This is a genomic window from Paramicrobacterium fandaimingii, from assembly GCF_011751745.2.
GTDB lineage: Bacteria > Actinomycetota > Actinomycetes > Actinomycetales > Microbacteriaceae > Paramicrobacterium > Paramicrobacterium fandaimingii.
In genome coordinates this window covers 2,510,970-2,566,368 of record NZ_CP061170.1, presented here as the reverse complement: position 1 = coordinate 2,566,368, position 55,399 = coordinate 2,510,970, and the positions used below count along the sequence as shown (strand labels likewise).

61 protein-coding genes and 1 pseudogene (2 of these 62 only partly in view) are annotated in these 55,399 nt (G+C 63.4%); 22 read left to right on the top strand and 40 right to left on the bottom strand.

Annotated features, from left to right (window positions below):
* The 30 genes from HCR84_RS12390 to HCR84_RS12245 form a co-directional block, all read right to left on the bottom strand.
* Positions 1-623, bottom strand: the 5' portion of a protein-coding gene (locus tag HCR84_RS12390; RefSeq protein ID WP_166980580.1) for a hypothetical protein. 340 nt of this gene lie to the left of the window's left edge; only the first 623 of its 963 coding nucleotides appear in the window; it begins with the start codon at positions 621-623; its stop codon lies beyond the left edge, outside the window.
* Positions 598-2,637 carry a flagellar biosynthesis protein FlhA gene (locus tag HCR84_RS12385; protein ID WP_166980582.1) on the bottom strand — a complete coding sequence of 680 codons (2,040 nt, stop codon included), beginning with the start codon at positions 2,635-2,637 and terminating at the stop codon, positions 598-600. The genes HCR84_RS12390 and HCR84_RS12385 overlap by 26 nt, the downstream gene beginning before the upstream one ends.
* Positions 2,634-3,725 carry an EscU/YscU/HrcU family type III secretion system export apparatus switch protein gene (locus HCR84_RS12380; RefSeq protein ID WP_166980584.1) on the bottom strand — a complete coding sequence of 364 codons (1,092 nt, stop codon included), beginning with the start codon at positions 3,723-3,725 and terminating at the stop codon, positions 2,634-2,636. The genes HCR84_RS12385 and HCR84_RS12380 overlap by 4 nt, the downstream gene beginning before the upstream one ends.
* Positions 3,725-4,483 carry a flagellar biosynthetic protein FliR gene (locus HCR84_RS12375; protein WP_166980586.1) on the bottom strand — a complete coding sequence of 253 codons (759 nt, stop codon included), beginning with the start codon at positions 4,481-4,483 and terminating at the stop codon, positions 3,725-3,727. Before HCR84_RS12375 ends, HCR84_RS12380 begins: the two co-directional genes overlap by 1 nt.
* Position 4,484: 1 nt before the next feature.
* A complete protein-coding gene (gene fliQ, locus HCR84_RS12370) occupies positions 4,485-4,760 on the bottom strand; it encodes a flagellar biosynthesis protein FliQ (protein ID WP_166980588.1) in 276 nt (91 codons plus the stop codon).
* On the bottom strand, positions 4,757-5,602 hold the full coding sequence (gene fliP / locus HCR84_RS12365) for a flagellar type III secretion system pore protein FliP (protein WP_166980589.1): 846 nt from the start codon (positions 5,600-5,602) through the stop codon (positions 4,757-4,759). Before fliP ends, fliQ begins: the two co-directional genes overlap by 4 nt.
* Positions 5,599-6,069 carry a flagellar biosynthetic protein FliO gene (fliO, locus tag HCR84_RS12360; protein WP_244972475.1) on the bottom strand — a complete coding sequence of 157 codons (471 nt, stop codon included), beginning with the start codon at positions 6,067-6,069 and terminating at the stop codon, positions 5,599-5,601. The genes fliP and fliO overlap by 4 nt, the downstream gene beginning before the upstream one ends.
* A 1-nt stretch (position 6,070) precedes the next feature.
* Positions 6,071-6,724 carry a flagellar motor switch protein FliN gene (gene fliN / locus HCR84_RS12355; protein WP_166980590.1) on the bottom strand — a complete coding sequence of 218 codons (654 nt, stop codon included), beginning with the start codon at positions 6,722-6,724 and terminating at the stop codon, positions 6,071-6,073.
* Positions 6,721-7,629, bottom strand: a complete 909-nt coding sequence (locus HCR84_RS12350) for a flagellar motor switch protein FliM (protein WP_166980592.1) — start codon at positions 7,627-7,629, stop codon at positions 6,721-6,723. The genes fliN and HCR84_RS12350 overlap by 4 nt, the downstream gene beginning before the upstream one ends.
* Positions 7,630-7,678: 49 nt before the next feature.
* A complete protein-coding gene (locus HCR84_RS12345) occupies positions 7,679-8,491 on the bottom strand; it encodes an OmpA/MotB family protein (protein WP_166980593.1) in 813 nt (270 codons plus the stop codon).
* Position 8,492: 1 nt separating this feature from the next.
* Positions 8,493-9,293: a motility protein A gene (locus HCR84_RS12340; protein ID WP_166980595.1), complete on the bottom strand. Its 801-nt coding sequence runs from the start codon at positions 9,291-9,293 to the stop codon at positions 8,493-8,495.
* Positions 9,293-9,565 (bottom strand): flagellar FlbD family protein, encoded by a 273-nt coding sequence (locus tag HCR84_RS12335; protein ID WP_166980596.1) that lies wholly within the window; start codon positions 9,563-9,565, stop codon positions 9,293-9,295. The genes HCR84_RS12340 and HCR84_RS12335 overlap by 1 nt, the downstream gene beginning before the upstream one ends.
* Before the next feature lie 112 nt (positions 9,566-9,677).
* Positions 9,678-10,838, bottom strand: a complete 1,161-nt coding sequence (locus tag HCR84_RS12330; protein ID WP_166980598.1) for a flagellar hook protein FlgE — start codon at positions 10,836-10,838, stop codon at positions 9,678-9,680.
* A 21-nt stretch (positions 10,839-10,859) separates the two neighbouring features.
* The gene (locus tag HCR84_RS12325; RefSeq protein ID WP_166980599.1) at positions 10,860-11,279 is read right to left on the bottom strand and encodes a flagellar hook assembly protein FlgD; all 420 of its coding nucleotides are present in this window, start codon (positions 11,277-11,279) and stop codon (positions 10,860-10,862) included.
* 14 nt (positions 11,280-11,293) lie between these two features.
* On the bottom strand, positions 11,294-12,811 hold the full coding sequence (locus HCR84_RS12320) for a flagellar hook-length control protein FliK (RefSeq protein ID WP_166980601.1): 1,518 nt from the start codon (positions 12,809-12,811) through the stop codon (positions 11,294-11,296).
* A complete protein-coding gene (locus HCR84_RS12315) occupies positions 12,808-13,494 on the bottom strand; it encodes a C40 family peptidase (RefSeq protein ID WP_166980602.1) in 687 nt (228 codons plus the stop codon). Before HCR84_RS12315 ends, HCR84_RS12320 begins: the two co-directional genes overlap by 4 nt.
* On the bottom strand, positions 13,491-13,913 hold the full coding sequence (locus tag HCR84_RS12310; protein WP_166980604.1) for a flagellar export protein FliJ: 423 nt from the start codon (positions 13,911-13,913) through the stop codon (positions 13,491-13,493). The genes HCR84_RS12315 and HCR84_RS12310 overlap by 4 nt, the downstream gene beginning before the upstream one ends.
* Positions 13,913-15,211 carry a FliI/YscN family ATPase gene (locus HCR84_RS12305; RefSeq protein WP_166980605.1) on the bottom strand — a complete coding sequence of 433 codons (1,299 nt, stop codon included), beginning with the start codon at positions 15,209-15,211 and terminating at the stop codon, positions 13,913-13,915. The genes HCR84_RS12310 and HCR84_RS12305 overlap by 1 nt, the downstream gene beginning before the upstream one ends.
* Positions 15,208-15,813 (bottom strand): FliH/SctL family protein, encoded by a 606-nt coding sequence (locus HCR84_RS12300; RefSeq protein WP_166980607.1) that lies wholly within the window; start codon positions 15,811-15,813, stop codon positions 15,208-15,210. The genes HCR84_RS12305 and HCR84_RS12300 overlap by 4 nt, the downstream gene beginning before the upstream one ends.
* Positions 15,803-16,810: a flagellar motor switch protein FliG gene (gene fliG / locus HCR84_RS12295; protein ID WP_166980608.1), complete on the bottom strand. Its 1,008-nt coding sequence runs from the start codon at positions 16,808-16,810 to the stop codon at positions 15,803-15,805. Before fliG ends, HCR84_RS12300 begins: the two co-directional genes overlap by 11 nt.
* Entirely contained in the window at positions 16,807-18,396 is a 1,590-nt protein-coding gene (fliF, locus tag HCR84_RS12290; RefSeq protein ID WP_166980610.1) for a flagellar basal-body MS-ring/collar protein FliF, read from the bottom strand. Before fliF ends, fliG begins: the two co-directional genes overlap by 4 nt.
* The gene (fliE, locus tag HCR84_RS12285; protein WP_166980612.1) at positions 18,396-18,698 is read right to left on the bottom strand and encodes a flagellar hook-basal body complex protein FliE; all 303 of its coding nucleotides are present in this window, start codon (positions 18,696-18,698) and stop codon (positions 18,396-18,398) included. Before fliE ends, fliF begins: the two co-directional genes overlap by 1 nt.
* Positions 18,698-19,090 carry a flagellar basal body rod protein FlgC gene (locus tag HCR84_RS12280; protein ID WP_166980613.1) on the bottom strand — a complete coding sequence of 131 codons (393 nt, stop codon included), beginning with the start codon at positions 19,088-19,090 and terminating at the stop codon, positions 18,698-18,700. The genes fliE and HCR84_RS12280 overlap by 1 nt, the downstream gene beginning before the upstream one ends.
* Entirely contained in the window at positions 19,090-19,431 is a 342-nt protein-coding gene (locus tag HCR84_RS12275; RefSeq protein ID WP_166980615.1) for a flagellar basal body rod protein FlgB, read from the bottom strand. Before HCR84_RS12275 ends, HCR84_RS12280 begins: the two co-directional genes overlap by 1 nt.
* Positions 19,432-19,596: 165 nt before the next feature.
* Entirely contained in the window at positions 19,597-19,869 is a 273-nt protein-coding gene (locus HCR84_RS12270) for a hypothetical protein (RefSeq protein ID WP_166980617.1), read from the bottom strand.
* Positions 19,862-20,260 (bottom strand): flagellar export chaperone FliS, encoded by a 399-nt coding sequence (gene fliS / locus HCR84_RS12265; protein ID WP_166980618.1) that lies wholly within the window; start codon positions 20,258-20,260, stop codon positions 19,862-19,864. The genes HCR84_RS12270 and fliS overlap by 8 nt, the downstream gene beginning before the upstream one ends.
* On the bottom strand, positions 20,257-21,639 hold the full coding sequence (gene fliD / locus HCR84_RS12260; protein WP_166980620.1) for a flagellar filament capping protein FliD: 1,383 nt from the start codon (positions 21,637-21,639) through the stop codon (positions 20,257-20,259). Before fliD ends, fliS begins: the two co-directional genes overlap by 4 nt.
* A gap of 97 nt (positions 21,640-21,736) precedes the next feature.
* Positions 21,737-22,597, bottom strand: coding sequence for a flagellin N-terminal helical domain-containing protein (locus HCR84_RS12255; RefSeq protein ID WP_166980622.1), 861 nt, complete (start codon positions 22,595-22,597; stop codon positions 21,737-21,739).
* Positions 22,598-22,757: 160 nt separating this feature from the next.
* A complete protein-coding gene (locus tag HCR84_RS12250; protein ID WP_166980624.1) occupies positions 22,758-23,627 on the bottom strand; it encodes a flagellin N-terminal helical domain-containing protein in 870 nt (289 codons plus the stop codon).
* Between the two features lie 215 nt (positions 23,628-23,842).
* Entirely contained in the window at positions 23,843-24,649 is an 807-nt protein-coding gene (locus tag HCR84_RS12245) for a sigma-70 family RNA polymerase sigma factor (RefSeq protein ID WP_166980626.1), read from the bottom strand.
* 413 nt (positions 24,650-25,062) lie between these two features.
* Between HCR84_RS12245 and HCR84_RS12240 the strand changes: the two genes are divergently transcribed.
* The 6 genes from HCR84_RS12240 (at position 25,063) to recR (ending at position 31,390) form a co-directional block, all read left to right on the top strand.
* On the top strand, positions 25,063-25,545 hold the full coding sequence (locus tag HCR84_RS12240; protein WP_166981959.1) for a flagellar protein FlgN: 483 nt from the start codon (positions 25,063-25,065) through the stop codon (positions 25,543-25,545).
* Between the two features lie 8 nt (positions 25,546-25,553).
* Positions 25,554-26,963, top strand: coding sequence for a flagellar hook-associated protein FlgK (flgK, locus tag HCR84_RS12235; RefSeq protein ID WP_166980628.1), 1,410 nt, complete (start codon positions 25,554-25,556; stop codon positions 26,961-26,963).
* A 13-nt stretch (positions 26,964-26,976) separates the two neighbouring features.
* On the top strand, positions 26,977-27,879 hold the full coding sequence (gene flgL, locus HCR84_RS12230; protein WP_166980630.1) for a flagellar hook-associated protein FlgL: 903 nt from the start codon (positions 26,977-26,979) through the stop codon (positions 27,877-27,879).
* Entirely contained in the window at positions 27,876-28,247 is a 372-nt protein-coding gene (locus HCR84_RS12225; protein WP_166980632.1) for a flagellar assembly protein FliW, read from the top strand. Before flgL ends, HCR84_RS12225 begins: the two co-directional genes overlap by 4 nt.
* Positions 28,248-28,516: 269 nt before the next feature.
* Positions 28,517-30,790 carry a DNA polymerase III subunit gamma and tau gene (locus HCR84_RS12220; RefSeq protein ID WP_166980634.1) on the top strand — a complete coding sequence of 758 codons (2,274 nt, stop codon included), beginning with the start codon at positions 28,517-28,519 and terminating at the stop codon, positions 30,788-30,790.
* Positions 30,791-30,793: 3 nt separating this feature from the next.
* Positions 30,794-31,390, top strand: coding sequence for a recombination mediator RecR (gene recR, locus HCR84_RS12215; RefSeq protein WP_166980636.1), 597 nt, complete (start codon positions 30,794-30,796; stop codon positions 31,388-31,390).
* Positions 31,391-31,423: 33 nt separating this feature from the next.
* Here recR and HCR84_RS12210 read toward each other — a convergent pair whose 3' ends face one another.
* The 6 genes and pseudogenes from HCR84_RS12210 to HCR84_RS17825 form a co-directional block, all read right to left on the bottom strand.
* The gene (locus HCR84_RS12210) at positions 31,424-32,116 is read right to left on the bottom strand and encodes a potassium channel family protein (protein WP_235940672.1); all 693 of its coding nucleotides are present in this window, start codon (positions 32,114-32,116) and stop codon (positions 31,424-31,426) included.
* A complete protein-coding gene (locus HCR84_RS17755) occupies positions 32,109-32,774 on the bottom strand; it encodes a potassium transporter TrkG (RefSeq protein WP_276511778.1) in 666 nt (221 codons plus the stop codon). The genes HCR84_RS12210 and HCR84_RS17755 overlap by 8 nt, the downstream gene beginning before the upstream one ends.
* Complete coding sequence (locus tag HCR84_RS17750) at positions 32,701-33,465, bottom strand: potassium transporter TrkG (protein WP_276511777.1); 765 nt, start codon at positions 33,463-33,465, stop codon at positions 32,701-32,703. Before HCR84_RS17750 ends, HCR84_RS17755 begins: the two co-directional genes overlap by 74 nt.
* Positions 33,466-33,574: 109 nt before the next feature.
* Positions 33,575-34,501 carry a TIGR01777 family oxidoreductase gene (locus tag HCR84_RS12200; protein WP_166980638.1) on the bottom strand — a complete coding sequence of 309 codons (927 nt, stop codon included), beginning with the start codon at positions 34,499-34,501 and terminating at the stop codon, positions 33,575-33,577.
* 90 nt (positions 34,502-34,591) lie between these two features.
* Positions 34,592-35,056: an FCD domain-containing protein gene (locus tag HCR84_RS12195; protein ID WP_244972474.1), complete on the bottom strand. Its 465-nt coding sequence runs from the start codon at positions 35,054-35,056 to the stop codon at positions 34,592-34,594.
* Between the two features lie 9 nt (positions 35,057-35,065).
* Positions 35,066-35,299, bottom strand: a pseudogene (locus tag HCR84_RS17825) (GntR family transcriptional regulator); the annotation flags it as partial.
* Positions 35,300-35,463: 164 nt separating this feature from the next.
* Between HCR84_RS17825 and HCR84_RS12190 the strand changes: the two are divergent.
* From HCR84_RS12190 to HCR84_RS12145, 10 genes are all read left to right on the top strand, one after another.
* Positions 35,464-36,339 (top strand): NAD(P)-dependent oxidoreductase, encoded by an 876-nt coding sequence (locus HCR84_RS12190; RefSeq protein ID WP_166980640.1) that lies wholly within the window; start codon positions 35,464-35,466, stop codon positions 36,337-36,339.
* Positions 36,336-37,292, top strand: a complete 957-nt coding sequence (locus HCR84_RS12185; RefSeq protein ID WP_166980642.1) for a carbohydrate ABC transporter permease — start codon at positions 36,336-36,338, stop codon at positions 37,290-37,292. Before HCR84_RS12190 ends, HCR84_RS12185 begins: the two co-directional genes overlap by 4 nt.
* Position 37,293: 1 nt before the next feature.
* The gene (locus HCR84_RS12180; protein ID WP_166980644.1) at positions 37,294-38,178 is read left to right on the top strand and encodes a carbohydrate ABC transporter permease; all 885 of its coding nucleotides are present in this window, start codon (positions 37,294-37,296) and stop codon (positions 38,176-38,178) included.
* A 16-nt stretch (positions 38,179-38,194) separates the two neighbouring features.
* Positions 38,195-39,532 (top strand): ABC transporter substrate-binding protein, encoded by a 1,338-nt coding sequence (locus HCR84_RS12175; protein ID WP_166980646.1) that lies wholly within the window; start codon positions 38,195-38,197, stop codon positions 39,530-39,532.
* A gap of 45 nt (positions 39,533-39,577) precedes the next feature.
* On the top strand, positions 39,578-40,786 hold the full coding sequence (locus tag HCR84_RS12170) for a CaiB/BaiF CoA transferase family protein (RefSeq protein WP_244972473.1): 1,209 nt from the start codon (positions 39,578-39,580) through the stop codon (positions 40,784-40,786).
* The gene (locus tag HCR84_RS12165) at positions 40,783-41,559 is read left to right on the top strand and encodes an enoyl-CoA hydratase (RefSeq protein ID WP_166980648.1); all 777 of its coding nucleotides are present in this window, start codon (positions 40,783-40,785) and stop codon (positions 41,557-41,559) included. The genes HCR84_RS12170 and HCR84_RS12165 overlap by 4 nt, the downstream gene beginning before the upstream one ends.
* Before the next feature lies 1 nt (position 41,560).
* Positions 41,561-42,451 carry an amidohydrolase family protein gene (locus HCR84_RS12160; RefSeq protein ID WP_166980650.1) on the top strand — a complete coding sequence of 297 codons (891 nt, stop codon included), beginning with the start codon at positions 41,561-41,563 and terminating at the stop codon, positions 42,449-42,451.
* Between the two features lie 59 nt (positions 42,452-42,510).
* Positions 42,511-43,281, top strand: coding sequence for an RraA family protein (locus HCR84_RS12155; RefSeq protein ID WP_166980652.1), 771 nt, complete (start codon positions 42,511-42,513; stop codon positions 43,279-43,281).
* A gap of 63 nt (positions 43,282-43,344) precedes the next feature.
* Positions 43,345-44,553, top strand: a complete 1,209-nt coding sequence (locus tag HCR84_RS12150) for a fumarylacetoacetate hydrolase family protein (protein ID WP_166980654.1) — start codon at positions 43,345-43,347, stop codon at positions 44,551-44,553.
* Positions 44,546-45,502: a C-terminal binding protein gene (locus HCR84_RS12145; protein ID WP_166980656.1), complete on the top strand. Its 957-nt coding sequence runs from the start codon at positions 44,546-44,548 to the stop codon at positions 45,500-45,502. Before HCR84_RS12150 ends, HCR84_RS12145 begins: the two co-directional genes overlap by 8 nt.
* Before the next feature lie 192 nt (positions 45,503-45,694).
* Here HCR84_RS12145 and HCR84_RS12140 read toward each other — a convergent pair whose 3' ends face one another.
* Both HCR84_RS12140 and HCR84_RS12135 read right to left on the bottom strand, forming a co-directional pair.
* Positions 45,695-46,237, bottom strand: coding sequence for a hypothetical protein (locus HCR84_RS12140; RefSeq protein WP_166980658.1), 543 nt, complete (start codon positions 46,235-46,237; stop codon positions 45,695-45,697).
* 68 nt (positions 46,238-46,305) lie between these two features.
* Positions 46,306-46,716 (bottom strand): DUF4383 domain-containing protein, encoded by a 411-nt coding sequence (locus HCR84_RS12135; protein WP_166980661.1) that lies wholly within the window; start codon positions 46,714-46,716, stop codon positions 46,306-46,308.
* Between the two features lie 232 nt (positions 46,717-46,948).
* Here HCR84_RS12135 and HCR84_RS12130 point away from each other — a divergent pair, with 232 nt between their 5' ends.
* From HCR84_RS12130 to HCR84_RS12120, 3 genes are all read left to right on the top strand, one after another.
* Positions 46,949-48,214, top strand: coding sequence for an aspartate kinase (locus HCR84_RS12130; RefSeq protein WP_166980663.1), 1,266 nt, complete (start codon positions 46,949-46,951; stop codon positions 48,212-48,214).
* A 44-nt stretch (positions 48,215-48,258) separates the two neighbouring features.
* Positions 48,259-49,317 (top strand): aspartate-semialdehyde dehydrogenase, encoded by a 1,059-nt coding sequence (locus HCR84_RS12125; protein ID WP_166980665.1) that lies wholly within the window; start codon positions 48,259-48,261, stop codon positions 49,315-49,317.
* A 129-nt stretch (positions 49,318-49,446) separates the two neighbouring features.
* Complete coding sequence (locus tag HCR84_RS12120; RefSeq protein ID WP_166980667.1) at positions 49,447-49,827, top strand: Hpt domain-containing protein; 381 nt, start codon at positions 49,447-49,449, stop codon at positions 49,825-49,827.
* 8 nt (positions 49,828-49,835) lie between these two features.
* Here HCR84_RS12120 and HCR84_RS12115 read toward each other — a convergent pair whose 3' ends face one another.
* On the bottom strand, positions 49,836-50,594 hold the full coding sequence (locus HCR84_RS12115; RefSeq protein ID WP_268921441.1) for a response regulator transcription factor: 759 nt from the start codon (positions 50,592-50,594) through the stop codon (positions 49,836-49,838).
* Between the two features lie 98 nt (positions 50,595-50,692).
* Between HCR84_RS12115 and HCR84_RS12110 the strand changes: the two genes are divergently transcribed.
* Both HCR84_RS12110 and HCR84_RS12105 read left to right on the top strand, forming a co-directional pair.
* A complete protein-coding gene (locus HCR84_RS12110) occupies positions 50,693-52,318 on the top strand; it encodes a sensor histidine kinase (RefSeq protein ID WP_166980671.1) in 1,626 nt (541 codons plus the stop codon).
* Complete coding sequence (locus HCR84_RS12105; protein WP_166980673.1) at positions 52,315-53,472, top strand: diguanylate cyclase domain-containing protein; 1,158 nt, start codon at positions 52,315-52,317, stop codon at positions 53,470-53,472. Before HCR84_RS12110 ends, HCR84_RS12105 begins: the two co-directional genes overlap by 4 nt.
* A 260-nt stretch (positions 53,473-53,732) precedes the next feature.
* Here the strand turns inward: HCR84_RS12105 and HCR84_RS12100 are convergent, their stop codons facing one another.
* A complete protein-coding gene (locus HCR84_RS12100; RefSeq protein WP_166980675.1) occupies positions 53,733-54,533 on the bottom strand; it encodes a response regulator transcription factor in 801 nt (266 codons plus the stop codon).
* 168 nt (positions 54,534-54,701) lie between these two features.
* On the opposite strand from HCR84_RS12100, the gene HCR84_RS12095 reads away from it, so the two are divergent.
* On the top strand, positions 54,702-55,399 hold the beginning of the coding sequence (locus HCR84_RS12095) for a malate:quinone oxidoreductase (RefSeq protein ID WP_166980677.1). The gene runs 784 nt beyond the window's last position; 698 of the gene's 1,482 nt are visible here — the first part of the coding sequence; its start codon is at positions 54,702-54,704; its stop codon lies off the right edge, out of view.

The window sequence follows — 55,399 nt, the reverse complement described above, 5'->3', positions numbered from 1 at the left end:
CGAGCGAGGTAGGCGGCACGGCGATCGGTCACCGGACGGATGCCGCGGGGCATGCTGTCCCCGGCCGCAGCGAGTAGCCCGCGCGCCTCGCGCGCGGCGTCGAGCGCGAGCGTCCCGAGGCCGATGAACACGACGAGATCGCCCGCTGACGACAGCGGCTCGATCTCGGGTTCTGGGGCCGCGGCCTCGTGGTGTGCGGCGGGAAGAGCGCGTGGCGTCGGCACCGCCGACAGCTGAAGGGGGCGCACGGCCGGAGAAGGTTCCGGTACCTCCTCGCGCGGCGTCGTGCGGATCTGCGCCTGCAGACTCTGCATGATCGAATCGAAGCTCGTGCCGCTTGTCGCGACACTGTAGCCGAGCGTCTGCTCGGCCTCTTCCGCGTCGGCGATCAGCATCTCGATGCCTTGTTTGCCCGGGCGAATCGGCGCGTCAACGTCACCGTCACCGTCGAAAGGGACGTCGACTGTGGCTTCGTATTTGTGCCGCGTGAGAAAGCCGGCGATGCCGCCGACGGTGACCTTCTCGAGTGAGATGATTCGCGCCCTGTCGCCGTGTTCACGGCGGATTCTCGCGCGCAGCTCGTCGATCGAGGTGCCGTCAAGCTGAAAGCGTTTGGTTGTCACGCACCACTCCAACGGTATCGATTGCGAGGCCGGAGACGGTTGCCTCCGAGTAGGAGAGCACAGGGAGCCCATCGGTCTGCGAGGATACGAGCTTGCGCAGCGCGGGTCGTAGCGACGGTGCGCACACGAGGACGAGCTCTCCCAGAGACGTGTCCGCGGCGGCGACGAGATGCTTCACCGACCCGATCACCGACTCGAGACGATCGGGGTCGAGAACGATTTGCGGGCCGTCATCTGTCGACCGCAGACCCTCGAGCATGGCCTGCTCGAGGAGCGGATCGACCATGAGCACGCGAAGGCGGCCATTTTCGGCGAAGCGGGCGGAGATCGCCGGGCCCAAGGCGACGCGTGCGGCCTCGACGAGACCCTCGGGGTCCGTCGACACCTTCGCACGAAGGGACAGAGCCTCGTAGATGCGCGCGAGGTCGTTGATCGGAATGCGCTCGGCCAGCAGTTTCTGCAGAACGCGCTGCACCTCGGCGAGGGACAGCAGCGCAGGCGTGAGCTCGTCGACGGCTGACGGCGTGAGGTGTTTGAGCCCGTCTGTGAGCTGGCGGACGTCTTCGCGGGTGAGAAGGCGCGCGGCGTTCGCCTGCACGATGCTCGACAGGTGCGTCACGAGCACGCTTGCGCGGTCGATCACCGTCGCCCCGGTCAGCTCGGCGCTGTGCCGCATTTCGAGGGGAATCCATTTTCCGTCGAGCCCGAAAACCGGGTCGACAACGGTGCGGCCAGGCAGGGCGTCGAGTTCGTCACCGAGGGCGAGCACGGAGCCAGGCGGGGCGATGCCGCGCCCGGCTTCGACTCCCGCAATGCGGATTGAGTACGTCGAGGGCGGCAGCTCGATGCTGTCGCGGGTGCGCACGGGAGGCACGACGAAGCCGTTCTCGAGAGCGATCTTGCGGCGGAGTGCCTTGACGCGGGCGAGAAGATCGTCTGGGCCACCCGAGACAAGATCGACGAGGTTCGGAGCGAGCATGATCTCGAGAGCGTGCACGCGCATCCTCTCCATCAGCTCTTCCGTCGGATCGGTCGCCTGCGGCGTCTCGGTTTCTGCCACCTCAGTCTGCGCGCGCTTCTCGCGCGCCTTGATGCGCTGCCCGGCGAGAAGCAGCAGAGCGCCGATCGCGACGAACGGAATCTTGGGCATTCCCGGAATGAGGGCCATGACGATGGCAGCGGAGCCGGCGATCGTGAGGGCGCCGCGCGACTGCATCAGCTGAGCAGACGCCTCGCTTCCCATCTCGGACTCGGCGTTTGATCGCGTCACGATCATGCCGGTGGAGACCGCCATGAGCAGAGCCGGAATCTGCGTGACGAGCCCGTCGCCGATGGTCAGAAGGCTGTACGTGCTGACGGCATCCTCAATGGTCATTCCGTGCTGCACCATGCCGATGGCGATGCCGCCGATGATGTTGATGATGATGATCACGATGCCGGCGATGGCATCGCCCTTGACGAACTTCGACGCGCCGTCCATCGCGCCGTAGAAGTCGGCCTCGGCAGCGACATCTGCGCGACGTTTGCGGGCCTCGGCATCGGTGATGAGCCCGGCGTTCAGGTCGGCGTCGATGGCCATCTGCTTGCCGGGCATGGCATCGAGGGTGAACCGCGCGCCGACCTCCGCGACGCGCTCGGCGCCCTTCGTGACGACGACGAACTGAATGACGACGAGAATGAGAAAGACGACGGCGCCGATGATGAGCGAGCCCCCAACGGCGATCGTTCCGAACGCCTCGATCACCTGGCCGGCGTAGGCCTCGCCGAGCACGAGCCGGGTGGAGGCGACGTTGAGGCCGAGTCGAAAGAGCGTCGCCACGAGAAGCAGAGACGGAAATACCGAGAAGTCGAGCGGCTTCTTGACGAACATCGTCGTGAGCAGAATCACGAGAGCGAAGAGGATGTTCGTGATGATCAGCATGTCGAGCAGAAACGTGGGAATGGGAACGACGAGCAGCATGATGATGCCGACGACGCCAACGGGTACGGCGAGTTTGCTCAGAGTGCCGCTCATGCTGTCCTCCTTTGGGGAAGCGAATGGATGCCGCGGGTTGAGCCGCGTTTCTTGAGGGCCATGACGAAGACCAGAATCTGGGCGACGGCGTTGTACAGGTCGGCGGGAATCTCTTGGCCGAGCTGGCACGCTGCATGGATGGCGCGTGCGAGCGGAATGTCTTGCACCATGGGAACGCCGACTTTGTCTGCTTTTTCTCGAATGCGCGTGGCGATGATCCCCGCGCCCTTTGCGACGACGCGCGGGGCAGACTTGCCCGGCTCGTACTTGAGGGCGACGGCAACGTGGGTGGGGTTCACAACAACGACGTCGGCGTCTGTGACGGCGGCGATCATGCGGTTACGGCTCATCGCGAGTTGACGCGACCGCCGCTGCTGCCGAATGAGCGGGTCGCCGTCTGAGTTCTTGTTGTCGTCTTTCAGCTCGCGCTTGGTCATGCGTGTGTGCTTGCGGTTGCGTCGCATGACGACAAAGAGGTCGATGATCGCGAGGCCGACACCGACGGCGACGGCTGCCTGCAGCATCCCCGCCGTGCCGCCTGCGGCCGCTTCAAGCAGCTGGCTCACCGAGTGGGATCCGCTCGACATGAGAACGGGCATCAGTCCGGAGACGACGATCCACAGCGCGCCGCCGATGGCCGCTGTCTTGAGGATCGCCTTTGCGCCTTCCCACAGTGCGCGAACGCCGAAAACGCGCTTCACGCCGCTGACGATGTTGAACTGCTCGAAGCGTCCCGTCATCTTCTTCAGGTGAACGCCGCCCTGCGTGACGGCGGCGATGAGCACGGCGACGGCGACGACGACGAACATCGGGCCGAGAACATCCGGAATCATGGCGAAGCCGTTGCCGAGGGCGGCGAGGGCCTCGCCCGGGTCGGGGTTGCTCGCAATGGTGGCGACGGTGACCATCTGCTCTGTGCCTGCCGAGGCGCCGGCGGCAATGGCGACGGGCATCATGACGGCGGCGGCAGCGATGCCGACCCAGGCAGTGAGGTCTTGGCTTCGCGAGAGCTGCCCCTTCTGCCGTGCATCGCGGAGGTGCTTGTCTGTTGCTTTCTCGGAGCGTTCACCGCTGTCGTCCTTCGCCACTATCTCACCCCCGCCATCATGTTCAGAGCGTCCTCTGTCAGGGCGTTCACGACGCCGGGGAGAACGAGGTACACCGTTCCCACGAGCATGAGCGTGATGATGATCTTGAGCGGAAAGCCCATTGCGAACGCGTTGAGCGCGGGAGCGACGCGGGTGATGAGGCCGAGGCCCGCGTCGGCGAGAAAGAGCACGATCACGAGCGGGCCGGCGATCTGCACGGCCGAGAGGAACATCTGGCCGACGGCGGCGACGATCATGTCGGCCGGCTGGCTGATGGCGAAGATTCCATCGAGGGGGATCGCACGAAAGCTGCCGATCAGGCCGGCGAAGATGAGCTGGTAGCCGCCAGATGCGAAGAGCAGGGCGAGCGCGGTCATCTGAAAGAGCCTGGTGAACTGGGCGCCGTTGATCATCGCCTGCGGGTCGAAGGCCTGTGCAAGCTGGAACCCGCCGAACACGTCGAGGAGGTTTCCCGCCGCCTGCACGGCTGAAAAGCACACGAGAACGAGAAAGCCGAGGAGGGCGCCCGTCACGAGCTGCAGAACGAGCGTTCCGAAGAACTGTCCCGTGCCCAGCGGCTCATAGCCGACCGAGACGGAGGCGCCGACGGCGAGGGAGAGCCCGACGCCGAGCATCGCCTTGACGCGCGCGGGGATGGCGCCATACGAGAACGGGGGAGCGATCATGAGAAATGCGGTGATGCGCACGGCGGCAAGCATCGTCGCTTCGAGCCAGCCCAGGTTGAGCGCCAGAGTCACGTCAGCCTCCAGCCAAGAGCTGGGGGATGCGGTCGAAAAGCGCGTTCGTGAACGCGATCATCTCGGTGATCATCCAGTTGCCGGCGATCACGAGCGCGAGAGCGACGGCCACCGCCTTCGGCACGAATGACAGCGTCACCTCCTGCACCTGCGTGATCGACTGCAGCAGCGAGATGGCAAAGCCGACGACGAGCGCCGTGACCAGCAGCGGCGCGGCAAGCTTTGCCGCGATGATCAGCCCCTGCATGCCGATGTCGAGAACCGCTTCGGGGGTCATCCGACACCTCCATAGCTCTCGAGTAGCGCCCTGATGATCAGACCCCAGCCATCGACGAGGATGAACAGCAGAATCTTGAAGGGGAGGGAGATCATGACGGGCGGCAGCATCATCATGCCCATGGACATGAGCGCCGCGGCGACGACGAGGTCGATGATGAGAAACGGCACGAAGATGACGAAGCCGATGATGAAGGCGGCGCGCAGCTCCGAGATCATGAACGCGGGGATGAGCGTGTACATCGGAACGCTTGCGGGATCGAGCGGGTTCGGCTGATCAGCGGCACGCGTCATGAGCGCGAGATCCTGATCCCGTGTGTAGGCGAGCATCCACTCGCGCAGAGGCTGCTGCCCGATGTCGACGGCTTGCGAAAAGGTGATCGTGCCATCCAGATACGGCTGGACGGCGACGGCCTGAATGTCGGTGAGCACGGGCCACATGATGAAGAGCGACAGAAACAGCGCGAGCCCCGCAAGAACCTGGTTCGGCGGGATCGACGGCAGTGAGAGCGCATTGCGCGTCATGGCGAGCACAACGAAGATCTTCGTGAACGACGACATCATGAGCAGAATCGCCGGGGCGACAGAGAGAAGCGTGATGCCGATCAGCGTGACGACGGATGCCGAGGGCGACCCGTTGATGCCGTTGATGTCGACGGTGATGCCTCCCGTCGGAGCATCTTCCGGGTCTGTCGGAGGCGTCGGGTCTGTGGGGTCCGCCGGGTCGGCGTTGGCGCCCGTTGCGGAAAGCAGCATGAACGTCGCACCGAGAATCGCGATGCCCAGCACAATGACGGCGACGCGAAGAAGGCGTCGCCGCTGAGTGATCGTCCCCGTTGTCATCGCACGTGGCGTAAGGCGTCGGCGGTCTGCCGCCACGTTGTCGGGGAGAGGATGGAGCCGGCAAGGGCACTCTGCTTCGCATTGTTGCGCGGTCGGCGCAGCGGGGCAGGCTCGGTGGACGAGGATGCCGAGAGAACGCGATCGAACTCCGTCTGCTCGCCGGCCGGATCGGTTGCGGGTGTCGACTCCGTCGGGCGGTCGACCGCGGTAAGGCGGGGGCGGCCGGGGGTCGAGTCAATGACGGTGACGCCGTGCTCCGTCACGCCGAGAACGTAGCGCGTGTTGTCGACCTGTGCGATCACAAGGTGCGCCTTCTGGCCGAGGCTCTGCCTACCGAGCACCGTGATCGGTTCGCTTGCCTTGCGGCGACCGGACCCGCGGCTCAGTCTGCGCTGCACGTACCAGAGCACGCCAAGCACAGCGGCGAGCGATACGACGACGCGAAGAGTGAGCAGCAGGCCATCCATGCTAGGCCTCGGTGTTCTCGAGAATGCGGGTGATGCGAACCGCATAGTCTTGGTCGACGACGACGACTTCGCCGTGGGCGATGAGGCGGCCGTTGAGCTTGATGTCGGCAGGTGCGCCTGCGGAGCGGTCGAGTTCGACGATGCGGCCCGGCTCGAGGTCGAGCACGTCGCGCACGGCCATTCGCGCCCGGCCGATTTCAACGGTGAGGTCCATCTCCACTCCGGCGATCCGACGCAGGCGTCCCGAAGGCGACGCGCTTCCGGTGCGCGTAATGCGCACGGCAACGCGGCCGACCGTCGAGCCGACAGCGTCGACAAGGTCGAAGACCTGAGCCTCCGAGGCAGCGAAGATGGAGCTGGCGTCGCCGACGACGGGATCACCAAGCACTCCTGCGCCGAGCACGCTGGCCGCGGCCTTGAGCGCCTCGTGGATGCGGTCGGCGATCGGCTCCGTCGAGAGGCCGTCAGAGAGCACGCCCGGGTCGATGATCTGCGCCGCGAGATCGGCGCCGGCCTCGCCGACGAACGACGCGATGACGGCATCCCCTGTGTCGCCCGATGACTGCGACGCGGTTGCCGTTATCGGTTCGGCCGTCGGCAGCTTTGCTGCGAAGGCAGCGGCGATGGCTGACTCGTGAGTGGTTGTGCTGGTCACGGTGACTCCTCGGGGCTTGTGGGTCCGGTCAGTACGCACGCGAGTCGCGTGCCGTTCGAGCCCACGGCTGCTGTGGCGATGACGTTGCCGTCGATGACGAGCTCAAGTGGCTTGTCTTGGGAATGGGGAACGGTGATGAGGTCACCGACCGAAAGCTGAAGCACCTCGCGGGGAGTCATGGCAACGGGGCTGAGACGCAGCGCCAGTTCGACCGGTGTCTCGTGCACCTGTCGGCGCAGAAGCTCGGGTGCATTGTCGATCGGCGTGGTCGGGTTCACGCTGGACAGGCGCGGAATGACCAGCTCAGAGGGAAGCATGACGCTCGCGGGCGACACGTGGTCGCCGACGCGAATGGAGAAGTGCGACACGATGACGAGATCACTGGATGCCGCGGCCTGCGCGAACTGCGAGTTGTAGTGCATTGCCGAGAGGGCGATGCCGTCGGGCAGCAGATTGTTGAAAGAGTAGTCGAGGTCCTCGAGCGCATCGGACATCAGCCGCTTGACGAGGGCCTGCTCGATGGGGGTGAACGTGCGTTCGTCGTCCATGACGGTCGGGCGTCCGCCGAGCATCTGAACGACCCACGACAGCGCAGCCGAGAGCGGAAACTGCACGACTGCCTTGTGGTCGGTGTCGGGGAACCCGCAGATCACCATTGCCGTCGTCGAGGGCAGTGACGCCGCATATTCGTCGTAGGTCAGCATGACGAGCTGTTCGCTCGTCACGTGAGAGCGCACGCGGATCTTCGCGGTGAGCTGTGTCGCCCATTGACGGGCGAACGTCTCAAACGCCAGCTCGAGCACGCGCGAGTGCTCGCGCGCGAGCGTCGCGGGCCTGCCGAAGTCATAAACGTCGACAGAGCTGCGCGAAGGCGCGACTGTGGTGCTGCGTTCCTGGACCGTCACGCCCGTGACTATCGGATGCCGGACCGAACACGTTAGATGGAGGCAGAGGCTATGACGTCGGTGTGGCCTCCGGCAACTCCGCGAGCAGGTTGCGCACCTCTTCGCTTGCGTCAGAGAGCACGACGATGTCGACCCGCCGGTTGAGCGCAAGGGCGTCGTCGCTTGTTCCCTCGGCAATGGGTCGGGTGTCGCCGTAGCCGACGGATTTCACGCGCTTTCCGGGAACATCGCAGCTCTCGACGAGATGCCGCAGCACTTCGGTTGCGCGGCCGGAGGAGAGCTCCCAGTTTGTCGGAAACGGCGCAACGGACTTGCGGTAATCGGCGTGCCCCTCGACAGACACCTGGTTAGGAACGTCGACGATGATTCCGCCGAGGGCGTCAAGCACGTCGTTCGCTGTGCTGCTGAGCTGGGTGCTGTTTGTGGCGAAGAAGGTCTCGCCTCCGATGAGCCCCACCGTGAGTCCGCGCTCGTCGATGGTGAATTTCACGGTGTTCTGCAGATTGTGGTCTGCCAGTGCCTTCTGCATGCGCGCTCGCAGAGCTTCGAGGTTCTGCAACTCCTCGTTGGCGAGAACCGTGTTCGCGTCTGCGATGAATCCCTCGCCTTTCTGGTCGACGAGCTCCTTCGGAACGATCAGCCCCTCAGAGACATCCGTGCTGTCTGACGCCGTCTGGCCGAAGCCCGTGGCGAGAGAGTCGCGGAGCGCGGCGAACTTCTCTTGATCAACAGTCGACATGGCGAAGAGAACGATGAACATGCACATCAGCACCGTCACCATGTCGAGATACGACGCCATCCAGCGTTCGTCGACGTGGCTTTCATCCGTGCGCGGACTGCGCCGGCGCTGACGCACACTCACGTCAGGCCGCCTGGCTCGACGTGATGTCTGACGAGCTGTCGCGTTCCTTGCGCGACGGACCGTCGGCGACAAGCGCACGCAGGCGTTCGTCGACGAGTCGCGGCTGGCTTCCAGCCTGCACGGCGAGAAGTCCTTCCATGAGCAGTGTCTTGCGCTCCACCTCGAGCTCGCCGAGGCGAGCGAGGCGCATGCCGATGGGCAGCCAGATGAAGTTGGCCGAGAGCAGACCCCACAGTGTTGCGACGAAGGCTGTGGCGATGAGCGGTCCGAGCGTTTCGGGTGTGTCGAGACGCTCGAGCACGTGTGTCAGAGACACGACGGTGCCGATGATTCCGATCGTCGGCGCGAAGCCTCCCATGAGCGAGAAGAAGCGTGCGGCGATGCGATTCCTGGATGCCGTCGTCGAGATTTCGTCTTCGAGCATGATGCGCAGGTCTTCGGCGTCGGTTCCGTCTGCGATGTTCTGCAGCCCGCTCTTCACGAATGGGTCGGATGCCTCGTTCGCGTCGTTCTCCAGTGACAGCAGGCCCTCGCGACGAGCGCGCTCGGCATAGCCCACAACGTCGTCGATCGTCGCGGTGAGCGACGGGGACTTTCCGCGCACAACCTTCGGCAGAGCCTTCACGGCGAGCAGTGCGTCTTTCATCGTGGAGCTGGCGATGCCCACCGCGATCGTGGCGCCGAAGACCAGAACCATGGGGGCGGGCAGAAGCAGCGCCGTGACGTGGGCGCCCTCGATGGAGATCATCGCGAGAAGAGCGCCGAACGCCAGAACGAGCCCGATGATGAATGCGGGATCCATCACTCGCTCCCTTCGTACTGTGCCTCTGCGAGCGGCGCGACGAGACCGAGCGTTGCCGCGCGAGCCGTCGTGCGCGGGTAGCTGGTTGCTTCAGAGAGCACGCGAGCGCGGAAAGCCGCGATCCGATCGATCACCTCGTCGATCGACTCAGTGACGACGAACTTGGCGCCGTCGACCATGACGAGTGTGGTGTCGGGGGAAGCGTGAATCCGCTCGATCAAATCGGGATTCACTGCGAATTGGCTGCCGTTCAGCCGAGTGACAACGATCATCGGTCCATCCTTGGAAAATGTGTCTGGCCCATCCTGGGCCGTCACAGCGTACTGTCGGCATCCAACCGGCTGAGGTAAGTCAGGTGGATGCCGACAGGGGAGATGCCCGGTGCTAGCGCTTCAGGTTCGTGAGCTCCTGAAGCACTTCGTCGCTCGTTGTGATGATGCGGGCGTTTGCCTGGAAACCACGCTGGGCAACGATGAGGTTTGTGAACTCCTGCGAGAGGTCGACGTTCGACATCTCGAGTGCACCGCTGATGATCTCGCCCATGCCCGCGACGCCGGCTGTGCCGATCGCGGCGTCACCCGAGTTCACTGTCGGTCGGTACTGAGACGATCCGGCCTTCTCGAGTCCCGTCGGGTTCGTGAACGTGGCGAGTGCCACTCGAGCGAGCACGGCGGTCTCACCGTTGCCGAACGTGCCGATGAGGCTGCCGTCGTCGCTCAGCGCGTACGACTCCAGTGTGCCGGCGGCGCGACCGTTCTGGTCGGTCACCGCAACGGTCGAGAGCTCGGCAAAGCCGGTGACGCCCGAGAGGTCGATGTCGACGGGGCCAGCCGTGAGCGCGCCTCCGCCGGTGAGCACTCCGTCGACGAAGGTCAGATTCGTCGTGGCGCCCCCGTCTGTGGCGACGTCCCATCCGCCCGCGGTGCGGGTGAATGTCAGCGTCAGAGTGTCTGATGTTCCTTCGTTGTCGTAGACGGTGAAGTCGCGCACGAGCTCGTCGCCGACGGGCGTGTCAGACGGCAGGTTTCCCGTCACTGTCGCAGAGTTTGTCGCGGCCGCAGGCGATACGGCACCGACGGGAAGCGTGATCGATCCGATGGCGCTGCCCGGGGTGATCACACCGTTCGTGGCCGTCCACCCCTGCACGAAGGCGCCGTCGGCGCTCACCATGCGGCCCTGCGCGTCAAACGAGAACCCGCCGTTTCGCGTGTAGAGCGTTTCGTTTCCCGACTGCACGATGAAGAAGCCATCGCCCGCGATCATCAAGTCGGTGGGCACACCGGTTGACTGCGCAGCACCCTGCGCGAAGTTCGTCGAGATGCCGGCGACCTGCACGCCGAGCCCGACCTGGGCCGGGTTGGAGCCGCCGGTGTTCTGCTGGGGCAGAGTCGAGTTCTTGACAAGCTGCGACAGCGTGTCTTGAAACTGCACAGACGATGCCTTGAAGGCCGTCGTATTGACGTTGGCGATGTTGTTTCCGGTGACGTCGAGCATCGTCTGGTGAGAGCGAAGGCCCGAAATGCCGGAGTAGAGCGAGCGGAGCATTGTGCTGCCTTTCTATGAGTTTCAGGGTGTGGTGCTCATGCCCGACACGGCGTCGAGCGGGACAGTTTTGTCGCCGATGGTGACCTGCGGCACCGATTCGGCGAACGAGATTGAGGTGACGAGGCCCGTCTGGGACTCGCCGTCAGCGTCGAGGTAGCTCGCCTGCTGACCGAGAAGCGATGCGGCGGTCTGCCGCATGCTCAGCGCGAAGTTCTCGTTCGACGTCGTGGCCATCGCCGTGAGCTGCTCCATCATGGCGAGCTGCGTCGTCTGCGAGATCATCTCGTTTGTGTTCATGGGCGAGCTCGGGTCTTGGTTCTTGAGCTGCGTGACGAGCAGCTGCATGAACACCTCGGAGTCGAGAGTCTGCTTGCGGTCTTGCGCGGGCGTGACCGTGCTGGTGTACAGACCCGTTGAAGAGACGGGGTCGACAGTGGGCATGGTGATCCTTTCGGTCAGGCGAAGACGTCGATTGTCGTCAGAGGGGACGGATGCTGCGGCGCAGGCGATTGCGCCGGCACCCCGTCTGCGGGCACGGCGTCGTCGTGCGGCGCGCCGCGGTTGTCACGCTGTGCTGCCTGCGAGCCCGAGCGTTCCTGCTGGCTGAGGAGGCTCTGCGAGTTTCCGGAACCGGGCTGCCCCTGCGCGTTCGCGGAGCCACCCCCGGCACCGCCGGAGCCCTGCCCCGACCCCGGTTGGTCGTTTGTCGAAAGCACGAGTGCCGCGTGGGGAGAGACACCGGCGAGGTCTCGCCGCAGGTCTGCCATCACCTGACGAATCGCGTCGCGCCCGGCATCCGTCGGTGCGAACAATTCGATGTGCATCGTGGTTCCGGTGATGTGCGCTCGCACGGTGACGGGGCCGAGGCTCTCGGGTGAGACCGTGACCGTGAGCTGGTGATCACCGTTTCCTGCCCGAGCCATGGCGAGCACCGGAGCGCTCAGCTGCGGTGCCAGAGGCGGTCTTGGCGGGGGCGCGGCAGTCGCGGCGGGCGCCGCTTGCGTCGGAGTCGTCGCGGCGGTTCCCGATGCCGTGACGCCGACAGGTGGAGTATCGGGTGCCGCGCTCGGGTCGGTCAGAGCCGCCGTGCGCCCAACGGACCCGGCGGCGGTCGTGCCGGAGTCGGGAGTGGCGGGTGGTGTGGCGGGCACTGTGGCGGGCACTGTGCCGGGGGCGATCGGCAGCGCTGCTCCCGCCGCGGCACCCACGGGTGAGCTGGGTGCCGACGCCGGTGTCGCGACTGATGCTGGAGCCGCGGGCGTTGGGGCTGCCGTGTCGACGGTCGAGGCAGCAGCCTCTGTGCCGGTCGGGTGTGCCACTGTGCTGGTCGGGTGTGCTTCTGTGCGGACGGCGCGTTGCCTCGTTGACGTTGCGTCGGGAGCTGTGCGCGTGGAAGCGGGCGTCGTCGCGGCGACGGCGGCCGAGGCCGCGCGGGCTTCTGTCGCAGGCTGCGTCGTGACGGAAGGGTCAGTGGGAGCGGAGGCCGCTGCGCTCTCGGCCGTGCCAGCGCCTGTGGCTGTGCCTGTGCCCGTGGCTGTTCCCGCGGCGGGTGTCGTGAGGGTGCTCGGCGCAGGCGAATCTGCCGCTGACTCGGGCATCACGTCGGCCTGGCCGCTGGATTCGCCGCCGGGCTCGCTGTCTGTGGTGACCGTCGTCGCCTGTGCTTCCGCGGCAGCATCGGGGTCTGCCGTGAGTGCCGCGCCGGCTTCCGTGTGTGCTCGAGGCTGGGCGGGGAGCACACTGTCGGCGGTCGCCGTGCTCTCGCCGTCTGCAGATTCTGTGCTGTGCGTCGTCGACCGGTGAGCATCCGGCCGCCGCTCGGTCGGCGTCGCTGTCGGTTCCGCGCCGCGCGCGTTCGCCGACGCCGCAGCTGTAAACGCCTCGTCGAAGGCGGAGACGCCGCCTGCGGTCCCGCTCGTCCGACGCTCAGGCGCGGGCGACGCCCCGGGCGCGATCAGTGCGATGTTCGTCATTGTCCGGCCGCCTGACTGAGAAAGCCAGATCGCAGCATCGCCAGCAACTGTGCCTGCGACGAGTCAGATGTGCCGGTCACGGAGGAGCCGCCGAGGCCCAGCATGCTCATCAGGGAGGCGTTCGCGCCACCGAGACCGGCGACGGACGCTGAGGCGGCAGCATCCGCCGACGGCACAACGCGGCGAATCGTCGAAATCTCAGACGGCGAAAGGTAGTTGTCGACGAGCTCGACGCTCTTTCCAGGCCGCGGCGCGTGGATGATCTTGCCGTCGCCGGCGTAGATCACAATGTGGCCCTCGCCCTTCACGACGAGAAGGTCGCCTGGCTGCGCCTGATCGAGCGAGGGAACCTCAACGCCGATGTCTGCCTGATCCTGCACAACGCGCGGTGCGTCGATGCCGAGGTCGGCGAGAACGCGCTGCACGAGGCCGGAGCAGTCGATGCCCGACCGGTCTTCGCCGCCGAACACGTAGGGAACCCCGATGTAGCTTCGTGCCTGATCGACGATGTCGGTTCCTGAGACGCCGCCGTTCGGCGCCGTTCCGGCCGCGTCGAGGGCTGCGGCGAAGCTGGTTGCTGCCGCCGGCGCCGCAGACGTCGGCGTCGTTGTGGCCGGCGTGGTGAGCTGGTGAATCTGCGTTTGGATGTCGCTGATGCGCTCGAGTGCGACTGTGAGGCTCATGAGTCGGTCTCCGTCCACCTGGTTGTGGCTATCTCGTCGAGAACTGCCTGTTCCGCACGCAGATCTGCTGTGCGTTCGCGGTCGTCGTGCGCGTCTTTGAGCTTCTCGAGGCTCTTCTCCTCGCGCTTCGCAAGCGCGTGCGCGTGCGCGGCCTCGTCGCGGGCCGTGACGTGCTGCTCGGTGAGGTTTGTCAGTTCGGCGAGCTGGCTGCGGGCGGCGACTCGGGATGCCGCCAGGGCGGCCAGCGTGCGCACGTCGACGGCCTCCGTGCCAGACGAGCCGAGCGCGGCGCGGGCGTGGCGTTCACGCGTCTCGGCTTGGCGGGCATTCATCGTCTCACGCGAGAGCCGCTCTGCCGCCTGACGCTGTTGGATGCTCCTCAGCCTGAGCAGGCCGGTGAGGGCGAACTTTCGGGCCATCAGACGCCTCCGAACGTCGACACAAGGCGGTCAAGCTGGCGCCACGACTCCTCGGCGGTGACGACGTCGTCGATGCTTTGGGTGAGGAACTCGGAGATGCCGCGCTCGTTGGCAACGGCGGCATCCACTCGCGGGTTTGCCCCCGGCTGGTATGCGCCGACGTCGATGAGATCGCTTGCCTCTCGCCGCGCGGCGAGAACCGTGCGAAGGCTCGTCGCGCGTGCGCGCTGCCCCGCCGAGGTGATTTTTCCCGCAACGCGGGAGATGGAGCCGAGCACATCGATGGCAGGGTAGTGCCCGGTGACGGCGAGCGAGCGGTCGAGCACGATGTGTCCGTCGAGAATGGAGCGGGCCGCATCGGCAATCGGCTCGTTGTGGTCATCGCCGTCGACGAGAACCGTGTACAGCCCGGTGATCGAACCGGCGACATCCGTTCCGGCGCGTTCGAGAAGCTGCGCGAGCACCGAGAACGTCGACGGCGGATAGCCGCGCGTGGCCGGAGGTTCGCCGGCAGAGAGGCCGATCTCGCGCTGGGCCATTGCGACGCGGGTCAGCGAGTCCATCATGAGCATGGCGTCGAAGCCGTCATCGCGAAATGCCTCGGCGATGCGCGTTGCGACGAAGGATGCCCGCAGGCGAGCCATCGCCGGTTGGTCCGATGTGGAGACGACGACGACGGATCGGGCAAGACCCTCGGGGCCCAGATCGTCTTCGATGAATTCGCGCACCTCGCGACCGCGCTCGCCGACCAGCGCGATCACCGAGACCTGAGCGTCGGTTCCCCTGGCGATCATCGACATCAGCGACGATTTGCCCACGCCGGAGCCCGCGAACAGGCCGAGCCGCTGACCGACGCCGGTTGTCGTGAGCGTGTCGAGCGCGCGCACGCCGAGCGTGAGCGGAGTGGCGATTCTGTTGCGGCCCATCACCGACGGCGGCTGGTGATCGAGGGTCACTCGAGGAGCATCCGTGAGCGGGCCCTTGCCGTCGATCGGACGCCCGAGTCCGTCAAGCACGCGCCCGAGCAATGCCGGGCCCGTCGGCACCGAGAGCGGCCGCCCGTTCGAGTGCACAGCATCGCCCACAGTGATGCCGGTCATGGGCGTCAGCGGCATGCAGCGCAGCTGCCCGTTGCTCGTGGCGACGACCTCGGCGTCGATGCCGCCGGCAATCGTCACCATGTCGCCGACGGCGCAGGTCAGACCGCGCACGTCGACGCCCAGCCCGAGAACCTGCGAGACGGTTCCGAGCCGTTCGGGGCGCGCTGTTTCGATGATCTCTGGCCAGGCGAGCGTCATGATCGTCCCTCGCTGAGGGCGGAACGCACGCGGGCGAATGCCGCGTCGAGGCGGGCGTCGATCGTGCCGTCTTCGAGCATGGCAACAGCGTCGCCAACCGCAACGGTCGGGTCGGCAACGAGCGGGATCGGCGCCGTCTCCCCACCCCGTCGATGCAGAACGTCGATGTCAGCGGGGTTGAGCCGCACACCGCTGAGCGCGTGCACATCGACGACAGAGAGCGCGCGGTGCAGAGCGTTCCTCGCCGACTCATCGTCGGAGTCGAGCTCGCGGGCGATCACGGCTTCGGCGAGGTCGACGGCGAGGCTCTCCACGTGGCTCTGCGCTGCCGAGAGGAGGGTCTCTTCGCGGTGGGCGAGAGACAGCGCCGCGGCATCGAGAATCTCTGTCGCGCGCTCAAGCTGGCGCACCTGCTCGCGGCGCAGAACCGTGTTCTCGGCATCGATGCGGGCGCGCTGGGCCGCTGCTGCCTCGGCAGCCGCGCGCATTCCCTCCGCGTGTCCGGCGGCGTAGCCGCTGAGCCGCGCACGCTCGACCTCCCGCTCCGACTCGGGAGTGGTGATGCGGGGAAAGATGCCTGGAGTGAAACCGTCAGTAGACATACGCCTCCTCGTCGGCGCGCTGAACGGTGATGTCGCCCTGCGATTCGAGAGTGCGGATGACGCGCACGATCTCTGATCGCGCCTCCTCCACCTGCGACACGCGCACGGGGCCAAGGTTCTCGGTCTCGTCATCGAGCAGGGCACGGTTGCGCTCTGAGAGGTTGGCGCGAATCACCTCGGCGACGGGATCGCTCGCACCCTTCATGGCGGTCGCGAGCACCGTCGTGTCGATTCCGCGCAGCACAAGCTGCACGTCCCTCTGGCCGAGTCGAACGATGTCGGCAAATGTCAGCATGCGCGAGCGCACGTCTTCGGCGAGCTCGGCGTCGCGCGCCTCGAGGCTCTCGAGAAGCGCCTTCTCCGTCGCGGCATCCGACCGGTTGATGATCTCGACGAGCGGCTGAACTCCGCCGACGACTCCGGTGTTGTCGCGTTGCGGAAAGACCCCGCCCGTGCGCGACTTGAGCGTGTCTGCGACGATCGTGATCGCCTCTTGGGTTGCCGTTCCCATTGTGGCGATGCACTGTGCGACATCGGTGCGGCGCGGGTCGGGGAGGGTGGCGAGCACAGCGGATGCCTGCGCAGGCGTGAGGTGCGCGAGAACGAGAGCAATCGTCTGGGGGAGCTCGCCATCGAGCAGCGAGACGACCTGGCCCGGGTCTGCCACCGAGAGAAACTCGAACGACTTGCCCGCGAGGCTCGATGTGACGCGGGTCATCACCGTCTCGGCCCGCTCAGAGCCGAACGATGCCTCGAGAATTCCCGCGGCGACGTCGCGCCCGCCCCGCCCCTGGAAGAGCTGCTGCGTTGCGAGCGTGTGAAACTCGGTGAGGGCGCCCTCCGCGGTTTCACCGTCGACGCGGCGAATGCGAATGATCTCGGCGGTGATCTCTTCCGCCTCGGCATCCGTGAACTGCTTCATCACCTCTGCCGCGCGCTCACGCTCCAGTGACATCAAGACGATCGCTGCCTTCTGCACGCCGGTCATATCTGTCATGCGTCTTGCCTGTCGTCCATGAGCGTGCGCAGCAGCTCAGCGGTCTTGCCCGGGTCGCGCCCGGCAATGGCGTCGATCTCGGCACGTCGCTTGTTCATCGAGATCTCCTCCGGACCGGGCTCGGGATCGGGCCCGGGGTCGGATGTCTCGAGCGAGAGCTTCTCGGTCGGCGCCTCAAGCAGCTCGTCGAAGGCCGACGGCTCGTCAATCTGCGTCAGCTCAATTGACTCGCGGGTCTGCTGCTTGTTGCGTCGTGCGTAGAGCACGATGCCGGCGATCAGCGTCGCGAGGATCGCCGCGGCGATGATTCCCGTGCGGATGATGGCGCTCATGCGGTCGGCGGCAGCGGCATCCTTCGCTGCCTGCAGCGCTTCCTTGGCGGCATTCGCGTCAGTCTCGCTGAACGACACGAGCGCGACTGTGACGTCGTCGCCGCGGGCCGTGTCGATTCCGGCTGCCGTTGTGACGAGGTTCTGAATCTGGCCGAGGTCGACGTTCTCTGCGGCATCCGAATCGACGGCCACAGACACGGTCTGGCGGTTGATTGCGCCGGCGGGCGTCGTCGTCTTCTCCGTCGACTTGTTCACCGCATTGTTTCGCGTTGTCTCTGTCGCTTCGTAGTTGCCGTTGTTCCCGCCTCCGGGAACGCCGATGTTGTCTGGGCCGAGCACGCCGGAGCCGCCTCCGCTCCCGCCCGAGTACTTCTCTGATTTCGTCTTCTCGTCGATCGGAATGTCACCTTCGGGAAGCGAATACGCTTCGTCGAGCTTCTCGGTCGCCGACAGGTTCATCTCGGCCGCAACGGTCACCGTCGCGTTGCCCGCGCCGACGATCGCGTCGAGCATGTCCTGAATGTTCTGGCTGACGCGAGCCTCGTAATCCCCTGCCTGCTGGTCTGTTCCCCCTGTCGCGCCGACGCCCACGGCCGAGAGCACCTCGCCGGCCTGGTCGATGACAGCGACGTTCTCTGCCTTAAGATCGGTGATCGCTGCAGACGTGAGGTGAACGATCGCCTCCACCTGGCCCTTCGCGAGCGTCGCGCCCTTATCCGTCTCGATGAAGACGGATGCCGTCGGGTCGACCTTCTCTGAGACGAAGACGCTCTCCTCGGGAATCGCGAGTTGAACGGATGCCGCGGTGACGCCGTCGAGCGACGAGATCGTGTCGGCGAGCTCACCTTCAATTGCGCGCTTGTAGGTGACGGACTGCTGAAACTCCGAGGTCGTCACGCCCATGTCGTCGAGGAGCGTGTACCCCTCGGAGCTTGAGGTGGGGAGACCGGCGGATGCGGCGGCGAGGCGCTGGTCGTAGACGTTCTTCTCGGGAACCATCACTGTGGCGCCGCCGTCGGCGAGTTCGTACTCAACGCCAGACGACTTGAGCTGCTCGACGACGGCGTTCGCGTCTGAGGCGCTGAGGTCGGTGAACAGCGGAGACATCGACGGCCGGGTCAGCCAGGTGGCAAGGGCGACGGTGCCGAGAACGAGCACCGCAACGCCGATGATGGCGATGGCGCGCTGCGGAACCGTGAACGCGTTCACGGTGCGACCGAACCGCTGAAAGAGGGAGGAGACGGCGCGGGGCATCAGGCCTGCATCCTCATGATCTCGTTGAACGCGTTGACTCCCTTGTTTCGCACCGCGGCGACGAGCTCGAGAGTGACGGCGGCGCGCGCAGAGGCGATGGAGGCGGCATGGATGTCGCTGAGATCACCGGTCACGGCGGCGACGGAGAGCTCGTTCGACGTCGCTTTCAGCTGCTGCAGGTCATCGATGGCGCCCGTCAGCGACGAGGCGAATGCGCTGTCATCGGTCGGCTGCGTCTCAAGCGCCGGGGGAGCAAAGGCTGCGGCGGTGGAGGAGGCTCCGTCAACGGGTGGGATGGGCATCAGCTGCGTCCGATCTGCAGGGCGGCTTCATAGCTTGTCTTGGCGCGATCGACAACGGCGGCATTTGCCTGGTAGCCGCGCTGGGCGAGAATGAGCTCGCTCATCTGAGTGCCCAGATCGATGTCGGGGTATCGCACGTAGCCGTCGTCATTTGCGAGCGGGTTCGCCGGCTCGTACACTAAGCGGCCCTCGGCATCGCCGAGAGCGGTTCCCGCAACATAGACGCCGGGTGTTTCCTGCCCGGCTTCAACGACAATGTAGCGCTCTTGAAACGCCGCGTCGTCTCCGGAGGTCGCCGTGTTGATATTCGCGATGTTGTCGCTCAGGGCATCCAGCCACTTGCGGTGAACGGTGAGACCCGTTCCCGCGATTCCGATTGCATCAAACGTCATCAGTTGCTCCTCAATGCGGTGCGCACCGCACTGAACTGACCGTTCATCGCCTGTGTGGCGAACTGGTAGCGCAGCACGGTGTCGATGTTCGAGAGCGTCTCGGTGTCGAGATTGACGTTGTTTCCGTCGAGGCGCGTCGGCTCGAGAGACTCGCCGACCGATGCGGTCACGTGACCGTCCCCGGCGGCAACCGAGGCGGCAAGTTCGTCTTCGAACTGCACGCGCTTGGAGTGGTAGCCGGGAGTGTTGATATTTGCAATGTTGTCGGCGATGGCACGTTGGCGCTGCGACAAGCCGTCAAGCGCGCTGGTGAGTGCCACAGCTGTCACTGAATCGAACACGAACACCGTTCCCAAGTGTTGACGAGTGGCCGATCCGTGGCCTCATGTGGTGAGCGATCCGTGCTCCTTGTGCTCTATCGGCAGCCAGCCCCCTCGCGTTAGCTGCTCGTCGGCACAAAGCTCAGCGCGAGACTCAAAGCCGTCGCTGAGATGCTGTTTCCTGGGCTATCCGTCAACGTCGAGATAGACGGCTTCGTTGCCGCGCACGGGCGGCACCTGCCTGAGCGCGTTGAGGTGCTGCTGCGCCTGCGCCTTCTCGTGCTCGACGTGGGCGATGGCCTCGCGCTGCCGATCGGCGATGCCGCGAGCCCACTCCTCGAGCTGCGCGGGAATCGGCGATGTCGGGGCCGTCCACGGGTCAGCCACTCGCGTCGCCGGGTCGAGATCGGCCTCAAAGCGGATCAGCAGCGCCGTCCATTCGGCGAACGCGTCAGGCATGCGCGCTCACCGGAGCAGAGGTGACGGATGCCGCGGAAGCGTGCCACGCCTCGCGCAGCGGAGCGATGATGTCGACGCACTCGTGCGTCGTGTCGGCATTCCGGGTGACGTTCGCGGTGATGAGCGTCTGGGTGAGGTAGACGTAGACGGCGCGGAGCCCTGCGCTGCCCTCCCACGCGTCGGTGAGCGACGACGTGAGCTCGGTGACGATCGCCTGCGCGTGCTGAAGGTTCTCGTTGGCGACGGGCCAGTTCTCTGCGCGTTGAGCGGCCTCGGCGCGCTCCACGTCGAGAAGAAGCCGGTCGTAGAGCATCGTGAGCAGTCGTTCCGGCGTGGCCGACATGACGGCATCCGTCTGATACTGGCGCTGCGCGCGAAGGGCGGCGTTCATGAGCTCTCCCCCATACTCGGAAGTGATGACAGTTGTGATGTGAGGAAGCTGGACTGCGACTGCATCTGCGAGAGCATCACTTCGAGCTGCGCGTAGGTGCGCTCGAGTGTTGCGCGGCGCTGTTCCAGCCGGGTGTCCCAGCGGTCGATCTGGTCGCCGAGACGCCCCACCTCGTCTTCTTGACCGGTGATGCGCATCGTGAGCATGCCGTCGTACTTATCGGAGTACTGGTCTGAGACGTCCTGCACGCGGGCCGCGACACCGGTGAAGATGGCGTTCACCGCCTCGGGGTCGTCGGCGAGGGCCGCCGTGAATTTCTCCTCATCGAAGCTGAGCACGCCGTAGCGGTCGATCGAGATGCCGATGCTCGAGGGCGAGTCGCCGTCGACGGGGTACTGCACAGCGTTCGACAGTGCTTGGCGCAGCGCCCGCACCGTGCTGTCCCCTGTGAAGACGCCGAGCGTCGTGTTCGTGCCCGAGTCTGTCGAGACGGTGGCCTTTGAGCCGTTGGCGATGCCCGCCAGAATCGATGCGATCTGGTCGACGAACTCCTTCGCCGTCTTCGTGCTTGCCGCGGAGTCCGGTGCAACGGTCACGGTGACGGGGGCTGTCGACACCGCCGTAACCGTGACGTCGACGCCGGTCATGAGGCCCGCGAACGTGTTGCTCGACGACGTGATGCTCTGCTCGGCGGCGGTGCCGGCCCAGAGGGTGACCTGTGCGTCCTGCGCCGTGGCAATTGTGGCGGCACCGGGCTCGTCTGCGATGTTGACGGCGGTTCCCGCGTCGAGCGAGGCGGCGTCGCCCCGGTACATGGTGAACGCGCCCTCCGTGCCCGTCTCTGACGCGACAAGCTGCAGTCGGTAGAGGGTGTCGCCGTTTGCATCGACGCCGGCGGGAACGACGCTCGCCGTGGCACCGATGTCTGCGGCGTTGATGGCTTTCGCGAGGGCAGCGGGCTCTGCCGAGTCGGCGGTGATCTCGGTCACCTCGCCCTCGGCGTCGACAAACGTCAGCACGGGCGGGTCATCGGGCCACACGGTGTGGGCGGCGGTGACGACAGTCTGCGCCGTGGCGATCTTATCGACGACGATGTCGATTGACCCCGCGGATGCTGCGGAAGACGCAGAGACGGTGACGCTGTCACTCGAGCTCGTTCCCGTGAACGCGGAGAGCGACCGCGCCTCGGCTGCGGTCTTCGCGTTGTCGACAAGCTCTTGAAGCTTGGAGTTGAGAGACTGCAGGTTCGAGATGATCGTGTTCTTGTCGGTCACCTTGTTCTGCAGGAGCGTCTGGGGAATTGCCTCGACGTCCATGAGCGCGTTGATGATCGAAGTCGTGTCGAGGCCGCTGGCGAGGCCGTCGAACGAGAGTCCCATGAGTCGCCTTTCACATGCAGTTGTCACGGTGTTGGGCGCCTGGGCGGGGAAGGACGGTCCAGGTCTTTCCCTGCCCAGGCGCCCGGCTGATTACCGCTTAGCGGAGCAGCTGGAGTACGCCCTGGTTTGCCTGGTTGGCCTGGGCGAGCATTGCTGTGCCTGCCTGCGACAGGATGTTCGCTGCGGTGTACTTGACCATCTCTGACGCCATGTCGGTGTCGCGGATGCGGCTCTCAGCAGCGGCAAGGTTCTCCGAGGAGACGTTGAGGCTGTTGATCGTCGACTCGAAGCGGTTCTGCGACGCACCGAGCTCGGCACGAGCAGACGAGACCGACGTGATGGCCGTGTCAATGGTGTCGATCGTGGCAGCGGCGAGAGTCGCGTCCGCAAAGCCATCGGTGGTGACAATGCTGCCTTGCAGGGTGGTCGCGAGCGTCTTGATGTCCGCGGCGCCCAGATCAACCGTGATTTGGTTCGCGGTGGATCCGTCTGCTCCAACCTGGAAGCTCAGCACGCCGTCACCTGCGGCCCCGGCCGAACCGTCGAGCAGCTGGATGCCGTTGAAGTTTGTGGAGTCGGAGATGCGGATGAGCTCATCGACGAGACCGGTAACTTCGGTGGTGATCGCTTCGCGTGATTCGGTGTTGTTCGAGTCGTTGCCGGCCTGAACAGCGAGGTCGCGGACGCGCTGAAGAATTGAGTGGACCTCGGTCAGTGCACCTTCCGCGGTCTGGATGACCGAGATGCCGTCCTGCGCGTTGCGGGCTGCAACGTTCAGGCCGTTGACCTGCGAGCGCAGGCCCTCGGAGATCGCGAGGCCGGCAGCATCGTCTGCTGCCCGGTTGATGCGCAGACCGCTCGAGAGCTTCTCCAGCGAATTCGACAGATCGTTCTGCGTGTTCGACAGGTTGCGGTACGCGTTGAGTGCCGCAACGTTTGTGTTGATTTGCATACCCATTGTTGGTTCCTCCGTGAGTGGGTCATGGTGCAGAGCCCATCCATGGGCTCTTATCCTCACCTATCGGCATCGAGCAGAGAACCGTTAGGCGGACGTTGTCGCGTGGGGAAAAGCAACGAGCGCTCGACGGCGGTCTGCCGTCGAGCGCTCATCACCGGTGTTAGCGGAGCAGCTGGAGTACGCCCTGGTTTGCCTGGTTGGCCTGGGCGAGCATTGCTGTGCCTGCCTGCGACAGGATGTTCGCTGCGGTGTACTTGACCATCTCTGACGCCATGTCGGTGTCGCGGATGCGGCTCTCAGCAGCGGCAAGGTTCTCCGAGGAGACGTTGAGGCTGTTGATCGTCGACTCGAAGCGGTTCTGCGACGCACCGAGCTCGGCACGCGCAGACGACACCTTCGTGATGGCCGTGTCGATCGCGGTGATCGCGAGTGCCGCATTCGCTGCCGAGTCGAACAGGTAGTTCGTCGCGTCAGGTGTGTGCGTCGTCGGAGCACCAGCGGCGTAGGTCAAGGCTGTGATTGACGAAAGAGCGTCCTGCATGTCGGCAAGCGACACAGTGATCTGAGACGCGGCGCCACCGTCGGCACCAACCTGGAATGTGAGGTCGCCGCCCTTCAGTAGATCGATCCCGTTGAAGTTCGTTGCATCGGCGATGCGTACGAGCTCGTCGGTCAGCTGTGTCACTTCCGTCTGAATCGCTGCGCGTGATTCGGTGTTGTTCGAGTCGTTGCCGGCCTGAACAGCGAGGTCGCGGACGCGCTGAAGAATTGAGTGGACCTCGGTCAGTGCACCTTCCGCGGTCTGGATGACCGAGATGCCGTCCTGCGCGTTGCGGGCTGCAACGTTCAGGCCGTTGACCTGCGAGCGCAGGCCCTCGGAGATCGCGAGGCCGGCAGCATCGTCTGCTGCCCGGTTGATGCGCAGACCGCTCGAGAGCTTCTCCAGCGAATTCGACAGATCGTTCTGCGTGTTCGACAGGTTGCGGTACGCGTTGAGTGCCGCAACGTTTGTGTTGATTTGCATACCCATTGTTGGTTCCTCCGTGAGTGGGTCATGGTGCAGAGCCCATCCATGGGCTCTGTTGTCAGCTATCGGCAGGGGGAATGAGGATGTTAGGCGTGCCGTGCCCTCCCGACGGGGGACTTGCGCCCTGCGCACAAAACGTGAATATTTGTCACGTACGATGAAAAGCTGACAGACGGCGCGGAACGGCTCACGGCCGTAGAGAGGGTGTTGCGATGAGATCAGACCGCCAGAGCGTGCTGACGAAACACCGTCGAGATACGTACGTTGCTGTGTTCGGCCATGCGAGCGAAGTACGCGGCGCGCGACGCCGTGGAAACCCGCGAGGTGGAAGCGACTTCAGCCCCCGGCTTCTCAACGAAGTAGGCGTTGAGCGCGTCGTGAAGCAGCCGCACGGCCTCCGAGCGCTGCTGCGACACCGCCGAGTGAGAGATGCCCAGCTCTGCGGCAATGTCTTTGACCGGCCGGTCATCGAAGTACACATCACGGATGATGCGAGCCATGCGTTCGGGAAGCGCCTTGATGGCGATCTCCAGCACTTCGAGTCGTTCGCCGAGCAGCACGCTCTCTTCGGGGAGCGGAATCTCCGAGGCGATCGACTGCGCGGTGGGGTCTTCGAGTGTTGTCACGGTTCGGGCAGCATCCGCCAGCGTTTCGCTGATTGTTTCGCGATCGGTGCCCATCGCCGTGGCCATCTCGGTGATGGTCGGGGTGCGGCCGAGCCCTGCGGTCAAGGTCTCCTGCACGACGAGGGTCTCTTTAATGCGTTTGCGGATGCCGCGGGATGCCCAGTCCATGGAACGCATCTCATCAGCGAACGCCCCGAGAATTCTGCGGCGAGCAAAGGCCCCGAAGGGAACGCCGAGTGACGAGTCAAACGCATCGGCAGCCGTCACGAGGGCGACAGAGCCGACAGAAGCGAGGTCTTCGCGCGACAGGTGCGTCGCGCGCGCCCACACATCGGCAACAAGGTACCCGACTAGTGGGAGGTTCTCTTCAATGAGACGATTGCGTTCTGCTCGCTTCATCTTCTTCCCTGACACTCTCAGTTTGTGCCGCACGGCATTTTTGGGTGCGCCCAGGGGAGGCGCGAGTCGAAATGCGGGAACATGACGACCGGCTCAGCGTGCGAGTGACGCGCTCTCGACCGGTTTCCACATCGGGTTGTGGGCTCCGGCCAGGCGGTCGAAGAACGGTGCAGAATTTCGCATCGAAACCATCAAGAGAACCTCATTCGTTCACCGATGTAATAGTTACAGTCGTGCGCGAAAGTATCCACTCACACGGTGCCCCCAAAACGGGGTCTAACAGAGGCTTATAAGCCTGTCCGTTCAGAATGTCGATGGGGAGAACTCCCCATTTCAGCTCGTAACGCGTTCACCGCACCGGCCGATAGAGCATGGTGATGACGATTGAGCTGATGGAGAAAAGAGGTGAGTTCGTGGCTGCCAATGAACTATCAATGTTGCTGTGGAGAGAGCGCGAGCTCCTCGAGATGCTGCTTTTCAAGCTGGAAGAAGAGCAGCTGTTGCTGACAGCGGGCAAGTCTCGCTGGATTCAGTTTGCCACGCGTGAGGTCGAGCAGGTGCTCGAACGGCTTCGCACAGCGGGGCTCGGGCGTGCCGTCGAGGTTGCGGCGGTTGCTGACGAGTGGGGTGCTCCAGAGAACGCGACGCTCAGAGAAATCATCGGTCACGCGCCGTCGGGGCCATGGGGGGACATCTTCGGTGATCACCTTCGGGCGATGACCGAGCTGACAGAAGAGATCGCTCAGCTGCGCAACGCAAACGAGCAGTACCTGCGTGCGGCAATGCGAGCGACGCAAGAGACGATCGCCGGGTTGGACGTCGAAACGGGCGTGTACACGTCACACGGTGATTCGTCGCGCGATGACTCGGCACGCATCATCGACACCGAGCTTTAGGGAAGAGAATGTCTACGTTCAGCGGCATCAACACCGCATACTCGGCGTTGGCGGCGGCGAGGCTCGGAATCGAACTCACGGGTCAGAACATCGCCAACCAGACGTCAGCGGGATACACGAGGCAGCGCTTGACGACTTCGGCGATCGACGCCGTCGCGCAGGCCGGGCGCTTCAGCCTCGGCGCGGTGCCGGGCCAGGGAGTGCAGGTTGACGGCATCGCGCGTCTCGGCAACGCGATGCTCGACGCCCGGGTGCGCGACACGCTGGCGGCCTCGGGGTTCTGGTCGACGCGCGCAACCGTCGCACTGACCGCAGAGGCGGCGATGGCCGAGCCGTCAGAGATGGGGCTCTCGAACACGCTCTCCGGGTTTTGGTCGGGCTGGCAAGATCTCGCCAACGCGCCCGATTCGGATGCCGCAGCGGCAGTCGTGCTCAACGATGCGTCGGTGCTCACCTCTCAGATCTCCGCCGGCTACAGCGCCGTCAGCTCGCAGTGGAACAACGTGCGGGCCGACGTTGACCGCATCGTGACGCAGGTGAACGTCGCCGGCGATCAGATTGCGACGTTGAACGGCGAGATTCGCAATGCTCTCAATTCCGGCCGGTCGGCAAACGAGCTCATCGACCAGCGCAATCTGCTTGCTCAGAACGTGGCCCGCATGGCCGGAGGCCAGTCGACGCTCGAGGCAGACGGAACGCTGACGGTGCGCATCGACGGAAACGCCCTCGTCGACGGCGTCAACTCCCGACACCTCGTGACGGGCGGACCGACGGGCGTCGCCGCAGGTGAGCGCGTCACGGTCGCGTGGGAAACCCGGCCCGGAACCGCGATCGGTCTGTCGGGAGGTGAACTCGGCGGCATGCTGTCGGTTCTCGCCCCGGCCAGCGAGGGCGGCACTCTCGCTCAGCTTGCCGATGCCTACAACGAGGTAGCAACGGAGCTCGCGGCCAGTGTCAATGCGGTGCATCGCACGGGCGAGACCGTCGACGGTGTCGCGGGAGGCGACTTCTTCGCCATTGACGCAAACGGTCCCGCGGCGCTGAACCTCAGCGTCGTTCCCCAGACGCGTGCAGAACTGGCGCTCGCGGCTCCCGGCGCTGGAGCGTTTGACGGCAGCATCGCCGACGCGATCTCGCAGATCGGGCAGCAGGCGGCATCGCCCGACGCGGTGTGGACCGAGGTGGTCACGACCTTCGGCGTCGCGACAGCGGGCAGCGCGCAGCGCGCAAACCTTGCCGAGACGGCATCCGTCACTGCTGTCGGCGCGCAGCAGTCTGTCGCGTCTGTCGACGGCGACGAAGAGACAATCAACCTGCTCACCTACCAGACGGCGTATCAGGCGGCAGCCCGCGTGCTGACGGCCGTCGATGAGGCGCTTGACGTGCTCATCAACCGCACCGGCCTCGTCGGACGATAATCCAAGGAGTCACATGTTCTCGCGCGTAACCTCGTCGACGATGGTGCAGTCGTCGCTGCGCAACCTGCAGGGCAACTTGTCGGAGCTCTCGCGGCTTCAGGCGCAGGCAACCTCTCAGAAGGCATTCTCTGTGCCGTCAGAGAGCCCCTCGGCAGCGGCGACGACCCTGGGTCTGCACGCCGAGCAGCGCCGCAACGAGCAGTACGCCCGCAACCTCGACGACGGCCTCGCGTGGGTGACAACCGTCGATTCTGCGATCTCGGCAAGCACGTCGCTCATGAACCGGGTGCGCGTTCTCACGGTGCAGGGTGCCAACGACGGTGCGCTCGATGCCACGGCGAAAGAGGCGATCGCTGTCGAGCTCGAGGGAATTCGCGACGAGCTTCTCGCCCAGGCGAACACGAGCCTTCTCGGTCGGAGTGTGTTTGCCGGAACGTCGAATTCGGGCAGCGCCTTCGTCGTCGACCCGGCCGACCCCGAACGGTATGCGTTCACCGGTGTTGCCGGCTCCGAAGTGACGCGGCGGGTGTCAGACAACACGACAGTACGAGTGGATGCTGATGGCAGCGCGGTGTTCGGAGAAGGGGACGAATCGGCGTTCGCCCTCATCGACAACATCGTGGGAGACCTCCGATCTGGGGTCAACATCAGTTCGCGGCTCGATGAGATCGATGATCGCATCACCGCTATGCTCGGTACCCAGGGTGCCGTTGGTGCCCGGCAGTCGCAGATCGAACGAGCGAAGGAGCTGACCGTGGACGCATCCGTGTCGTTGGAGTCGCGTCGCGCCTCGATTGAGGACGTCGACTCGGTCGAAGTGATCATCGATCTCAAGGCGCAGGAGCTCGTGTACCAATCTGCGCTCGCCGTCACGAGTCGTGTGCTGCAGCCGACGCTCATGGACTTTCTGCGATGAGCGCGGCACTGAGCTTTGTCGCCCCGCCACCCGGCTTCTTTCCTCACACAGATTTCGAGCTTGCCCCGGTCGACGGTTCCGAGGGTCTCTTCGCGTTGCGCGCGATTGCCGACGAGGCCGTGCGTGTGTTTCTTCTCGATCCGAACACCGTGCTCGACGACTATGCTCCGATCATCAGCGATGAGCAGGTCGAGCTCATTCAGCTGAAGACAGCAGACGATGCCTGGGTGCTCGTAGTCGCCAATCCGTCTGAGGAGGGCGTCAGCGTCAACCTGAAAGCGCCTGTCGTTGTGAATACGGCGACGGGGCGTTCGGCGCAGATGATCCTCGAAGACCAGGATTTCCCGCTTCGCGCACCGCTGGTGTAGCTGGTTTTTTTCAACACAGCGATTCTCGCGGCTATACCGCAATCATGCTGATCATCGTGTCGACCAGCTCGAAGTCTCGTGGGTTGCGCGTCATCAGAGCTGCACCCATCCGCATCGATCGCGATTCGAACGCAGTGACTAACCTCCGTCAGAACGTTGCCTGGAGTGGCCTGGAGGCAGGAAACGGTCCCCGAGATCCACCCCGGGGATTGATTCACAGCAATGTCCGGAGTCGCCATATTGTCAGCGGCGACCACTACGATTGAGTCGTGGTTACCGCCCTGTATCGCCGCTATCGGCCCGAGACGTTCTCAGAGATGATCGGTCAGTCTCAGGTGACCGATCCGCTGCGCACGGCACTGCGCACCGACCGTGTCAATCACGCGTATCTGTTCAGTGGTCCGCGAGGCTGCGGCAAGACAACATCCGCCCGCATCCTCGCCCGCTGCCTCAACTGCGCAGAGGGCCCAACAGACACCCCGTGCGGCACCTGCCCCAGCTGCGTTGAGCTCAGCCGTGACGGCGGAGGGTCGCTCGATGTTGTCGAGATCGACGCCGCAAGCCACAACGGTGTCGATGATGCCCGCGACCTCCGTGAGCGCGCAGTCTTCGCCCCCGCGCGCGACAGGTTCAAGATCTTCATTCTGGACGAGGCCCACATGGTGACGCCGCAGGGCTTCAACGCTCTGCTCAAGATCGTTGAAGAGCCGCCGCCCCACATTAAGTTCATCTTCGCGACAACCGAGCCAGACAAGGTGATCGGTACCATCCGCTCGCGTACCCATCACTACCCGTTCCGGCTGGTGCCACCGGCGCAGATGCTCGAGTACACGCAGAGACTGTGCGACGAAGAGGGCGTGCAGGTCGAACCTGGCGTGCTTCCGCTCGTCGTGCGTGCCGGCGGCGGTTCGCCACGCGACACGCTCTCGCTTCTCGACCAGCTCATGGCTGGCTCCGACGGAACGACTGTCGGCTACGAGCGCGCCGTCGCGCTGCTCGGCTACACGCACTCGGCGCTCCTCGACGAGGTTGTCGGCGCAATCGGCCGAGCCGACGCGAAAGGCGCCTTCGAGTCTGTCGACCGCGTTGTGCAGACCGGTCAAGACCCCAGGCGCTTCGTCGACGATCTGCTCGAGCGGCTTCGCGATCTCATCATCGTGGATGCTGCCCAGGGCAACGCAGGCACCGTGCTGCGTGGACTCCCTGAAGACGAGCTCGAGCGCATGATCACGCAGTCCGCGCTGTTCGGCCAGGCCGAGCTGTCACGCACAGCCGACATCGCAAACACGGCGCTCACCGAGATGACGGGTGCCACGTCACCGAAGCTTCATCTTGAGCTGATGATCGCCCGCATGCTCGTTCCCTCCGTCGACGAGACCGAGCGGGGCGCTCTCGCCCGCGTTGAACGCCTCGAGCGTCGCGCGGGAATGCCCTCGGAGTCCGACGCTCACGCTCCCGCAGCGGCGCCTGCTGCCCGCCAGCAGCCAGCGCCCGCCGCCGCAGCTTCCCAGTCCCGGCCCACCCAGTCCCAGCCCACTCAGCCCGAGCCCACGCGCCCGGTGGCAGCCGAAACGCCCCCTGCCGCGCAGAAGGCGACAGAGCCCGCACCCGTGGCGCGACCGAAGCCGACCGGCCCCGTCACTCTTCAGCTGCTGCGCGATTCGTGGCCTGAGGTGCTTGAGCAGGTGGCGAAGACCAAGCGGTCAACGTGGATGCTCATCATGAACGCCGATGTCCGCGATCTCAAGGAAGACATTCTCACTCTCGTCTTCCCGAGCCCGAAAGACCTCGAATCGTTCAAGAAGCTCGCCGCGGGAGACGGTCCGAGCGAGCATCTTCGCGCGGCGATCGTCGACGTTCTCGGTCTGCGCGTGAAGTACATCGCCAAGGTCGACGGCGCTCCCGAGCCCGGCGCGCGCGCCGCCTCGTCAGCCTCTTCTGCCCAGGCCGCGCCGCGCGAGCCGCGAGCCTCCAGCACGAGCGACAGCCCACCCGCTGAGCCCGAGGAGCCTGCCCCGTCGGCGCCTGCTGCTAGCGCCGTCGGGCAGAGTGAGTGGGCGCCCGCAGACGACGAGCCGCCGTTCGACCCCTACGAAGACGCTGCACCGCCAGACGAGCCGGCGTCGGCTCCGGCGCAGCAGGCATCCGTCGCGCCGCGGCCGACTGGCGAGCCACAGCCGCAGCAGTCGGTGCCCGCGAGTGAGCCTGCCGCAGAATCGAACGCACCGGTCACCGGGTGGAATGTTGTGCAAATTCCCTCCGATGACGACGCAGACGAGGCTCCGAGCCGGGTGAGCGAGCAGAGGGCAGCGACAGCCCCGGCACCCGTCGCCGAGCCGAGACCGACGGCGAGTCCACAGGCGGCTCAGCCGAAGCCCGAGCAGGCAGAGGCTCCGCGGCAGGCTGCCGCCGAGCAGCCCGCCGCGCAGCAACAGCCTCAGCAGCAGCGCAGCGGCAGATACGGCGAAGCCGTTGTGCGCGAGGTGCTGCGCGCGCGATTCATTGAAGAGCAAGACAACTCACCGCAGCAGAGGTTCAACTAGCCCATGTATGAAGGCATCGTTCAAGAGCTGATCGACGAGTTCGGTCGACTCCCGGGCATCGGACCCAAGTCAGCCCAGCGCATCGCGTTTCACATCGTTCAGACCGAATCGTTCGACGTCTCGCGCCTCGCCGAACTGCTCGTCGACGTGCGCGACAAGGTTTTCTTCTGCGAGATCTGCGGAAACGTGGCCGAGCAGGAGCAGTGCTCCATCTGCCGCGACCCGCGACGCGACCACTCGTTCATCTGCGTCGTCGAAGAGGCGAAAGACGTCGTCGCCATAGAGCGCACGCGTGAGTTCCGCGGGCTCTACCACGTGCTGGGCGGGGCGATCAGCCCCATTGACGGCATCGGGCCAGACGATCTGCGCATCCGCGAGCTCATGCAGCGTCTTGCCGACAGCACGGTGACCGAGGTCATTGTTGCCACCGACCCGAACCTCGAGGGGGAGGCGACGGCGACCTATCTCAGCCGGCTGCTCCAGACCCTCGAAATTCGCGTCACCAGGCTCGCCTCGGGTCTCCCCGTCGGCGGCGATCTTGAGTACGCAGATGAGGTCACACTCGGTCGAGCCTTTGAAGGCCGTACAGCGCTCGGCTGAGCGCCGCGGCGGCTCTCTCATCGCGCCTGCGTGTCACTCCAGCTGGCTGAACGCTTCTGCCTTGCGCACATTCCCGGCGATCAGAATGATGTCGTCTTTCTCGATCACGGTGTCGCTCGAGGTGTAGCTCCAGTCTTTACCGGGGCGCTTGAAGGCGGCGATCGTGATGCCGTAGGTTGAGCGCACGTTGGCCTCCGAGAGCGGAACCCCGACGACGGCGCTGTTCGGCGGGCTCTTCACGAGGGCGAAATGGTCGCCGATCTCGAGAAAGTCCTGCATCACGCCGCGCACAAGGTGCGCAACGCGGCGACCCATGTCGCGTTCCGGGTACACCACATGTTTGACGCCGAGCTGCTCAAGGATGGTGCCGTGTGCGTCTGACACCGCCTTCGCCCAGATGTTCTCGACGCCGAATCTCAAGAGCAGCGATGCGGTGAGGATGCTTGCCTGAATGTCGGTGCCGATGGCGACGACAACGCGCTCGAATTGATGAACGTTGATCTGCCGCATCGCCTCCTCGTTCGTCGTATCGGCGCGCACCACGTGGGTCAGCATGCCGTCAAGATCTTGCACGGTCGAGCCGTCAATATCGACGCCAAGCACCTCGACGTGGCTCTCCATGAGCTCCAGTCCAAGCGACTGCCCGAATCGGCCGAGCCCCAGCACGGCGACGGATCCGGCTTCGGGAATCTGATGCGGGCGGCGGCGTTTCTTGATGCTAACCAATGATCGGCCTTTCTTTCGGGAGTTCGTAGCGAATATGTCGTTGACGCAGTGCCAGCGCCGCGGCGACGGTCATCGGACCGAGGCGGCCCAGGTACATCAAGACAACGAGAGTGAGTTGCGCGGCATCCGGAAGCTGTTGCGTGATACCCGTTGAAAGCCCAACTGTGCCGAAGGCAGAGACGGCCTCGAAGACAACCGGGCCGAGCCCAAGATTCGTGATCAAAAGAATGAATGCGGATGCGGCGAAGAGTGCCGTCGCAGCGAGCACGGCAACGGTCGTTGCCTGATGATTCACGGACCGGGCGAGCCCCTTGCCGAAGATGTTCACTGCGTGTTCTCCGCGAATCTCGGTGAAGACGATGAAGAGCAGCACGGCGAAGGTCGTCACCTTGATGCCGCCGGCGGTTCCGGCCGGTCCTGCTCCGATGAACATGAGGGCATCTATGCCGAGCAGCGTTGCGGGATGCATGTCGCCGATCTCGACGCTGTTGAGGCCGCCGCTGCGAGTCTGAACCGATTGAAAGAAGCCCGCGAGAATCTTTGACGGGCCGCTCAGCCGACCGAGGGTGTCGGGGTTGTTCCACTCAACTGCCGTGATGTAGACGGTTCCGGCGGCAAGCAGAAACAGCGTTGCTGCGATCACGATGCGGGTGTTCATCGTCCAAAGTCGCGGGGTGCGAAAGTGGCGGCCGAGCTGCATGATCACCGGGAAAGCCGAGTCCGCCGATGATGATTGCTGCGCACATGGGCAGGCAGATAAACGGATCGCTGACGAAGCTCTCGATGTTGTTGCTGAAGAGCGCGAATCCGGCGTTGTTGAACGACGAGATCGCGTGAAATGTGCCGAGCCAGAGCGATCGACCGAGCGGCTCACCATAGCCGATCGCGAATCGTGTGGTCAGGAGTATCGCTGTGATGATTTCGACGACGAGAGAGATACCCACGACACCGAGAATGAGCGTGCGCACATCGCTGAGCGTGGTCGTCTTCACCTCTGCCGCGACAGTCAGCTCGATGCGCAGTGACAACTTGCGCAGCACGATGAGCGACAGCACTGTAGCGAACGTCATCACGCCGAAGCCACCGATCTGAATCAGCAGCATGATCACAACCTGGCCAAAGGGTGACCAGTACGTCGCCGTGTCGACAACGGTGAGGCCTGTGACACAGGTGGCAGACACTGCCGTGAACAGCGCATCGTTGAAGGCCGCGGCACCCTCGCCCGCTTTTGACACCGGGAGCATCAGCAGGGCTGTGCCTATGGCGATGACCACGGCGAACGCGATCAGCAGGAGCGCACCGGGCCGACGCTGTGTCAGCTTCGGCAGGTGCCCACGTCGAGGATGCATGTCGCAAACATAACCCGACGGTCACACTCCCGAAAGAGATGGCGGCGGCGAGAACGCTCACGATCGGGCGTGAGGTCGCGTGTGCGAAGCGCTCGCCGTGCTCGACAGGTCAGTCTGAGTAGGTCAGAGGAGGCTTCCACTTGAGACCGCAGGCGACAGCAACGGCCTCGTCGATGTTGTCGATCGAAAACTCGAAGCCGGAGTCAAGCAGCGCAGTCGGCGCCACGGGCTGATCGGCGAGCAGCATGTCGTTGGCTGCCGTGCCCAGCGCGAGGCGCATCAGCGGCGCCGGAACGCGCAGCCAGTTCGGTCGGTGAAGCTGGCGTGCGACAGCATCCGCGACCTCTGACTGAGTATCGAGCACCGGAGCGGCGATATTGACGGGGCCGGAGACGTCAGCCGAGAGCACATGCTCGATCGCCCGCGCCTCATCGAAGAGCGAGACCCAGGGCCACCGCTGCGCGCCGGAGTCGAACGTGGGGCTGAGCCCGAATTTGGCGGCGCGGGCCAACGGGGTGAGCGCGCCCATGGGGCCGATCACGACGCCCGTGCGCAGGTGCACGATGCGGGTTCGGTCGGCGGCGGGCGCCGTCGCGGACTCCCACTTCTCGACAGTGTCGGCAAGAAATCCGGAGCCCTTCGGCGAGCTCTCGTCAAACGGGTCAAGGCGCGGCCCGCGGCCGTAATACCCCACGGCCGAGGCGTTCGCCCACACCCGCGGAGGGTTCGTCGCCGTGGCGATCGCGTTCGCCATCACGCGGGTGGTGTCAACGCGACTCGAGACGATGGTGCGGCGGTAGAGGGGCGTCCACGGCAGTCGTGTGAGGCTCGCGCCCGACAGCGAGACGACGGCATCTGCCCACTCGATCTGGTCACGGGGCACGGTGCCCGCAGCGGGGTCCCACCTGACCTCACGATCGTGTGTAGGCGAACGCCGCACGAGAAGTCTCACGTCGTGCCCCATGTCGCGCAGTCGCATGTGCAGCGCGGTGCCGATCATGCCGCTGGCCCCCGAGAGCAGAATGCGCATAGCCATACGTCATGGTAGGCACGCCGCAGTGTGAGGCAGGTGAACGTGGCGAAGCTCGCCCCGCTGTGCGCCTTCTGTTAAACGTCGCGGGGCGATTCAGGCAAGCTTCTCAGCGTCTACGGTGTTCTCTTTCGTGGCGAATGATCGTTCGCCATGTGCCGCGAGTTCGGCTAGTGCCGCGCTGGCGTCTCCTGACTCGACAAGTTCAAGCAGATGACGGTGTCGCGCAACGTGCTGGTCCAGATCTTCGAAGTATCGTTCCCTCGCCAGCAGATTCCGTGACATGCACAGCAAAAGTTGCTGCTGCACAGAGGCATAGATGTTCTCTAGCCGCGTGTGGTCGGCAATCTTGATGAGTGCAAAATGAAATTCGTAGCCTGCTTGCACAAGGGCGCCGCGATCCTGTTGACGCGCACAGCGTTCCATTTCCCCAAGTGCTTGTTTTGCAGGTTCGACCAATGCCGGTCTTTTGACGGGGATGCCTAATTCAAACGCCATCCGTTCAAGTGTTGATCGCAAAGTCAGAATTTCGTAAACATCATCGTCATCGAGAGTCGACACGAACGTGCCTCGCCGCGGAACCGTGTGAACAAGACCCTCGTTTTGAAGGAGCCGGAGAGCCTCCCGCAGGGGAGGGCGGCTGATCATGAGTTCGTCTGTAAGCCGTTCCTCGAGTAATCGCTCGCCGGGGTCAAGCTCACCGGCGAGAATCTTTTTTCGCAGCGCTTCGGCCGCGAGAAACACGAGACTTGGTGCCTGTAGGCCTCCGTCTGGCGTTCCGGCTGAGTTGGCGAATGTCGGCATTGTCACCCTCTCTTTGTTGACAGTTTGACTGACGTCTCCCGGGAAAAGAAGAAAGTTCGTAAGTCAAACTATTGCAGATTGTTTGTTGTTTCTTGTAGACAATAGCCGATAACTCGAATAGAGTCTGACAAATCCCGGCAAGAACTCAGCGAAGAGGAGGGGCAATGGTCCTAACCACCGATTCAACAATTGGTGTTGTCGGTCTAGGAAACCTTGGTCGCCCATTGGCACTAAACCTGATCGACAAGGGGTGGCGACTTGCCGCCAATGACAGTCGCCTCGACCGAGTAAATGAGCTCAAGGCCACGGGCACCGTCATCGGGTCCGACATGGATAGCGCCGATGTGCTTTGCTTTGTCGTTCCAGATGAGAGGGCGATCTGGGCCGTTCTGAATACCGGGCTTCTCGAAGCGATGAACGGTCGAGCAATCGTGGTTCACAGCACCATACTCCCGGAACGAGCACGGGAGCTGGCAGACGCAGTGGAGACCGCTGGTGGAAGATTTGCGGCTGCTCCAGTCAGCGGTGGACCTGAGCGGGCTCGAATTGGCGACCTGAGTCTGATCGCCGGAGCGGACGCAGCGACATCGGCATTTCTCGCTCCCCTTTTTGACGCAATGAGTCGCGAGGTCTTTTCGGTCGCGAGCCCAGCTGCCGCATGTGCTGTGAAGCTGGCTAACCAACTCGTGATGTTCTCAGCGTTGGCAAGCCTTCATGAGGCAATGTCGCTGACACAGTCGTACGGGGTTGACGACACGGACCTCCTTCAGTTCGTTGAATCGGCGACGGGAGACACCTGGGTCGGAAGGCACTGGGGGTTCTTCGATGACGTGGCTCATGACTATGACCGGGCCGGCACACCAGAGCAACTTCGTCCATGGTCTAAAGACTTGTGGGAAGTGCTCGGCGCGGCTCGAGAAGCCCAAGTAAGCGCACCCGTCGCGGGGATTCTGTCGCAGACCTTGCCGGCAATCGTGGATGCCCACGCGCGACGCGTTGAGCGTGGTCTTTCCAATGCAGGCGAGGGGGGACACGCATGAGCATACGGACAAACGTGGCAGCTCCAGACACTGTTCAACGAGTGCTCGGCTCTCAGGCGCGCAAGCGTGACTGGCGCAAACGTGAGACCGCGGTTGCGTTCGCTTTTCTTGCTCCGTGGCTTATTGGGCTCGTCGGCTTGACGCTTGGGCCGATGCTGTACTCGCTGTATCTCTCATTCACCGACTACAACTTGCTTTCCGACCCGAAATGGGTCGGGCTCCAGAACTTCGTCACAATGTTCACGAGCGACGACAGATTCTGGGTGTCAACTCGTGTGACAATCACATACGTTGTCTTTGGCGTGCCGTTGATACTCATTGTCTCCCTGATGATCGCAGCGCTCCTGAATTCGAAGATCGCCTTTCTCTCTGGATACCGTGCGCTGTTCTACCTCCCGTCTTTGATGGGGGCGAGCGTCGCAATCGCTGCACTGTGGCGCCAGGTCTTCGGAAGCGAAGGACTCGTCAACCAGATACTCAAGGTGTTTGGCATCGAGGCCGGAAGCTGGGTTGGAAATCCAGACACCGCGCTTGGAACGCTCATCGTCCTCGCGCTTTGGGCCTTCGGGTCAACGATGATTATCTTCCTTGCTGGCTTACGGCAAATCCCGGCAGAACTCTATGAGGCTGCATCCGTCGATGGGGCGGGCCCCGTCAGGCGATTTTTGAACATCACGCTGCCTATGCTCACACCGATCATCTTCTTCAATGCCCTCATGGTGACGATTAACGCCTTTCAAGCGTTCACCCCGGCATATGTGATCAGCGGCGGAACAGGCGGCCCTGTGGACTCCACGTTGTTCTACACGCTCTATCTCTATCAACAGGGCTTTGCCCAGCTGAATATGGGGTACGCATCCGCGATGGCATGGATCCTCGTGGTCATCTTGGCAATCTTTAGCGGGCTCTTCTTTTGGAGCTCTCGCTATTGGGTTTACTACGGAGACAAATGACATGACATCTGTGAATACACCGACGCTTCCGCGTCTCTATCCGCGCACCCCTGTGAAGAACCCGCTCGTACGAGTCATCATTCGTCATGCACTGCTGATCTGCGTGCTCTTCATCCTGCTGTACCCGCTGCTGTGGCTCGTCGCGGCGTCGCTGAGACCAAATAACGAGGTCTTCAACGGACTTGGCTTGTTCTCTGAGAACTACACGCTTCAGAACTATGTAAACGGGTGGGGTGCAGGATCGGCATCGTTCACACGCTACTTCGGAAACTCGCTCATCGTCACAGTTGTCTCCATACTCGGGAATTTGTTTTCGTGCTCGCTCACGGCATACGCATTTGCTCGGCTGAACTTTCCCTTCAAGAAGGCACTCTTCGCGATCCTCATCGGCACAATGCTCCTCCCGATGCACGTCACACTTGTGCCGCAGTACATCCTTTTCAACAAGCTGGGCTGGATTAATACATACTTCCCCCTGACCATTCCCCATTGGCTTGGTGTCGACGCTTTCTTTATCTTTCTCATGGTGCAATTCATCAGGAATCTTCCCCGCGAGCTTGATGAGTCAGCCCGACTTGACGGCTGTGGCCACTTTGGAATCTTCGCGCGAATAATCATGCCGTTGTCGCTACCGGCCATCGGCACGACAGCGATGTTCACGTTCATCTGGACATGGAACGACTTTCTCGGTCCGCTCCTCTACTTGAATCGTTCTGACATGCAGACCGTGCCGCTCGCGCTCAACTCATTTCTTGATTCAACGGGCCAGAGTTCGTACGGGGAATTGTTTGCAATGTCGGTTCTCTCCCTGGCTCCCATCGTGGGGTTCTTCATCGTGTCTCAGCGACTGCTCATCGAGGGCATCGCGACCACCGGAATGAAATAACAGAAAGGTAATCACAATGACGTGGAAACGAAGGACTGTCGGCATTGCGGCGGCAGCTGGACTCGCATTGTCCCTCGCAGCCTGCAGTGGAGGTGCAGAAGGTGCGGGTGGCTCCGGCCCTCACGACGGAACCGGCGAAGTGAGCGGCCAGATTGCTGTCGCGTGGTGGGGCGGCGAAGCCCGCTCGGCGAAGACTAACGCTGTCATCAAAATGTTCACGGAACAGAGTGACGGGGTCAAAGTCGACGGCCAGGCTACTGCCGATTTCAGTAAGTACTTCGACAAGCTCAATGTTCAGGCCGCCAGCCAGAGCCTCCCGTGTGCAGTGCAGCTGCAAGGTCGTCAGGTCAATGACTACACGAAAAACGATCTGCTGATGCCACTCGATCCGATGATCGAATCCGGAGCGATTGACGTGAGTGATATTCCTGAGACGGTTCTCGATAACGGGCGAGGAACGGACGGAAACCTCTATTTTCTTCCCTATGGTGCGGCATACGATGCCGTGGGCGTCAACACCACGTTGGCCGACGATGCCGGTGTCGGGCTACCCGAGGAGGGTTACACCTGGGACGACTACATCTCTTACCTGACTGAGGCGCAGGAGAGTCTTCCGGAAGGCGTCCGGGCGATGGATAGCAATGGTGGTCGGCCGAACTTCTTCATTGGCTGGACTCTTGCCAACGGCAAGTCGCTCTTCAACGACGAGGGCAAACTCGGTTTCTCGGAAGATGACCTCATCGAGTACTGGAATATGTGGGAAGGGGTGCGCAAAGCAGGAGTGACAATGCCGGCCGAGCGCACCGCCGAGGAGCCGACGGGGCCAGACCAGGGTTTCTTTGCCACGGGTGAGGTCATGTCCGACACGATTCCCGGCAACGCACTGACGCCAGCGTCGGCAACGCTCGAGGGCAAGGGCGACGGCCAGCAGATGACGACGATTCCGTATCCACGGGGCTCCGAAGGTTCGGGCAACGCTCTGTACCCATCAGGGTTCGCGATTCCGAAGTCGTGTGAGAACGTGCCCACAGCGGCTGCTTTCATCGACTTTTTCACAAACGATCTGGAAGCGGGCAAGGCATTTGCCGCTGACAACGGTGCGCCGACCAACACAAAGGTGCTCGAGGCGCTGATCGCTGATGACAGCCTCACGCCGACGAAGAAGCATGAGCTCGAACTCTACAAGGAGATCGTGCAGGGCGAACCCCAGTCGATCGTTTTCCCTCCCGGCTATCAGGCGACATTCGAAGCGTCGTTCAAGCGAGCGTACGAGGACGTGTCGTTCGAACGCAGCAGCGTGGAGGACGCCGTCAAGCAGTTCTTCTCGGAAGCAAACTCAAGCTTGGGCATCTGAGCTCAGGCTCACCAGGACCCAAGCCCGACAATTGAGGAGTTATAGGTGAACGCCACTACAGGATCTCAAACTGGGGCATCATCGCGGTCATCAGCGCTCGACGGTATTCGAGTGCTCGACCTCACCCAGGTGATGTCCGGTCCTTTTTGCACAATGATGCTCGCCGATCTTGGTGCAGATGTCATCAAAGTGGAGAATCCGGCGCATGGCGATCAGACGCGGAAGTCCTGGGGGTACTCCGTCATCGGCGACGACTCGCGTGCCTTCCTCTCTCTCAATCGCAACAAGCGCAGCATCCGAATTGATCTGAAGACCGAAACAGGGTTGAAACAGTTCTTCGAACTGGTCAAGACAGCTGACGTGGTCATCGAGAATTTTCGGCCAGGTGTGGCGGCTCGGCTCGGCATCGGATACGACGCTGTCCGGGCCGCCAACCCGCAAATCGTCTATGCGAGCATCTCAGGCTTCGGCCAGAGCGGGCCATACGCCAGCTACCCCGGGTATGACCTGATCGCGCAGGCAATGACGGGCGTCATGAGCGTTATGGGAGAACCCGGTGGCCGCCCGATTAAATCGGCAATCCCCATTGCCGATCTCGGCGCAGGCATGTTCTGCACCATTGGTGTGCTCTCGGCGATTCGCGCCCGGGATCGCGATGGGGAGGGACAGTATCTCGAAACATCGCTGTTTGAGTCTGCGCTGGCGATGAGCGTTTGGGAGTCCACTGAGTTCTGGTCGACGGGTGAGAGCCCGGAGCCGCTGGGCTCGGCGAACCGGATGTCAGCGCCGTACCAAGCGCTCCAGACAGCGGATGGCTACGTCACCGTTGGAGCCAACAATGAAAAGCTCTGGCGCCTGCTCTGTAAGGCGCTTGATGCTCCAGAGCTGATTCGCGACAAGCGATACGCCGATAACAACGCTCGTCTGAATCATCGCGATGAGCTTGCCGCTGATCTTGAAGTGCATTTGAAGCATCGAGACACGGACGAGTGGGTGGAAATTCTTCTGGCGTCCGGTGTGCCAGCGGGTGCCATCAGGGATTACAAGTACGTTCTCACCCACGACGAACACGTGCGGGCTCGCGAGATGGTTGCGCATCTGCAGCATCCTGTCGAGGGGGACGTTGCCGTACTCGGTACCCCGATCAAGCTGCACGGAACACCTGTCGAGATTCGCACAGCAGCGCCACTGCTCGGTCAAGACGACGATGTGATCCTTACGGGGGAGCATGACGATCTCACGGAACCACAATGACTGCGCGCCCGCAGGTGATGCTCAGCCATGAGGACGACCGTGCGCGAATCACTCTGTCCAATCCGGGCCGGCGGAACGCCCTGACTGCGGAAATGTATGACGACCTCGAGGCGCACATCGATGTGCTCGCAACGAACCAGAATCTGCGGGTGCTGGTCATCGCGGGGAGCGAAGCAGACGGGTTCGCCGCCGGCACGGATATTGCGGAGTTCGCCGACTTCGCCTCGTCAGACGACGGGGTTCGGTACGAGCGGCGCGTCGGTCGAGTTCTCAGCAAGTTGGATAACCTGCCGGTGCCGACAATTGCAGCTGTGCACGGGGCTGCGGTCGGCGCTGGGTTGGCGATTGCCGCCATGTGCGACATTATCGTCGCCGACCGTAGCGCGCGGTTCGGGGCGCCGATTGTCCGAACTTTGGGCAACTGCCTTCCAGGCCCCGTTGTCGCACGTCTGCGCGATCGGCTTGGCTCAGCCAGAGCAGTGTCGATGCTCCTGACGGCAACGCTCGTGCCTGCTGATGAACTTGTGGCGAGCGGATTCGTGTTTGCCAGCGTGGACGAGGGCGAGCTCGACGCGCGAGTCGAGGCTGTGGTGCGCGGCATTCGCCGTTCGGCTCCCCGTTCACTTGCGGCGCTGAAGGCACTGGACCGGCGCGCGGGCACCGCAGATTTTCACGACGAAGATCTGCTGCGTTCCTGCTATGGGAGCGACGACTTCAGAGAAGGGGTGCGCGCGTTCCTTGAACATCGTCACCCGCAATGGAAGGGACTGTGAGATGTCTCAAGTGATTGATGCGCATCACCACTACTGGCGCACAGCGGCGCAGGAACAGCCATGGCGAACCGACGCGCATCACGTGCTTAAGCAAGATTTCGGCCCAGACGACCTCGTTACTGAGCTCGACGCGGCCGGTGTTGACGCAACCGTGCTAATTCAATCGGTCGACGAACGAGCAGAGAATAATCGTCTCGCGGACTACGCTCGATTTGAGCGCACCGCAGGCATCGTCTCGTGGCTTCCCGTTTCGCAGGGCACACAAGCGATCGCGGAACTCGAGCGACTGCATATCCCGAAACAGCGCGGTGTCCGCTGCTTGATCGCGCGCGACCCACTTTCCTGGCTGCAGAACGCAGACGTTATTCGACTGTTCAACGAGCTGGCGTCGAGAGGACTTGCCTGGGACGTGGTGCCCGTCACTCCCGAGCAGACCGCTGCAGTCACGATGCTCGCCAGGGCAGTCCCCGAACTGCGGATCGTTGTTGACCATCTCGGTCGGCCACCTGTCGAGTCGGGTGAAGGAGAAGTCTGGGCCGCGAACATTGGGCAGCTGGCGGCGTGCGACAACGTCGCCATGAAGGTATCCGTCGGCATTGACATTCTCAGCGCGTGGCCACGGTGGGACGCGCAGATGCTCAGGCCGTTTGTCGATCATGTTGTGAGCAAGTTCGGAGTCGATCGGTTGATGCTGGCGAGCAACTGGCCCGTTGTGTTGCATCGGCAGTCATATGGGAATGCATGGCGAGATCTGAGAGAGCTTGTTGAGGCGCACAATCTGAGCCAATCAGAGCGTGACGCTCTCAGCGGCGGAACAGCGCAGCGCTGGTACGCACTTGGCACCTCCGTCGAAGACCGGGAGGTGAGACGTGCAGACTCCGGCATGAGATGAACGCGCCACAAGCCACGGAATATCAATATTCGAGTCAATGAAAGTAGGAGAAACGCAAAATGACCGCAACTCAAACGAACGTAAGCGGTGCGCAGTACGAGAAGGCAGATCCCGAGAACCTCGGTAGCCTCTATCAGCATTTGCGAGTGTGCGACGTTGTCGATGCCCTCGACGGCATCGGATACTTCAATATCGGACTCATGGATCGGGAGGTACGTCCACTCTGGCTCGGCATGACGTTTTGGGGAGAAGCAGCGACGATCCGCTGTGTTCCGTCAAACAAGCCCATGTGGAAGCTTGGCACCACAGAGGACATCGTGAAGGCGCATGGGCGGTGGTTTGCCGAGACCTCTCATGCGCGGCTCCCCGATGACCTGAAAGCGGGCCATGTCATCGTGATGGATTCCGGCGGAGGTCCTGAGGTTGGCTTTTGGGGGTCAGAGAATGCGATGGCGGCCGTACTCGGCGGTGCAGTCGGAGTGATCACAGACGGATACTGTCGCGATACCGCGGAGGTTGCTGCGCAACGCAGCCCCGTCGTTGCCAGGCATCGTGGACGCACGATCATTCCAGGGCGCATCCAGGCGATTGAGACTCAGACAACGATTGCATGCGGCGGTGTTCAGGTGAGTCCGGGCGACATCGTCGGTGCAGACGACGATGGCGTTGTCGTGGTCCCTGCTGACGTTGCTCATGAGGTGGCGACGCACGCACGCGCGATTCTTCTGGCTGACATGCGAGCTCGCAGAAAGCACTACGCGAGCCTCGGCAAGACAAGCGACTCGTCCGTTGACGTCGACGCCATTGAGGCGTACTTCTCAGAGGTCTAATCGGTGGGGCCCGTCGCACTGTTGTTCGGCGGGCCCGGCCTCACCAATATGAAGGGTTGCCCTATGGAAACAGTCGATACGAACGCATCATTTCTGCCGAATGACACTCGCGACGCGCACCTGGTCGGACGGGTTTTCGATCCCGACGAAGAAGGACCAAGCGTCGTGACGGTTCGTGGCGAAACCGTCGTTGACCTCACCGCGATCGCCCCGACTGTCTCGGATCTGCTTGAACGCGACGATCTCCTTGCCATATTGCGCGACACACCGGGGAGGAAGAGTTGGGCGCTCGCCGACGTTTCTCGAGGAACGCGCGAAGGCAGTGGAGTGCGCTTTCTTGCCCCGATCGACCTTCACGTCATCAAGGCGGCAGGCGTGACATTTGCCCGCAGCATGGTGGAGCGGGTGATTGAAGAGCAAGCGGCCGGGGACGCGGAAAAAGCGGCGACAATCAGGGCACGCGTCAACGAGAAGATTGGGGCCGCTCTCAGCACAATTGTCCCCGGGAGTGACGAGTCCGCGCGACTGAAAGAGGCGCTGATTGCCGAAGGCCTGTGGTCGCAGTACTTGGAAGTCGGTATCGGGCCGGACCCTGAAATCTTCACGAAGGCACCCGTGCTCTCGGCCGTCGGGCCCGGCGCTCACATCGGTGTCCTTGCGCGCTCGACCTGGAACAACCCTGAGCCGGAGCTTGTCCTCGCAGTCACGGCGAACGGCACCCCCGTAGGTGTGACTCTAGGCAATGACGTGAACCTTCGCGATTTCGAAGGACGCAGTGCACTGCTTCTCGCTGAGGCTAAGGACAATAACGCGTCGTGCGCGATTGGACCGTTCATTCGCGTTTTCGACGAGAACTTCACCATCGAGTCCGCACGCGAGATCGTTGTCGCACTATCTGTGCATGGCGATGATGGCTTCGTGCTCGACGACTCGAGTTCGGTGCGAGAGATGAGTCGTACTTTTGACGATCTCATTTCCCACGCAATCGGACGTCATCATCAATACCCTGACGGCTTCGTGCTGTTCACAGGAACAATGTTCGCCCCGACGAAAGATCGCGACGATACAGGTAAGGGCTTTACCCACAAACGCGGTGACATCGTGCGAATCGCTGCTCCGGAGTTGGGAGCACTGGAGAACCGAGTTGTGCCCTCGGAGGAAGCGCCGACCTGGACTTTCGGAATTCGCGCGTTGTTTGCCAACCTGTTCGAGCGAGGGCTCATGACGACCCACGGTGAAAGAGGGCAGAAGAGCGAGGACAAAAATGACTGACGTGGTCGTAACGGATCAGGCGTTCGGAAACGTCGATCGAGAACGCGCGATGGCACGGCGACTCAACGCGTCGTTTTCGGAGCACCAGTGCACGACCGAGGATGAGACAGTTAATGCGGTCGCTGGCGCACGTGTCGTCTTCGTCAATTTCGCCCCGATAACTGAGCGCGTGCTTTCCTCATTGCACCCGGGCGCAGTCGTTATCCGCTACGGGATCGGTTACGACAATGTCGATGTCGCGGCGGCAAAATTTCTCAACATTGCTGTCTGCAACGTTCCCGACTATGGAGCAGACACTGTCGCCGACCATACGACAGCGGCGCTTCTCGCGCTCCTCAGAAAAATTCCAATGTACGACAGGGCGATTCGTCGAGAGGGCTGGGTGCAGCCCCCTGCGCTGGGAAAAACCCTCGCCTTTTCCCATACGACAGTTGGGCTGATCGGCACGGGACGAATCGGCCGGTCTGTGGCATCTCGTCTCGTGCCGTTCGGTTTCCGCGTCATTGCTTACGATCCGTTCGTCGCGCCCGATGAACTCGCGCGAATCGGTATCGAGTTGATGAGCTTTGATGACGTGTTGCGAGAATCAGACGCTCTTTCACTCCATGCTCCACTGACAGCAGAGAATCATCACCTGATCGGTGAGAAAGAGTTAGGGATGATGAAAGAGGGCGCGGTAATCGTCAACACGTCGCGCGGGCCACTGATTCACACTGATGCTCTAATTCTCGCGATAAAAAGGAGTCATCTGGGTGGGGCTGCACTCGATGTGTTCGAGACGGAACCGGTAGAAATCGATTCTGAGCTTCGAGGTCTCGAATCCGTTGTCTTGACACCGCATGCGGCCTTCTACTCTGATCAATCGTTGGCGAATCTTCAACGTCTTGCAACGGAAGAAGGCGAACGCGCGCTTAACGGACAAGCTCTACGCAGCCCCCTGACGACCTAACCGTTGCCTGTGGGGGTCAGACAATTACGAGGCAGCAGGCTATGGTTCGCTGTAGCGACTCGAGACCATGGTGCGGCGGTAGAGGGGCGTCCACGGCAGTCGTGTGAGTCTCGCGTACGTCATCGTAGGCACGCCGCAGTGTGAGGCAGGTGAACGTGGCGACGCTCGCCCCGCTGCGCCGACCGAGGGCGCTTAGTGGTGGTGTCCCGTGGCCGGCGATGGTGATGATTGGCCCGGCGGGTACTGGGCGTGTGAGATTGCCGGAACGGCAACCAGAGGCAGCGTGGTTGCTCCGACAACGAGGGCCACAATGAACATCCACGGTCGGGCGGTCACCTGCTTTGAGGGAGAGAACCGAACGGATGCTGCCAGGGCCAGCGCCGCGAAAAGCTCGAGGCTCGCCGCCGTGAGCATGGGGCCAAGGGGAAGACCGCTGCCGAGAGCAGATGACGTCAGCGTGAGCAGCGCCCACACGACGATGGGCACGCTCGCGATGATGACGGCTCGCGCACGGATCGGCATGCGGCCAGAGAGCAGCCCAACGGCGAAGGCGAGCTGCGCTGTCGCGACGACGACGAGCACCGCGAGCACGAGGGGGCCCTGCGACGATGAGACGGCGAAGTGCACGAGTCCGCTGCCGAAGATGGCGAGGCCCGCGAGTGCCCTGACGAACGGGTGATCAGACGTGGTTGATGCTGACACGCGGGCGGGTGCGGGGGAGAGTGTGGAGCTCATAGAGAACCTCCGGTGTTGTGGATGCTGGCCGGTGCCGCTGTGGCGCCGGGCGGCGCCACAGCGAACGGTCACGCAGTCGCCGGTGCGGGCGACGTGCTCTTGTCTGTGCCCAGCCCGATTCCGAGAAGCAGAACGGCGCTGCCGAGGTGCAGGAAGTGGTCGGGCATGTTGAGCGCCAGCACGTTGACCGGGCCGCTCACGAAGAACCCGACGATTCCCAGAAGCAGGTACGCAGCGCCGACGACGATGTTGACGGATTTCGCCGCGCGCACGTTTGACACCCCGCCGATCAGCAGCGCCGCGCCGATGAGCACGTGGGCGATGTTGTGCAGCGGGTTCACCATGAACAGCCCGAGCAGCAGGGCACCGTCTTGTGACGCGAAGCCGACCCCGGCGGTGATGGTGAAGCCGATGATCCCCACGAGCAGATACACAGCCCCAAAGATCGTGGCGAGCATTCGGTTCGGTGACGTCTTCATTGTCTGCCTCCTTTGTTGGGCGCGCCTGTGCGCGCTTCTCGGGGTATTCGGAGAACCGCGGCCAATCGGATTGGATGCTGTTCGAATGGAGTGTCGGAGGGGGATGCTTCGGGAGGGGGCCGTGCGCCGGCTCGCGCGTGCGCGCGTAGCGGATGTCACATAGGCGCCGCGGAATACGGCCCGCCGTACAATGGTTCGTTGGGCACTGACTGCAACCCCCGGGAGTTACTACGTGAGCCTTATTGTTCAAAAGTTCGGCGGATCATCCGTTTCGGATGCTGAGAGTGTGAAGCGCGTCGCAAAACGCATCGTCGACACACGTAAAGCAGGCAACGACGTTGTCGTCGCCGTGTCGGCCATGGGCGACACGACTGACGAGCTCATTGACCTTGCCAACGCGGTGACGCCCATGCCTCCACCGCGAGAGATGGACATGCTTCTCTCGTCCGGGGAGCGCATTTCGATGTCGCTTCTCGCTATGGCGATCAAGAGCATGGGCTACGAGGCTCGCTCCTTCACCGGTATGCAGGCGGGCATGATCACCGACGGACAGCATGGCTCGGCTCGCATTGTCGACGTGACTCCTGTGCGCATTCGGGAAGCACTCGACGACGGAGCGATCTCGATCGTCGCGGGTTTTCAGGGCTTCAACCTCGACACGAGCGAGATCACTACGCTCGGCCGCGGTGGGTCAGACACCACGGCGGTGGCGCTCGCCGCAGCGCTCGGCGCCGACATGTGCGAGATCTACACGGATGTCGACGGCATTTACACGATGGATCCCCGTGTTGTGCCGCTTGCCCGCAAGATCGACGTGATCACGGCTGAGGAGATGCTCGAACTCGCAGCATCCGGGGCTAAAGTCCTGTACATCCGAGCCGTCGAATATGCGCGCCGCCACGGTGTGACGCTGCGCGTTCGCTCCAGCTTCAGCAACGACGAGGGCACACTCGTCATCAATCCCAAGGAAGGCGACTCCATGGAACAGCCGATCGTCACCGGAATCGCGACAGACCTCAGTGAGGCGAAGATCACCATCGTGGGAATTCCGGATGTTCCCGGCAAGGCCGCGCAGATCTTCAAGATCGTCGCCAAGACCGACGCCAACGTCGACATGATCGTGCAGAACGTGTCTGCAGCCGCAACGGGCCTCACCGACATTTCGTTCACCCTGCCGAAAGACCAGGCGCAGAACGTTCTGCAGTCGCTGCGCTCCGAGCAGGAAGACGTGGGCTACACGGCCCTGCAGCACGACGACCAGATCGGAAAGCTCGCGCTCGTCGGTGCAGGCATGCGCGCCAACTCGGGTGTCTCGGCGAAGCTCTTCGAGGCGCTGTACGAGAACGACATCAACATCGACATGATCTCGACAAGTGAGATTCGCATCTCGGTCGTCACCCGCGCAGACACACTCGAGAAAGCCGCACGCGTCGTGCACACGGCATTCGGACTCGACGCAGACCACGTTGCCGTCGTCCACGCGGGCACCGGCCGCTGAGCACACAGACCTTTCACGACAACCACCTGAACAAGGGGAGATATATGACTCAGAAACTCCGCATTGGCATCGTCGGCGCGACCGGACAGGTCGGCACCGTCATGCGCAGCCTCCTCGAGGAGCGCGAGTTTCCGTTCAGCGAGATTCGGTTCTTCGCCACATCGCGCAGCGCCGGCTCGACGATTCGCTTCAACGACACGGACTACGAGGTTGAAGACGTCGCAACGGCCGACCCCACAGGGCTCGACATCGCGCTGTTCTCGGCCGGTGCAACCGGCTCACGCACGCACGCTCCGCGCTTCGCCGAAGCCGGCGCGATCGTCATCGACAATTCAAGCGCCTGGCGCATGGACCCGGAGGTTCCGCTCATTGTGAGCGAGGTGAACCCTGAGGCCATTGACGACGCCCAGAAGGGCATCATCGCCAACCCCAACTGCACAACGATGGCGGCCATGCCTGTGATCAAGGCTCTGCATGACGAGGCGGGCATCGAACGGCTCATCGTGAGCACCTACCAGGCAGTGTCCGGTTCCGGCCTCGCCGGAGCGATGGAGCTGGCCAGCCAGGTGCGCACCGCCGTTCAAGACGAGAACCTGCTGCAGCTCGTGCACGACGGCCACGCCGTCCCCATGCCCGACCCGGTGAAGTACGTCAAGCACATCGCCTTCGATGTCGTTCCCCTTGCGGGCTCGATCGTCGAAGACGGCGAGCGTGAGACCGACGAAGAGAAGAAGCTCCGCAACGAGAGCCGCAAGATTCTGGGCCTTCCGGGCTTGCGGGTCTCGGGCACGTGCGTTCGCGTTCCCGTCTTCACGGGCCACTCGCTCTCGATCAACGCCGAGTTCGCCAACGACATCACGCCCGAGCGTGCCGCCGAGGTGCTTGCGGCTGCGCCCGGTGTGGAGCTGGCCGACGTGCCAACCCCGCTGGATGCTGCCGGAAACGACCCGGCGTATGTCGGACGCATCCGTGCAGACCAGTCTGCTCCCGAGGGCAAGGGCCTCGCGCTCTTCATCGCAAACGACAATCTGCGCAAAGGTGCCGCCCTCAACGCGGTGCAGATCGCTGAGGTCATCGCCGCGAAGAAGAGTGCTGCCGCCTAAACACTGCCTCCGCACGGAGCTCTGGTCGACTTCGCAACATCTTTGGCAAAAGCTGATGATCAGCGGTCGACGGCGCCCGTGCTGACATGACAGGATTGCGGCACAGGCACGAGGAGAGCAGAAGCGACCATGGGTTCCTGCGTCACGGATGAGCGCGAAGCGCACGTGGCCGTTGACCCTCGATACCTGGAACAGCTGCGCGCCGAGCTTGACGGCGATTGCGTTGCCGTCAACGGTTTTGTCGCAACGTTCGTGAGCATGTGGCCGAATCGTCTGCAGCGCGTCACTTGTGCCACGAACGACGACAACGTCGGAGCACTTGTCGACTCCGCGCTGAGCATTCGTTCGTCAAGCGCGATGGTGGGCGCGGTGCGCCTCAACGCAGTGGCGTCCGACCTCGAACAGCTGGGGCGAGCCGGTGACCTCGCGGGTGTGCGGAGGCTCATTCCTCACCTGCGGACGGTCGGGGACCGAACAATCGAACGACTCTCGCAGATGCTGCTTTCCTGACTCGACGATCACCCGGGGTCGCGGGCGGGGGCGAGTCGGTACCCCACACCGCGCACCGTCAGAATCCATCGAGGGTTCTTGACGTCCTCTGCGAGTTTGCGACGAAGGTTGCCGACGTGAACTTCGAGTGCACGCTTATCTGCGGCACTCACGTAGCTGATGTGCTGGTAGCCATCGTCGCGCAGATGGCGCACAAGCTCCGCCTTCTCAACCACGCGGGAGCGGTTTCTCAGAAGGGCCGCGAGCAGGTCAAACTCGGTGCGGGTGGTCTCGACGGGGTCTCCGTCCACGAAAACCGTGCGTTCGTCACGGTCAAGGGTCAGGCCGTTGTGCGTGAAGACCCGTTGCACTTTCGCCGAGGGCGGCGCAACGGGCACGGCGGTCGGGGGGTTCGCCGCTTCGCGCCGCCGCATGATTGCCCCGACGCGCGCGCGAAGCTCGCGGGGTCGAAACGGCTTCGTCACATAGTCATCGGCACCGGCCTCGAGACCCATAAGGACGTCTGCCTCATCGTCGCGGGCCGTCAGCATGACGATGTGTGCGTCGCTGAACGAACGGATCCGTCTCGTCGTCTCGAGGCCGTCGATGCCGGGAAGCCCAACGTCGAGAGTGATCACGTCGGGCTTCACAGAGCGCACGAGCTCAATGCCCTCTGCGCCATCCGACGCCCGCGAGACCGTGAAGCCCGCGCCGGCGAGTGAGGCATGCAAGAGCATCGCGATATCATCGTCGTCTTCGATGATTACGGCATGACGATTCTGCACTATGCGCGCCCCTCTCGCGTGCGTACCACTCCATACTATCGGCGACGATCGACGCGCCGTCATGCTGAGGCCACGCGCGAAATCACCGCTACGCTCACACTATGAGTACATCGACCAGCCAGCCGCGCCCCGGGGTGCGACGGTCGGTCTTTCTCTCGCAGCTCGTCATCGGCGTCTGCGTGCTTGTGCTTGCCGTGCTCGTGCTCATTCTCGATGTGAGCGTCATCGCACGTCCGACGTTCTTCGCCGGCGTCATCCTCGTGTTCGCCCTGACCGGTGTTGCGGCGTGCATCGACTGGTCGCCCCTGCCCCCGTGGACGATCGCCTGCATCCCGATTCTTGATATCTTGGCGGTCGCGCTGCTGCGCGCGCAGCAGCCGGCAATCGCCGTCACCTTCTTCTACATTTTTCCCGTGATCTGGCTCGCGTCGTACTTCGGACGCCGGGGTGCATTTCTGGGGGCCGCGCTGTCAAGCGTGTCGTTCATCGTGATCGTTGTCGTCGAGACGTCGCGAGTTGCGGCAAGCGACATTCCCCGCATTCTCGTCGTCCCCATTGCGCTGGCGTTCGTGGCGACCGTGACCTATCGAGCGTCCGCTCGCAATCGCGCCCAACGGGTGATTCTCGATCGGCAGTCCGGGCTCCTCGAAGCGGCACTCCAGAGGTCGAAGGGCGGCGAACGACTGCTTGACGAAGTGCTTGAGGCGCTTCCGTTCGGCGTCGTCCGCATGAACGCTGCGGGCCGAATGATCTTCGCCAATGGTGCCTACCGTGGCTGGATGGCGCGCCATCGCGCCGCCGGTGACGCCCCTGCCAGCCTGTACGCCGCAGACAAGCGCACGCTCGTTCCCGACAGCGAGCGCCCCTTTGCCCGTGCTGCGCGCGGCGAAGAGTTCAGCGAAGTCATTGTGTGGATGGGCGGCCCGGAATCCCGGGAGCAGATCGCCTTCGCGATCACGGGGCACCGGCTGCCGAACAACCACAGCACGGGTGCTGGGGTTGTCGTTGTGGTGCGAGACATCACGTCCGAACTGCTCGCCGTGGAGGCACGCGACGAGCTGATGGCGTCGGTGACGCACGAGCTCAAGAACCCTCTCACGTCAGTGACGGGGTTCGTCGAGCTTGCCCTCGAAGATCCGAACATGTCTGACGCGACCCGCGACCAGCTCGCCGTCGTGCTGAAGAGCAGCGACCGCATGCTCACCCTCGTCTCCGAGCTTCTCGACGCATCGCGCGAGCGGGCCGTCGCATTCACGCTCACGCACGCGCCCATGGATCTGGCCGACGTCGTTCGCGATGCCATGGCGGCCGTCCGCCCGCGAACGCAGGGGATCGAGCTTCGGCACGGTTCCCTCGAATCAGCACCGATCATCGGCGATGCCTTCCGGCTGAGGCAGGTCGTCGACAATCTGCTCTCGAACGCGATCAAGTACAACAACCCTGGAGGGTCGGTGACCGTGAGCATCGTCGGCAGCAGGGGCGCCGTGCAGCTTATCGTCGCCGACACGGGGAGAGGTCTCACCGAGCAGGAGCTGAGCGTGCTGTTCACTCGGTATTATCGTGCTCCCTCGACGCACGGAGTGGGAGGCACAGGCCTCGGCCTCAGCATCAGCCGTGACATCGTCAGGCAGCATCTCGGCGACATCACCGTGATCAGCATCCCGGGAGAGGGGACGACGTTCACCGTCACCCTCCCCACGACCGCAGAAGAAGAGGGAGAAGCATGATCGACGCGACAACGGTTCTGATCATGAGCGGATTGCTGACGGTCGTCTGCGCCGTGATCTTCGTGCTGAACAGCGCCTTCGGGCGTCAGGATGCGGTCGGGCTCTTCTGGAGCGCCGGGCTCCTGTTTGCGATCGGGTCGTCAATGTCCTTCGCTGTTTTCGGTCTTGACCCGAGCATGGGCTGGGCAAACGCCGCGGGCAACGCGATGCTCGCCATCGGAATGGGGTGCGTGTGGCTGGGCATCCGGTCGTTCAACGGCCGTCGTCTGCGAATGTGGATCGTGTTCGGGGCCGGAGCGATCATCTTCGTCGCCTCCCTCCTCGATTCGCCGTTCGGCAACGAATGGGCGGGCGCGCCCGTCTCGTGGCTGGGCATCATCGCGTTCACGGCAATGGCCGCCGTGGAGTGCTTCAGCCGACGGTTGTCTGGGCGTCTCAACGGCCGCATCCTCGCCGTGGTCGTCGGAACAGAGGCCGTTTTCTACTCGGGCCGGTTCATCGTGTTCCTGACCAGCGGTGCGCAATCATCGGCGTTTCAGGTGTGGTTCGGCACGGCAACGACAACGGGGCTCGCGATCTTGCTCGTCGTGGCAGGCACGCTCGCAATCTCGATCCTGCGCATCGAGCGCACGAACACCTACATCGAATCGGGCCTCTACGCTGAACCGGGCTTCTCCCACGTCGGCGTTCTCGATTGGCCGCACTTCACGACGGGCGGGGCCGACCGCGTGTCGCGTGCGAAAAACCACGGCATGAGCAGCGGCGTCGTCATCGTCACGATCGACAGTCTCGGTGATATCAACACAGCCTTCGGCAAAGATGTCGGGGACAGAGCCGTGCAGATACTCGCTGACGTTCTGCGCGACACGATGCCGCCCACCGCAATCATCGGGCGCGAGAGCGCAGGAACATTCGGCGTCGTCACCACGATGGCCGACCCGGCCGAAGCGGAGGACACGATCGCTCGCCTGCACAACGCACTTGTCGAGAGCGCCTTCGACTCTCGAGCAAACTTGCGCTTGACCGTGAGCGTCGGCGTCGCAACAGGGGCCACAACCGAAGCCGGGTGGCAAAAGCTCTTCGACCTCGCCACCCAACGGCGCGACGAAGCGGAGGCCCGGGGTGGCAACCTCGTGCTGGACGGGCGTGAATGACATCACCGAGAGGTGACTCGGCCTTGATCGTTTCTTGTGAATTCCTTAGCCAAACCCGGGGGCCACGCGTGCGGCTGCTTGAGGGAACTGCGCCATGCTGAAAACGTTCAGTTCAGGCTCACGCCGTTAATTCGGCCAACGTCAGAAATCGAACGAAGGCGGCCCGAAACGCCGTGGGCCGCGCGGATGTTCCCTAGCGTTCGCGCGGCCATTCTCGCCGCGAGCAGATCGGCGGCTCGGTGGTCACCGAGATTCAGCGGTCACTGGGGCTCGGTCAGCCGGTAGCCGACTCCGCGAACAGTTTCGATGAATCGGCGCACCTCGGCCAGATCTCCGAGCTTGCGACGCAGGTTACCCACGTGCGCTTCCACGGTCCGACGATCAGCGTGACTCACATAATCTGACGAGCTGTCGTCATCCGCGCGTAGCGCAAGCGCCAGATCACCTTTGCTGAGCACACGGCGCCCCGCCGTCACCAGGCGCGAGAGCAGCTCGAATTCTGAGCGCGTCAGCGTGACTTCGTCGCCGTCGACGCTGATGGCGCGCACGTCGATGTCGACGTGCAGTCCGTTGTGCGCGAATTCTCTCGATTGAGTGGCTTGTGGTGGCGTCTGAGGCGTGCTGTCCACCGCCGCAACGGGAACGGTGGAGGTGCTCTCGTGCCCTGCGAGATCGGGCATAGTGACCGAGCGTCGCACGAGTGCCTCAATTCGCGCACGCAGTTCGCGGGGACGAAAGGGCTTCGTGATGTAGCCATCGGCGCCGACGGAAAGCCCGTGCAAGACATCGATCTCGTCGTCGTGGGCGCTGAGCACGACGATGAACGATTGAGAGAACTCGCGAATCTTTCGCAGAACCGTGAACCCGTCGATGTCGGGAAGCCCGATGTCGAGAACGATCACATCGGGGTTCGCGCGGCGCACGGTCTGAATTCCCTCGGCACCCGTGCCCGCAGACTCGGTGTCGAAACCTGCTTGCGACAGAATCACTTCGAGCAGCGAACGAATATCAAGGTCGTCCTCAATAATGACGACTACTTTGTTTCTCGCATCATCGCTCATGCCCACACCCCTCATGCGTCGGCGTGTGATCAGGTTATAGCGCTCGCCGCGCCGAAATGCCGTTTCTACCCGCGGATTGGGGGTGACGGCTTGCGTCATAACGATGGTGTGTGCAGGCAGATTCTGCGATGTCCGGAGCACCCTGCTGCCCGCCTTAGAATAGAAGCCATGACGTCTTCCCAGCCGGTCGATGTCGCCCTGATCGGGGGCGGCATCATGAGCGCCACACTCGCGTCCCTGATCTCGCAGCTTGAGCCCACCTGGAAGATCGAGATCTTCGAGCGACTGGGCGATGTGGCCCAGGAGTCATCCAACCCGTGGAACAACGCGGGAACCGGCCACTCGGCGCTGTGCGAGCTCAACTACATGCCGCGCGCAAAAGATGGTTCGATTGAGCCGACAAAGGCCGTTGGCATCAACGAGCAGTTTCAGGTGAGCAGGCAGTACTGGAGCCACCTCGTCGAGAAGGGCCAGATCACCGACCCCAACACGTTCATCAATTCCACGCCGCACATGACGTTCGTGCGCGGCGAGAAAGACGTCGACTACCTCAAACGGCGTTACGAACTGCTCAGGGAGCAGCCGCTGTTTGAGGGCATCGAGTACTCCGACGACCCCAAGGTCATCAACACGTGGGCACCGCTGCTCATGCAGAAGCGATTGAAGAAAGACCAGCCCTTTGCCGCGACCTGGCAGCCGGCGGGCACCGACGTCGACTTCGGTGCCCTGACGCATCAGCTTATCGAGGCGGCGACAGCGTCCGGGGCGGGCCTCAACCTCAACACCGAGGTGACGTCGCTGAAGAAGCAGAAAGACGGCACCTGGCACGTGAAGTACAAGCACCGTGTGGGCAGCACGCCCGGGCA

What these genes read in the sequence shown, in the direction of transcription:
- HCR84_RS12100 (WP_166980675.1), bottom strand. Translation starts at nt 54,533, where the DNA reads ATGAGCGATGATGCGAGAAACAAAGTAGTCGTCATTATTGAGGACGAC.
- HCR84_RS12150 (WP_166980654.1), top strand. Translation starts at nt 43,345, where the DNA reads ATGGAAACAGTCGATACGAACGCATCATTTCTGCCGAATGACACTCGC.
- HCR84_RS12385 (WP_166980582.1), bottom strand. Translation starts at nt 2,637, where the DNA reads ATGAGCGGCACTCTGAGCAAACTCGCCGTACCCGTTGGCGTCGTCGGC.
- fliF (WP_166980610.1), bottom strand. Translation starts at nt 18,396, where the DNA reads ATGCCCCGCGCCGTCTCCTCCCTCTTTCAGCGGTTCGGTCGCACCGTG.
- HCR84_RS12330 (WP_166980598.1), bottom strand. Translation starts at nt 10,838, where the DNA reads ATGCTCCGCTCGCTCTACTCCGGCATTTCGGGCCTTCGCTCTCACCAG.
- fliS (WP_166980618.1), bottom strand. Translation starts at nt 20,260, where the DNA reads ATGAACGCCGCCCTTCGCGCGCAGCGCCAGTATCAGACGGATGCCGTC.
- HCR84_RS12140 (WP_166980658.1), bottom strand. Translation starts at nt 46,237, where the DNA reads ATGAGCTCCACACTCTCCCCCGCACCCGCCCGCGTGTCAGCATCAACC.
- HCR84_RS12165 (WP_166980648.1), top strand. Translation starts at nt 40,783, where the DNA reads ATGACTGCGCGCCCGCAGGTGATGCTCAGCCATGAGGACGACCGTGCG.
- flgK (WP_166980628.1), top strand. Translation starts at nt 25,554, where the DNA reads ATGTCTACGTTCAGCGGCATCAACACCGCATACTCGGCGTTGGCGGCG.
- HCR84_RS12120 (WP_166980667.1), top strand. Translation starts at nt 49,447, where the DNA reads ATGGGTTCCTGCGTCACGGATGAGCGCGAAGCGCACGTGGCCGTTGAC.
- HCR84_RS12325 (WP_166980599.1), bottom strand. Translation starts at nt 11,279, where the DNA reads ATGCCCACTGTCGACCCCGTCTCTTCAACGGGTCTGTACACCAGCACG.
- HCR84_RS12155 (WP_166980652.1), top strand. Translation starts at nt 42,511, where the DNA reads ATGACCGCAACTCAAACGAACGTAAGCGGTGCGCAGTACGAGAAGGCA.
- flgL (WP_166980630.1), top strand. Translation starts at nt 26,977, where the DNA reads ATGTTCTCGCGCGTAACCTCGTCGACGATGGTGCAGTCGTCGCTGCGC.
- fliE (WP_166980612.1), bottom strand. Translation starts at nt 18,698, where the DNA reads ATGCCCATCCCACCCGTTGACGGAGCCTCCTCCACCGCCGCAGCCTTT.
- fliD (WP_166980620.1), bottom strand. Translation starts at nt 21,639, where the DNA reads ATGGGACTCTCGTTCGACGGCCTCGCCAGCGGCCTCGACACGACTTCG.
- HCR84_RS12310 (WP_166980604.1), bottom strand. Translation starts at nt 13,913, where the DNA reads ATGGCCCGAAAGTTCGCCCTCACCGGCCTGCTCAGGCTGAGGAGCATC.
- HCR84_RS12105 (WP_166980673.1), top strand. Translation starts at nt 52,315, where the DNA reads ATGATCGACGCGACAACGGTTCTGATCATGAGCGGATTGCTGACGGTC.
- HCR84_RS12340 (WP_166980595.1), bottom strand. Translation starts at nt 9,293, where the DNA reads ATGGATCCCGCATTCATCATCGGGCTCGTTCTGGCGTTCGGCGCTCTT.
- HCR84_RS12250 (WP_166980624.1), bottom strand. Translation starts at nt 23,627, where the DNA reads ATGGGTATGCAAATCAACACAAACGTTGCGGCACTCAACGCGTACCGC.
- HCR84_RS12305 (WP_166980605.1), bottom strand. Translation starts at nt 15,211, where the DNA reads ATGACGCTCGCCTGGCCAGAGATCATCGAAACAGCGCGCCCCGAACGG.
- HCR84_RS12245 (WP_166980626.1), bottom strand. Translation starts at nt 24,649, where the DNA reads ATGAAGCGAGCAGAACGCAATCGTCTCATTGAAGAGAACCTCCCACTA.
- recR (WP_166980636.1), top strand. Translation starts at nt 30,794, where the DNA reads ATGTATGAAGGCATCGTTCAAGAGCTGATCGACGAGTTCGGTCGACTC.
- fliP (WP_166980589.1), bottom strand. Translation starts at nt 5,602, where the DNA reads ATGACAACGGGGACGATCACTCAGCGGCGACGCCTTCTTCGCGTCGCC.
- HCR84_RS17755 (WP_276511778.1), bottom strand. Translation starts at nt 32,774, where the DNA reads ATGAACACCCGCATCGTGATCGCAGCAACGCTGTTTCTGCTTGCCGCC.
- HCR84_RS12300 (WP_166980607.1), bottom strand. Translation starts at nt 15,813, where the DNA reads ATGTCTACTGACGGTTTCACTCCAGGCATCTTTCCCCGCATCACCACT.
- HCR84_RS12280 (WP_166980613.1), bottom strand. Translation starts at nt 19,090, where the DNA reads ATGACGTTTGATGCAATCGGAATCGCGGGAACGGGTCTCACCGTTCAC.
- HCR84_RS12160 (WP_166980650.1), top strand. Translation starts at nt 41,561, where the DNA reads ATGTCTCAAGTGATTGATGCGCATCACCACTACTGGCGCACAGCGGCG.
- HCR84_RS17750 (WP_276511777.1), bottom strand. Translation starts at nt 33,465, where the DNA reads ATGCATCCTCGACGTGGGCACCTGCCGAAGCTGACACAGCGTCGGCCC.
- fliO (WP_244972475.1), bottom strand. Translation starts at nt 6,069, where the DNA reads ATGGATGGCCTGCTGCTCACTCTTCGCGTCGTCGTATCGCTCGCCGCT.
- HCR84_RS12125 (WP_166980665.1), top strand. Translation starts at nt 48,259, where the DNA reads ATGACTCAGAAACTCCGCATTGGCATCGTCGGCGCGACCGGACAGGTC.
- HCR84_RS12200 (WP_166980638.1), bottom strand. Translation starts at nt 34,501, where the DNA reads ATGGCTATGCGCATTCTGCTCTCGGGGGCCAGCGGCATGATCGGCACC.
- HCR84_RS12185 (WP_166980642.1), top strand. Translation starts at nt 36,336, where the DNA reads ATGAGCATACGGACAAACGTGGCAGCTCCAGACACTGTTCAACGAGTG.
- fliQ (WP_166980588.1), bottom strand. Translation starts at nt 4,760, where the DNA reads ATGACCCCCGAAGCGGTTCTCGACATCGGCATGCAGGGGCTGATCATC.
- fliG (WP_166980608.1), bottom strand. Translation starts at nt 16,810, where the DNA reads ATGACAGATATGACCGGCGTGCAGAAGGCAGCGATCGTCTTGATGTCA.
- HCR84_RS12110 (WP_166980671.1), top strand. Translation starts at nt 50,693, where the DNA reads ATGAGTACATCGACCAGCCAGCCGCGCCCCGGGGTGCGACGGTCGGTC.
- HCR84_RS12180 (WP_166980644.1), top strand. Translation starts at nt 37,294, where the DNA reads ATGACATCTGTGAATACACCGACGCTTCCGCGTCTCTATCCGCGCACC.
- HCR84_RS12320 (WP_166980601.1), bottom strand. Translation starts at nt 12,811, where the DNA reads ATGACGAACATCGCACTGATCGCGCCCGGGGCGTCGCCCGCGCCTGAG.
- HCR84_RS12335 (WP_166980596.1), bottom strand. Translation starts at nt 9,565, where the DNA reads ATGATCGTTGTCACTCGGCTGAACGGCAGCCAATTCGCAGTGAATCCC.
- HCR84_RS12255 (WP_166980622.1), bottom strand. Translation starts at nt 22,597, where the DNA reads ATGGGTATGCAAATCAACACAAACGTTGCGGCACTCAACGCGTACCGC.
- HCR84_RS12315 (WP_166980602.1), bottom strand. Translation starts at nt 13,494, where the DNA reads ATGAGCCTCACAGTCGCACTCGAGCGCATCAGCGACATCCAAACGCAG.
- HCR84_RS12225 (WP_166980632.1), top strand. Translation starts at nt 27,876, where the DNA reads ATGAGCGCGGCACTGAGCTTTGTCGCCCCGCCACCCGGCTTCTTTCCT.
- HCR84_RS12145 (WP_166980656.1), top strand. Translation starts at nt 44,546, where the DNA reads ATGACTGACGTGGTCGTAACGGATCAGGCGTTCGGAAACGTCGATCGA.
- HCR84_RS12270 (WP_166980617.1), bottom strand. Translation starts at nt 19,869, where the DNA reads ATGCCTGACGCGTTCGCCGAATGGACGGCGCTGCTGATCCGCTTTGAG.
- HCR84_RS12190 (WP_166980640.1), top strand. Translation starts at nt 35,464, where the DNA reads ATGGTCCTAACCACCGATTCAACAATTGGTGTTGTCGGTCTAGGAAAC.
- HCR84_RS12175 (WP_166980646.1), top strand. Translation starts at nt 38,195, where the DNA reads ATGACGTGGAAACGAAGGACTGTCGGCATTGCGGCGGCAGCTGGACTC.
- HCR84_RS12135 (WP_166980661.1), bottom strand. Translation starts at nt 46,716, where the DNA reads ATGAAGACGTCACCGAACCGAATGCTCGCCACGATCTTTGGGGCTGTG.